This window comes from Stenotrophomonas sp. STEN031 (genome assembly GCF_056759975.1).
In genome coordinates this window covers 1-56,776 of the sequence record NZ_JBRREA010000024.1, presented here as the reverse complement: position 1 = coordinate 56,776, position 56,776 = coordinate 1, and the positions used below count along the sequence as shown (strand labels likewise).

48 protein-coding genes (1 of these 48 cut by a window edge) are annotated in these 56,776 nt (G+C 63.9%); 22 read left to right on the top strand and 26 right to left on the bottom strand.

Annotated features, from left to right (window positions below; translation table 11 throughout):
- A protein-coding gene (locus ACVOLQ_RS12495; RefSeq protein ID WP_481528211.1) for a TonB-dependent receptor crosses the window boundary here: on the bottom strand, positions 1–2,197 show its 5' portion. Its footprint begins 566 nt before the window's first position; only the first 2,197 of its 2,763 coding nucleotides appear in the window; its start codon is at positions 2,195–2,197; the stop codon falls past the left edge of the window.
- 273 nt (positions 2,198–2,470) lie between these two features.
- Between ACVOLQ_RS12495 and ACVOLQ_RS12490 the strand changes: the two genes are divergently transcribed.
- Positions 2,471–3,493 (top strand): sugar kinase, encoded by a 1,023-nt coding sequence (locus ACVOLQ_RS12490; RefSeq protein WP_313172852.1) that lies wholly within the window; start codon positions 2,471–2,473, stop codon positions 3,491–3,493.
- A complete protein-coding gene (gene eda, locus ACVOLQ_RS12485) occupies positions 3,480–4,118 on the top strand; it encodes a bifunctional 4-hydroxy-2-oxoglutarate aldolase/2-dehydro-3-deoxy-phosphogluconate aldolase (RefSeq protein WP_481528210.1) in 639 nt (212 codons plus the stop codon). The genes ACVOLQ_RS12490 and eda overlap by 14 nt, the downstream gene beginning before the upstream one ends.
- A gap of 234 nt (positions 4,119–4,352) precedes the next feature.
- On the opposite strand, the gene ACVOLQ_RS12480 is transcribed toward eda, so the two are convergent.
- The gene (locus ACVOLQ_RS12480) at positions 4,353–6,212 is read right to left on the bottom strand and encodes a sigma-54-dependent Fis family transcriptional regulator (RefSeq protein WP_481528209.1); all 1,860 of its coding nucleotides are present in this window, start codon (positions 6,210–6,212) and stop codon (positions 4,353–4,355) included.
- A 242-nt stretch (positions 6,213–6,454) separates the two neighbouring features.
- On the opposite strand from ACVOLQ_RS12480, the gene adh reads away from it, so the two are divergent.
- Together adh and adhP are read left to right on the top strand one after the other, a co-directional pair.
- Positions 6,455–7,984 carry an aldehyde dehydrogenase gene (gene adh, locus ACVOLQ_RS12475; RefSeq protein ID WP_313172855.1) on the top strand — a complete coding sequence of 510 codons (1,530 nt, stop codon included), beginning with the start codon at positions 6,455–6,457 and terminating at the stop codon, positions 7,982–7,984.
- Between the two features lie 110 nt (positions 7,985–8,094).
- Positions 8,095–9,123, top strand: a complete 1,029-nt coding sequence (gene adhP, locus ACVOLQ_RS12470; RefSeq protein ID WP_481528208.1) for an alcohol dehydrogenase AdhP — start codon at positions 8,095–8,097, stop codon at positions 9,121–9,123.
- 504 nt (positions 9,124–9,627) lie between these two features.
- Here the strand turns inward: adhP and ACVOLQ_RS12465 are convergent.
- Positions 9,628–9,951 (bottom strand): hypothetical protein, encoded by a 324-nt coding sequence (locus tag ACVOLQ_RS12465; protein WP_313172864.1) that lies wholly within the window; start codon positions 9,949–9,951, stop codon positions 9,628–9,630.
- Positions 9,952–10,196: 245 nt separating this feature from the next.
- Entirely contained in the window at positions 10,197–12,317 is a 2,121-nt protein-coding gene (locus ACVOLQ_RS12460) for a TonB-dependent receptor family protein (RefSeq protein ID WP_481528207.1), read from the bottom strand.
- 175 nt (positions 12,318–12,492) lie between these two features.
- Between ACVOLQ_RS12460 and ACVOLQ_RS12455 the strand changes: the two genes are divergently transcribed.
- Entirely contained in the window at positions 12,493–13,695 is a 1,203-nt protein-coding gene (locus tag ACVOLQ_RS12455; protein ID WP_481528206.1) for an amino acid aminotransferase, read from the top strand.
- Positions 13,696–14,068: 373 nt separating this feature from the next.
- Here the strand turns inward: ACVOLQ_RS12455 and ACVOLQ_RS12450 are convergent, their stop codons facing one another.
- Both ACVOLQ_RS12450 and ACVOLQ_RS12445 read right to left on the bottom strand, forming a co-directional pair.
- Entirely contained in the window at positions 14,069–15,304 is a 1,236-nt protein-coding gene (locus ACVOLQ_RS12450; protein ID WP_481528205.1) for an MgtC/SapB family protein, read from the bottom strand.
- Between the two features lie 244 nt (positions 15,305–15,548).
- Positions 15,549–16,181, bottom strand: coding sequence for a hypothetical protein (locus ACVOLQ_RS12445; RefSeq protein WP_313172859.1), 633 nt, complete (start codon positions 16,179–16,181; stop codon positions 15,549–15,551).
- 193 nt (positions 16,182–16,374) lie between these two features.
- Between ACVOLQ_RS12445 and ACVOLQ_RS12440 the strand changes: the two genes are divergently transcribed.
- The 5 genes from ACVOLQ_RS12440 (at position 16,375) to ACVOLQ_RS12420 (ending at position 19,564) form a co-directional block, all read left to right on the top strand.
- Positions 16,375–17,388, top strand: coding sequence for a class 1 fructose-bisphosphatase (locus ACVOLQ_RS12440; protein WP_313172860.1), 1,014 nt, complete (start codon positions 16,375–16,377; stop codon positions 17,386–17,388).
- A 176-nt stretch (positions 17,389–17,564) separates the two neighbouring features.
- Positions 17,565–17,993 carry a nuclear transport factor 2 family protein gene (locus ACVOLQ_RS12435; protein ID WP_481528204.1) on the top strand — a complete coding sequence of 143 codons (429 nt, stop codon included), beginning with the start codon at positions 17,565–17,567 and terminating at the stop codon, positions 17,991–17,993.
- Positions 17,990–18,709, top strand: a complete 720-nt coding sequence (locus tag ACVOLQ_RS12430; protein WP_481528203.1) for a 2OG-Fe(II) oxygenase — start codon at positions 17,990–17,992, stop codon at positions 18,707–18,709. Before ACVOLQ_RS12435 ends, ACVOLQ_RS12430 begins: the two co-directional genes overlap by 4 nt.
- Positions 18,710–18,774: 65 nt before the next feature.
- The gene (locus ACVOLQ_RS12425; protein WP_481528202.1) at positions 18,775–19,128 is read left to right on the top strand and encodes a hypothetical protein; all 354 of its coding nucleotides are present in this window, start codon (positions 18,775–18,777) and stop codon (positions 19,126–19,128) included.
- 124 nt (positions 19,129–19,252) lie between these two features.
- Positions 19,253–19,564 (top strand): hypothetical protein, encoded by a 312-nt coding sequence (locus tag ACVOLQ_RS12420; protein ID WP_313173748.1) that lies wholly within the window; start codon positions 19,253–19,255, stop codon positions 19,562–19,564.
- 14 nt (positions 19,565–19,578) lie between these two features.
- On the opposite strand, the gene ACVOLQ_RS12415 is transcribed toward ACVOLQ_RS12420, so the two are convergent.
- The 6 genes from ACVOLQ_RS12415 to ACVOLQ_RS12390 all read right to left on the bottom strand — a co-directional run bounded on the left by ACVOLQ_RS12415 (position 19,579) and on the right by ACVOLQ_RS12390 (position 25,259).
- Positions 19,579–19,965 carry a hypothetical protein gene (locus ACVOLQ_RS12415; protein WP_313495522.1) on the bottom strand — a complete coding sequence of 129 codons (387 nt, stop codon included), beginning with the start codon at positions 19,963–19,965 and terminating at the stop codon, positions 19,579–19,581.
- A 248-nt stretch (positions 19,966–20,213) separates the two neighbouring features.
- Complete coding sequence (locus ACVOLQ_RS12410) at positions 20,214–21,305, bottom strand: PA0069 family radical SAM protein (RefSeq protein ID WP_481528201.1); 1,092 nt, start codon at positions 21,303–21,305, stop codon at positions 20,214–20,216.
- Positions 21,306–21,369: 64 nt separating this feature from the next.
- Positions 21,370–22,368 (bottom strand): HlyD family secretion protein, encoded by a 999-nt coding sequence (locus ACVOLQ_RS12405; protein ID WP_312915497.1) that lies wholly within the window; start codon positions 22,366–22,368, stop codon positions 21,370–21,372.
- A gap of 14 nt (positions 22,369–22,382) precedes the next feature.
- A complete protein-coding gene (locus ACVOLQ_RS12400; RefSeq protein ID WP_312371221.1) occupies positions 22,383–22,592 on the bottom strand; it encodes a DUF1656 domain-containing protein in 210 nt (69 codons plus the stop codon).
- Positions 22,582–24,747, bottom strand: a complete 2,166-nt coding sequence (locus ACVOLQ_RS12395; protein WP_481528200.1) for an FUSC family protein — start codon at positions 24,745–24,747, stop codon at positions 22,582–22,584. The genes ACVOLQ_RS12400 and ACVOLQ_RS12395 overlap by 11 nt, the downstream gene beginning before the upstream one ends.
- On the bottom strand, positions 24,744–25,259 hold the full coding sequence (locus tag ACVOLQ_RS12390; RefSeq protein ID WP_312915495.1) for a MarR family winged helix-turn-helix transcriptional regulator: 516 nt from the start codon (positions 25,257–25,259) through the stop codon (positions 24,744–24,746). The genes ACVOLQ_RS12395 and ACVOLQ_RS12390 overlap by 4 nt, the downstream gene beginning before the upstream one ends.
- Positions 25,260–25,487: 228 nt before the next feature.
- Here ACVOLQ_RS12390 and cls point away from each other — a divergent pair, with 228 nt between their 5' ends.
- The 3 genes from cls to ACVOLQ_RS12375 all read left to right on the top strand — a co-directional run bounded on the left by cls (position 25,488) and on the right by ACVOLQ_RS12375 (position 28,204).
- Entirely contained in the window at positions 25,488–26,948 is a 1,461-nt protein-coding gene (gene cls / locus ACVOLQ_RS12385; RefSeq protein WP_313495530.1) for a cardiolipin synthase, read from the top strand.
- Positions 26,949–27,125: 177 nt separating this feature from the next.
- The gene (locus ACVOLQ_RS12380; protein ID WP_481528199.1) at positions 27,126–27,440 is read left to right on the top strand and encodes a hypothetical protein; all 315 of its coding nucleotides are present in this window, start codon (positions 27,126–27,128) and stop codon (positions 27,438–27,440) included.
- Positions 27,437–28,204, top strand: coding sequence for a pyridoxine 5'-phosphate synthase (locus ACVOLQ_RS12375; protein WP_313173740.1), 768 nt, complete (start codon positions 27,437–27,439; stop codon positions 28,202–28,204). Before ACVOLQ_RS12380 ends, ACVOLQ_RS12375 begins: the two co-directional genes overlap by 4 nt.
- Before the next feature lie 897 nt (positions 28,205–29,101).
- On the opposite strand, the gene ACVOLQ_RS12370 is transcribed toward ACVOLQ_RS12375, so the two are convergent.
- The 12 genes from ACVOLQ_RS12370 to dnaA all read right to left on the bottom strand — a co-directional run bounded on the left by ACVOLQ_RS12370 (position 29,102) and on the right by dnaA (position 42,680).
- Positions 29,102–29,362 carry a hypothetical protein gene (locus tag ACVOLQ_RS12370; RefSeq protein ID WP_481528198.1) on the bottom strand — a complete coding sequence of 87 codons (261 nt, stop codon included), beginning with the start codon at positions 29,360–29,362 and terminating at the stop codon, positions 29,102–29,104.
- Between the two features lie 21 nt (positions 29,363–29,383).
- On the bottom strand, positions 29,384–29,794 hold the full coding sequence (locus ACVOLQ_RS12365; protein WP_282268368.1) for an ExbD/TolR family protein: 411 nt from the start codon (positions 29,792–29,794) through the stop codon (positions 29,384–29,386).
- A 3-nt stretch (positions 29,795–29,797) separates the two neighbouring features.
- Complete coding sequence (locus ACVOLQ_RS12360; RefSeq protein WP_282268370.1) at positions 29,798–30,223, bottom strand: ExbD/TolR family protein; 426 nt, start codon at positions 30,221–30,223, stop codon at positions 29,798–29,800.
- A gap of 47 nt (positions 30,224–30,270) precedes the next feature.
- Entirely contained in the window at positions 30,271–31,014 is a 744-nt protein-coding gene (gene exbB / locus ACVOLQ_RS12355; RefSeq protein WP_313173739.1) for a TonB-system energizer ExbB, read from the bottom strand.
- An 86-nt stretch (positions 31,015–31,100) separates the two neighbouring features.
- Entirely contained in the window at positions 31,101–31,772 is a 672-nt protein-coding gene (locus ACVOLQ_RS12350) for an energy transducer TonB (protein ID WP_481528197.1), read from the bottom strand.
- A gap of 146 nt (positions 31,773–31,918) precedes the next feature.
- The gene (locus tag ACVOLQ_RS12345) at positions 31,919–33,103 is read right to left on the bottom strand and encodes a heme biosynthesis protein HemY (RefSeq protein ID WP_313173737.1); all 1,185 of its coding nucleotides are present in this window, start codon (positions 33,101–33,103) and stop codon (positions 31,919–31,921) included.
- Between the two features lie 131 nt (positions 33,104–33,234).
- Positions 33,235–34,041: a M48 family metallopeptidase gene (locus tag ACVOLQ_RS12340; RefSeq protein ID WP_313173736.1), complete on the bottom strand. Its 807-nt coding sequence runs from the start codon at positions 34,039–34,041 to the stop codon at positions 33,235–33,237.
- A 70-nt stretch (positions 34,042–34,111) separates the two neighbouring features.
- Entirely contained in the window at positions 34,112–34,945 is an 834-nt protein-coding gene (locus ACVOLQ_RS12335) for a CPBP family intramembrane glutamic endopeptidase (RefSeq protein WP_313173735.1), read from the bottom strand.
- Positions 34,946–35,016: 71 nt separating this feature from the next.
- The gene (gene gyrB, locus ACVOLQ_RS12330; protein WP_481528196.1) at positions 35,017–37,476 is read right to left on the bottom strand and encodes a DNA topoisomerase (ATP-hydrolyzing) subunit B; all 2,460 of its coding nucleotides are present in this window, start codon (positions 37,474–37,476) and stop codon (positions 35,017–35,019) included.
- A 109-nt stretch (positions 37,477–37,585) separates the two neighbouring features.
- Entirely contained in the window at positions 37,586–38,686 is a 1,101-nt protein-coding gene (gene recF / locus ACVOLQ_RS12325) for a DNA replication/repair protein RecF (protein ID WP_313173733.1), read from the bottom strand.
- 1,197 nt (positions 38,687–39,883) lie between these two features.
- Entirely contained in the window at positions 39,884–40,984 is a 1,101-nt protein-coding gene (gene dnaN / locus ACVOLQ_RS12320) for a DNA polymerase III subunit beta (RefSeq protein WP_313173732.1), read from the bottom strand.
- A 367-nt stretch (positions 40,985–41,351) separates the two neighbouring features.
- Positions 41,352–42,680, bottom strand: coding sequence for a chromosomal replication initiator protein DnaA (gene dnaA / locus ACVOLQ_RS12315; RefSeq protein ID WP_481528195.1), 1,329 nt, complete (start codon positions 42,678–42,680; stop codon positions 41,352–41,354).
- Positions 42,681–42,932: 252 nt separating this feature from the next.
- Here dnaA and rpmH point away from each other — a divergent pair, with 252 nt between their 5' ends.
- The 8 genes from rpmH to ACVOLQ_RS12275 all read left to right on the top strand — a co-directional run bounded on the left by rpmH (position 42,933) and on the right by ACVOLQ_RS12275 (position 53,026).
- Entirely contained in the window at positions 42,933–43,073 is a 141-nt protein-coding gene (gene rpmH / locus ACVOLQ_RS12310; protein WP_006404565.1) for a 50S ribosomal protein L34, read from the top strand.
- 5 nt (positions 43,074–43,078) lie between these two features.
- Entirely contained in the window at positions 43,079–43,573 is a 495-nt protein-coding gene (gene rnpA / locus ACVOLQ_RS12305) for a ribonuclease P protein component (protein ID WP_481528215.1), read from the top strand.
- Positions 43,573–45,282 (top strand): membrane protein insertase YidC, encoded by a 1,710-nt coding sequence (yidC, locus tag ACVOLQ_RS12300; RefSeq protein ID WP_313495435.1) that lies wholly within the window; start codon positions 43,573–43,575, stop codon positions 45,280–45,282. Before rnpA ends, yidC begins: the two co-directional genes overlap by 1 nt.
- 273 nt (positions 45,283–45,555) lie before the next feature.
- Positions 45,556–48,234: a polysaccharide deacetylase family protein gene (locus ACVOLQ_RS12295; protein WP_481528194.1), complete on the top strand. Its 2,679-nt coding sequence runs from the start codon at positions 45,556–45,558 to the stop codon at positions 48,232–48,234.
- Positions 48,235–48,237: 3 nt separating this feature from the next.
- Positions 48,238–49,587, top strand: a complete 1,350-nt coding sequence (gene mnmE / locus ACVOLQ_RS12290; RefSeq protein ID WP_481528193.1) for a tRNA uridine-5-carboxymethylaminomethyl(34) synthesis GTPase MnmE — start codon at positions 48,238–48,240, stop codon at positions 49,585–49,587.
- Positions 49,588–49,647: 60 nt separating this feature from the next.
- Positions 49,648–50,034, top strand: coding sequence for a VOC family protein (locus ACVOLQ_RS12285; RefSeq protein ID WP_313173727.1), 387 nt, complete (start codon positions 49,648–49,650; stop codon positions 50,032–50,034).
- 213 nt (positions 50,035–50,247) lie between these two features.
- A complete protein-coding gene (locus ACVOLQ_RS12280; protein WP_481528192.1) occupies positions 50,248–51,861 on the top strand; it encodes an ATP-binding cassette domain-containing protein in 1,614 nt (537 codons plus the stop codon).
- 130 nt (positions 51,862–51,991) lie between these two features.
- Positions 51,992–53,026, top strand: coding sequence for a glycerophosphodiester phosphodiesterase (locus ACVOLQ_RS12275; protein WP_481528191.1), 1,035 nt, complete (start codon positions 51,992–51,994; stop codon positions 53,024–53,026).
- 306 nt (positions 53,027–53,332) lie between these two features.
- Here the strand turns inward: ACVOLQ_RS12275 and ACVOLQ_RS12270 are convergent, their stop codons facing one another.
- Positions 53,333–54,121 (bottom strand): rhomboid family intramembrane serine protease, encoded by a 789-nt coding sequence (locus ACVOLQ_RS12270; protein WP_481528190.1) that lies wholly within the window; start codon positions 54,119–54,121, stop codon positions 53,333–53,335.
- A gap of 96 nt (positions 54,122–54,217) precedes the next feature.
- Positions 54,218–55,177 (bottom strand): TerC family protein, encoded by a 960-nt coding sequence (locus ACVOLQ_RS12265; RefSeq protein ID WP_313173754.1) that lies wholly within the window; start codon positions 55,175–55,177, stop codon positions 54,218–54,220.
- A gap of 284 nt (positions 55,178–55,461) precedes the next feature.
- Here ACVOLQ_RS12265 and ACVOLQ_RS12260 point away from each other — a divergent pair, with 284 nt between their 5' ends.
- The gene (locus ACVOLQ_RS12260; protein ID WP_313173723.1) at positions 55,462–56,631 is read left to right on the top strand and encodes a class I SAM-dependent rRNA methyltransferase; all 1,170 of its coding nucleotides are present in this window, start codon (positions 55,462–55,464) and stop codon (positions 56,629–56,631) included.
- Positions 56,632–56,776 lie beyond the last annotated feature (145 nt).

Below are 56,776 nucleotides of genomic sequence, written 5' to 3'. Positions count from 1 at the left end.
GCAGGCTCGCCGGCAGGCCGCTGGTCGCATACACGCGGCTTTCGCGGGTCGGCTGGATGAAGCTCTCGATGTCCTTGTAGAACAGGCCAACACCGAGCATCGCGCCTTCTTCGAAGTACCACTCAAAGCCGAGATCGGCGGTCTTGGCACGCACCGGGTCCAGCATCGGGTTGCCACCGCTGACGGTGCGCGCACTGCCGCTGACACTGACGGTGACACCCGGGGTCAGGCTGCCCAAGCCCGGACGCGACATCACCTTGGCAGCGCCGAAGCGGATCAGGAAGTCCGGGGTGATCTCCGCCACCAGGTTCAGCGACGGCAGGAAGTCGTTGTACTCACGGCTGACCGTGGTGCGCACCGGCGTACCACTGGCCGAGGCGATGCCGGTCGAGGTCTGCTTGGTCTTGACGTAGCGCGCACCGATGTTGCCGGTTACCGGCACCGAACCGATGTCGAAGCCGAACTTGCCCATCAACCAACCGCCGCGGTCCTGCTCCTGCACGCTGCGGATGCTGGCCGCATAGTCGACGAGCGCATAGATGCCTTCGCCACTGAGGATGTCGAATTCATTGGCGATGCCGTTGAAGTTCGGCACCACCCACTTGCCCGGCGAACCGGACATGCCCTGCAGGCTGGCCAGTTCGGTCATGTTGACCGGTACGATCTTGCTGCCGTCGAAGGTCGGCACCGCGGTTTCCAGGCCGACACGACGGCGTTCCATCGAGTCGAAGCTGAAGTTCTTGGCCTGCACGCCGCCTTCCAGGGTGAAGGACGGGCCAATCGCCCACGAGAACTCCAACTGGCCGTTGTCGAAATCGTTGGTGACGTAGTTCTGGCGCAGGCGGATCGTGGACAGCGTCCAGCCGCTGGGGTCGGTCGGATTGATGCCGTAGTTGAAGACCGGCTTGTTCGGGTTGCCGCGGTAGTCGTAGCTGTAGCCGTCAACGTTGAGCTTGTCCATCATGATGGTGGCCTGGACCGGGTTGTCGTGCTTGGAGCGCGAGGTACCCACCTTGCCGGTGATGGTGAAGTTGTCGGTCAGGCGATGCTCGCCATCCAGGCTGAGCTGGTAGAACTCGGTGCTCCACTCGTCATGGCGGTTCTCGGCGCGGATGTCGACATTGTCCATTTCCGCGTAGACCAGCGCGCCATTGCGAACTTCGCCGTTGTTGACGACGATTTCCTTCTTGCCGTCATTGGTGGACTTGCTCAGGCCATTGGCCTCGATGTACTTCTCATCGCGCTTGGCGTCGATCTTGGAGTACAGCGCATCCAGGCTGAAGGTGGTGCGGTCGCTGGGCTTGAACTGCAGCGCGCCGGTCACGCCCAGGCGCTTCTGGTCATGCTCCATCAGCGTGTAGCGCGGGAAGCGTGGCGAATACACGTCCGTCTTCAGCGCGTCCTTGAACGGCGAGGCCGCATTGAAACCACCATTGGTGCCGCCGCCAGCCCAACGTACGGTGCCAGTACCTTCCTCCACCGTCTCACGCTCGGAATAGGCCACCGACAACAGGGCGCCGAACTTGCCATCCGCCCAGCTGTTGGCAATCAGGCCGGCGAAACGCGGCATTGCCGACTGCGAGGCATCGTTGTACGAGGCCTGCACATTGCTGACGATGGTCAGGCCGTCATAGTCGAACGGGCGCGCGGTACGCAGGTCTACAGTGGCACCCAGCGAGCCTTCCTCGACATCGGCCGAGGCGGTCTTGCGCGCGATCAGCTGGGTGAACAGGTCGGCGGCGAACACGTTGAAATCGAAACCACGGCCACGGTTGGTGCCGCCCTGGCCATCGCTGCTGCCAACGGTGCTCAGTGCTTCCATGCCATTGATGCGCACGCGGGTGAAGTCCGGGCCCAGGCCACGCACCGAGATGTTGCGGCCCTCGCCGCCGTCACGGGTGATCACCACGCCGGGAATGCGCTGCAGCGACTCGGCCAGGTTGCTGTCCGGGAACTTGCCGATGTCCTCGGCGACGATGGCATCGACCACGCCGGCTTCGCCGCGCTTGATGTCCAGCGCCTTCTCCACGCTGGCGCGGTAACCGGTGACGGTGACTGCATCCAGTTCGGTGGCGGCGGTGCCGGCAGCCGGCGCAGCGGCGTCCTGGGCCATGGCAACGCCTGCCTGCAGGGCCAAACTGATCCCCAACGCGAGCAAGGTAACCGGTGTCTTTTTCTGCGAGTTACGTGGATTCATGTGCTTCCCCTCTCCAAGGTTTGCATGCGATGCAGTGGCTCCGGCTTGTGCTTTCCGCTGGATGACACCGCTGGTCAAAACGGAAAGTAGCAGCTGCGTGAAGAGGGAGCATCTTGCACTGCAACAGGGAGCAAACAGGGCGGAAACCATTGTCTGAAGGACATTGGAGGACGGTAACACGGGCAACCGAGGGGACAGTGGTGACCGAATGACACCGATAGTCAATCATCCGTGCCATGATGCGCGCCGATCGACGAGGAGACAGGAATGGCGATGATTTCCCCCCGTGTTGTCTGTTTTGGTGAGCTGCTCCTGCGCCTGGGCGCGCCTGGCAACCAGCTGTTGTTGCAGTCACCCACGCTGGACGTGCATGCCGGCGGTGCCGAAGCCAATGTCGGCGTGTCGCTGGCACACTTTGGCCACGACGTGGCGATGATCAGCGTGGTTGCCGACAACCCGCTGGGCGCGGCGGTAGCTGGCGAACTGCGCCGTCACGGCGTGGACACCTCGCGCGTGCGCCGCAGCGATGGCCGCATGGGCCTGTACTTCCTGACCACCGGTGCCGGCCACCGGCCCAGCGAAGTGGTCTATGACCGCGCCGACTCCGCCTTCGCCAGTGCCCGCGCCGACAGCTACGACTGGCCGGCGCTGCTGCAGGGCGCGCAGTGGCTGCACCTGTCCGGGGTCAGTCCTGCCTTGGGCATGGAAGCCGCACAGGCCACCCTGGCCGCCGCCCGCGCCGCCAATGAGCGCGGCATCAAGGTGTCCTTCGACGGCAACTTCCGGCCCAAGCTGTGGGAGCGCTGGGGCGGCGACGCCAAGGCCATCCTGCGTGATCTGTTCGACTGCGCACACATCGTGTTTGCCGACTACCGCGACATCGGCGTGGTGCTGGGCGGCGAGTTCAACCAGGCCGAGCCGCAGGCACGCGTCGATGCCGCTGCGGCAATGGCGTTCGCGGCATTCCCACGCCTGCAATACATGGCCTGCACGCAGCGCACCGCGCACAGCGTCGGCCACCATTCACTGGGCGCGATGTTGCTCGGCCGCGATGGCACCCGTGCATTGGCGCCAGCCGAAGAGCTGACCGATATCGTCGATCGCATTGGCGGTGGTGACGCCTTCGCGGCCGGCGTGCTGCACGGCCTGATCGAAGGCATGGATGCGGAAACCACGATCCGCTTCGGCCTGGCCGCAGGCTGCCTGAAGCATTCCATCCCCGGTGATTTCAACCCCGTCGGCGTGGCCGACGTCATGGCCCTGATGGGCGAAGGAAAGTTCGATGTCCGGCGCTGATCCGCGCGTACGCGCTGTGCTCAAACTGGCACCGGTGATTCCGGTGTTCACTCCCGACAACGTCGACGATGCGGTACAGGTCGCGCAGGCCTTGTTCAACGGCGGCTTGCCGGTGATCGAAGTCACCTTGCGCACCGCAAACGCGATGGATGCGATCAAGGCCATGGTCGAGGCCGTACCGGATGCAGTCGTCGGTGCAGGCACCGTGCTGACGCCGGCGCAGATGGAGAAGGTCAAAGCCGTGGGCGGCCGCTTCGCGGTCTCGCCGGGCGCCACCGACACCTTGTACGCCGCAGCACGCGATACCGACCTGCCGTTCCTGCCTGGCGTTGCCACCTCCTCGGAACTGATGCGCGGGCTGGAGCAGGGCCTGGATACGTTCAAATTCTTCCCGGCCGTACAGGCTGGTGGCGTGGGCATGCTGTCGGCCTGGAATGGCCCGTTTGGGGATGTGCGGTTCTGCCCGACCGGCGGCATCAGTGCGCAGACCGCATCGCAGTTCCTGCACCTGCCAAATGTGCTGTGCGTGGGTGGCTCGTGGTTGACCACGCGTGAGTTGCTGCAGGCGCGCGATTGGGCTGGGATTGAAGCCTTGGCACGCGCTGCGGCTGTTTTGCCGGGTTGATGCCGGGATTGGGGGATTGGATCAAGATCAAGATCAAGAGCTGACCCCTCCCCAACCCTCCCCTTGCCTTCGGCAAAGGGAGGGGGCTGAAGCTGCAATTGCGCAGGATGCTGCAGGCCGTCGGAAATACCCCCTCCCTTTCGCACCGCGAAGGGGAGGGCCGGGGAGGGGTGCTGTTGCTGTTGCTGTTGCTGTTGCTGTTGCTGTTGCTGTTGCTGTTGCTGTTGCTCAGCTTTAGAGCTTCAACCGCCGATACAAGGTACTGCGGTTAACCCCCAACCTTTTCGCTGCCAGGCTCACATTGCCATCGCAGGCCGCCAAGGTCTGCCGCATCACATCCAAGGCCAGTTCCTGCAAGCTGCCATCCACCACCGGCACAGCAGCAGTGCGTCGCGCAGCTTGATGCAGATACTCCGGCAGCAATTCCCTATCAATCACCGTCCCCGGCTCGGTCAACGCCACCAGGGTGCGCAGGCAGGCCGCTAGCTGGCGCAGATTGCCCGGCCAGTCGTACGCGACCAGCGAATGCTCTGCCTCCATGCTCAACACCCGCCCCTGGGCCAAGGGCTGCCACATCGCCTGCAGCAGCTGCGCGCGATCCTGCGCCTCACGCAGCGGCGACAAGCGCAGCACATGATCGGCGATGCGGTAGTACAAATCCGAACGGAACCGGCCTTCATCCATCGCCTGCTGCAGGTCGCAGTGGGTGGCGCAGATCAGCATGAAATCCAGCTTGACCGGCTTGCCGCCGCCCAACGGTGACAGCTCGCGGTCCTGTAGTACGCGCAGCAGGCGCGGCTGCAGGGCCAGCGGCATGTCGCCGATTTCGTCGAGGAACAACACGCCGCCCTGCGCCTGCCGCAGCAGGCCTTGGCTGCCTTGTCGACGCGCGCCGGTGAAGGCACCTTCCTCGTAACCAAACAACTCCGATTCGATCAGGCCTTCGGGCAGGGCCGCGCAGTTCACCGCGACGAAGGGCTTGCCGCTACGGCTGCCTTGCGCGTGCAGCGCGCGCGCCGCCACTTCCTTGCCGGTGCCGGTTTCGCCCTGCAGCAATACCGGCAGGCCTGCCTCCAACACGCGACCGGCGCGCAGCAGTTGTTCGCGCTGGCCTGCATCGAATACCACGGCGGGCGCGGCGACCGTGGATGGCGTCGGCCGTGCCAGCGGTGACGCGGCGCTGGCCGTCCGCGTGCGAGCTGCCGATGCTGGTGCATCCAGCTGACCATGCAGCACGCGACCACTGCGATCCTGCAACGTGCCTTCATCGCGCATCCGCGACAACGGCATCTCGAACAGGGCCTCATACGATGCGCGGCCGATATCACCGCGCTCCAGGCCAAACAGATGCAGACCAACACCATTGGCGGCCACCAGGCGACCGTTGCGGAAGCCGAGCACGGCTTCGCCTGCGGTGCCCAGCAAGGTGCGGTCGTGGTGCAGGCGTAATAGTTCGCAATCGCCAAGACCATTCTCGAAGAAGCGGTGCTCAATGCGGTTGGCAGCCAACCGCGCCAGGCCCATCGCATGCATCTGCTGCACGCTGGCCGGGCCACTGATGTCGAGCACGCCGGCCAATTGCCCATGCGGATCATGGATGGGCATGGCCGAGCAGCTGAGGATGCCGTGCGGGGCGAAATAATGTTCGCCACCGCGCACTTCCACCGCGCGGCCTTCCACGATCGCGGTGCCGATGGCATTGGTGCCCACCGCCGATTCACTCCAGCACACGCCCGGCATCAAGGCCACGCGCCCGGCCTTGTCGAGGAAGCCGGCGCTGCCCTCGGCATTGAGGATCCAGCCGCTCTCGTCGGTCAGCAGCACGATGCTGCCAGTGCTGGCGGTGTGTGCGGCCAGCCCGTCGAGCTCAGCGCGCGCCAGCCGCCACAAGCGTTCATGGCGCTCACGCAGTTCACGCAGGTTGTGGCCGGGCAGGGGTTCCAGCGCAGGTTCGGCATCCACCAGCAGGCCGCTGCGCTGGCAGCGCCGCCACGACTGCAGGATGGTGTCGGGCACGGTGCCCACGGGCGTGGTGCCGCGCTCGAAGAACGAGCGGCGGGCGTTGCCCACGCGATGCTGCAGTGCCAGTGCCATGAGCGCTCCTGTGTCGCATTTTGCGACAGCTGTTCAAACCACTGTTCCGATTAACACCACACCGGAGCGGGCGCTGCAATCACCTGCGATTTCGCAGTGCAGCAAATTTACCGCCGAGCCTCCGTAGTCAATGGCGTTTCATCGTGCCGCAACGCAACAGGCAGAACTTGGCATCGCTCTTGCGCTGTTGTAGCCACCGCCACACACGCGGCCCACACACCGCTGAACCGGAGATTCCACAGATGAACGCAGTCCTGTCCGCCAAACCGCATGCCACCGACCCGCAGTCCCTGTTCAAAGCCCGCTACGGCAACTACATCGGCGGCGAATGGGTGGCCCCGCGCAGTGGCCAGTATTTCGACAACATCACGCCGGTCACCGGCAAGGTGTTCACCCAGGTGGCACGCTCCAACGCCGAGGACGTGGAACTGGCGCTGGATGCCGCCCACGCCGCCAAGGACGCCTGGGGCAAGCGCTCCACCACCGAGCGCGCCAACATCCTCAACCGCATTGCTGACCGCATTGAGGAAAACCTTGAGCTGATCGCCCATGCCGAGACCTGGGACAACGGCAAGCCGATCCGCGAGACTCTCAATGCCGACGTGCCCTTGATGGCCGATCATTTCCGCTACTTCGCCGGTGCGCTGCGCGCGCAGGAAGGCAGCCTGTCGCAGATCGACAACGATACCGTCGCCTATCACTTCCACGAGCCGCTGGGCGTGGTCGGGCAGATCATCCCGTGGAATTTCCCACTGCTGATGGCAGCGTGGAAACTGGCACCGGCACTGGCGGCCGGCAACTGCGTGGTGCTGAAGCCGGCCGAGCAGACCCCGGCCTCGATCCTGGTGTTGATGGAAGTGATCGGCGACCTGTTGCCGCCAGGCGTGCTCAACATCGTCAACGGCTTCGGCCTGGAAGCCGGCAAGCCACTGGCCAGCAGCCCGCGTATCGCCAAGATCGCCTTCACCGGCGAGACCAGCACCGGCCGGCTGATCATGCAGTACGCCAGCCAGAACCTGATCCCGGTAACGCTGGAGCTGGGTGGCAAGTCGCCGAACATCTTCTTCGCCGACGTGATGGCCGAGGACGATGATTTCCTCGACAAGGCGGTGGAAGGATTCGTGATGTTCGCCTTCAACCAGGGCGAGGTCTGCACCTGTCCGTCGCGGGTGCTGATCCAGGAGTCGATCTACGAGAAGTTCATCGAGCGCGCCTTGGCGCGGGTGGCGGCGATCAAGCAGGGCAATCCGCTGGACCCGAACACCATGGTGGGCGCACAGGCTTCGCAGGAGCAGCTGCAGAAGATCCTGTCCTACATCGAGATCGGCAAGGCCGAGGGCGCCGAAGTGCTGATCGGTGGCGAGCAGAACCAGCTCGGCGGCGACCTCGCCGATGGCTTCTATGTGAAGCCGACGGTGTTCAAGGGCCACAACAAGATGCGCGTGTTCCAGGAGGAGATCTTCGGGCCGGTGGTGTCGGTGACCACCTTCAAGACCGAAGAGGAAGCGCTGGAGATCGCCAATGACACCCTTTACGGCCTCGGTGCCGGCCTGTGGAGCCGCGATGCTTCACGCCTGTACCGCATGGGCCGTGCGATACAGGCAGGGCGGGTGTGGACCAACTGCTACCACGCCTATCCGGCACATGCCGCGTTCGGTGGCTACAAGCAGTCGGGCATCGGCCGCGAGAACCACAAGATGATGCTCGACCACTATCAGCAGACCAAGAACCTGCTGGTCAGCTACTCGCCGAAGAAATTGGGCTTTTTCTGAACCAGGCCCGGACGCGCCCCTTGCTGAATAGACGGGCGTGATCTGGATCAAGGCGCCAGGCCGCGCTTGGCGCCAAGCTGGACTTATCCCCCCACAAAGGAGATCGATTGATGGACAAGACGATGAAGGCGGCAGTAGTCCGCGAATTCGGCAAGCCGCTGGTGATCGAAGAGGTCACCGTGCCGCGCCCGGCCGCTGGCGATATCCTGGTCAAGATCGAAGCCTGTGGCGTCTGCCACACCGACCTGCACGCCGCCGAAGGCGACTGGCCGGTGAAGCCCAATCCCCCGTTCATTCCCGGTCATGAAGGCGTCGGCCATGTCGTTGCGGTCGGTGCGGGCGTCACCCACATCAAGGAAGGCGACCGCGTCGGTATCCCGTGGCTGTATTCGGCCTGTGGCTACTGCGAGCACTGTCTGGGTGGCTGGGAAACCCTGTGCGAAGCGCAGCAGAACAGCGGCTACTCGGTGAACGGTGGTTTCGCCGAGTATGCGCTGGCCAATGCCAATTACGTCGGCCTGCTGCCCAAGGAAGTCGGCTTCGTCGAGATCGCACCGATCCTGTGCGCAGGCGTCACCGTCTACAAGGGTTTGAAGGTCACCGACACCAAGCCCGGCGACTGGGTGGCGATTTCCGGTATCGGCGGCCTTGGCCACATGGCGGTGCAATACGCCAAGGCGATGGGCTTGAACGTTGCCGCGGTGGATATCGACGACAGCAAGCTGGCCCTGGCCAAGCGCCTGGGTGCCAGCGTCACCGTCAATGCCCGCAACACGGATCCGGCCGCCTTCCTGAAGAAGGAAATCGGCGGCGCGCATGGCGCGCTGGTGACAGCGGTATCGCCCAAGGCCTTCGAGCAGGCGCTGGGCATGGTGCGGCGTGGCGGCACGGTGTCGCTCAACGGCCTGCCGCCGGGTGACTTCCCGCTGGACATCTTCGGCATGGTGCTCAATGGCATCACAGTGCGCGGTTCCATTGTCGGCACCCGCCTGGACCTGCAGGAATCGCTGCAGTTCGCTGCCGATGGCAAGGTCGCGGCGACGGTGAGCACCGACAAGCTGGAGAACATCAACGACGTGTTCAAGCGCATGCACGCAGGTGCGATTGAAGGGCGCGTGGTGTTGGACTTCAACGCCTGACCGCAGCCGGCCAGCACATCCGCACCTCCCCCGGGGTGTGCTGGTCGGGTTGCTTTGAGGGCTTTGGCTTTGGCTTTGGCTTTGGCTTTGGCTTTGGCTTTGGCTTTGGCTGTGGCTGTGGCTGTGGCTTTGGCTGTGGCTGTGGCTGTGGCTGTGGTGTTGCGTTTGCTGTGGGTGTGGCTGGGGATGTGGCTGGGGCTGTGGCTGTGGCTTTGGCTGTGGCTTTTCTCCTCTCCCCTTGCGGGAGAGGATGCCGAAGGCAGGAGAGGGTGCGGCGAAGCCGCAAGAGCTCATGCATCTCCAGATTACATACCCATCGGTAGCCAAGCGTTGCCAGCTTCGCGGCTGACGCCGCTCCTACAAAACAGCTGCGCGCCGAAGGCAGGAGAGGGTGCGGCGAAGCCGCAAGAGCTCATGCACTTTCAGATTGCATACCCATCGGTAGCCAAGCGTTGCCAGCTTCGCGGCTGACGCCGCTCCCACAAAAGCCTCCCCACCTTCTTCCTAGCGTGCGTGCACCGCTGCTACCGGTATGCGGTCCAGCGCCAGCCATGCGTCTTCGACCAGGTCCCGCACCTGCTCCCAGCGCAGCCGTGAGCCGCCGCGTGCCTGCTCCCAATGTTCGGCAAGCTCGCCGTCGGTATCGCTGTTGCCGCGCGGCCAGTCCGCCGCATGTGTGGCCAGTGCAAATGCATAGGCCGGTTGCAGGTCAAGCCAACCGCGCGCACCGCGTCGCCGCCGCGCATAGTCGTCCAGGCTGTACTGCACGAAATCCTGCGCCACCTCGTCGGCCGCATGTTGGCTGCGCCTGAGCCGGCCTCGCCGCATCAGCTTGGGATCAGCACCAAACAACGTAGGCGCTAGCGGATGCTCCACTCGATCGGGGCGGTACATGGCACAACCCTCCCTGTTGGGCGGTCACAGATACGCCCGTGGCCGTTAGCGAGGGGTGAGCGAGATGTTCAGGTGGTTGTTGGGCTAGGTGCGACGACAAAAGCAAAGGCAAAGGCACCCCTCCCCAGCCCTCCCCTTCGCTACGCGAAAGGGAGGGGGCCAAGTGCGCGCTCTGCCACTCACCGCGCCCATTGCCACTGCAGGCCAACGGTAAAACTGCGATCCGGGCCCGGCTCGTAGTAGCGCTGGTTGCCGTCGTTGACGATCACCGAGCCGATGTAGCGCTGGTCGAGCAGGTTGTCCACGCGCGCGAAGGCGCGCAGCGGCCCACGAGCCGTCGTCCATTGCCGCGCCATCTCCAGATTCAGCAGGCCATAACCGGCTGCGCTGGCGCCGCCAAGATCGTTCGCGCCTATGTCGCTGGCAGCCACCACTTCAGTCGCCCACTGCCACGGACCCGGCTGCCATTGCCAGCGTGCGAACAGCTGCTGACGCGGCACGCCTGGCAGACGCGTGCCGGCAGTCACCACATTGCTGGGTTGGGTGCAGGGCGGGGGCAGGCCGGTGCAGGTCAGGTAGGCATCGCGCACGCTGGCCTGCAGCCAGGTGTAAGCCAGCTGCAGCTGCTGGTCGGGGGCAATCGGCTGCTGCCAGCTCAGCTCGACACCTTGCCGCCGGGTCGCGCCGATGTTGCGGTAGCTGCTGCGGCCACCGCTATTGGTCGCCACGGCCAACTCGTCATCGCTGTCGGCACGGAACAGCGCCAGTTCCAGCCGCGCGCCGCTCTGCGCGCGCCATTTGCTGCCGATCTCGTAGTTGCGTGTGCTGCCGGCCGCCAGGTCCAGCGCCAGACCTGCGCCGCCATCGGCGCGGTAGCCCAGCTCGTTGAAGGTAGGCGTTTCAAAGCCACGCCCAGCCGAGGCATACAGACGCAGATCGTCGCTGGCGCGGAACACCAGGCCCGCCACCGGCGTGGTCGCCGAGTAGTCGCGACGGCCGCTGTCATCGGGATTGGTGGCGGTGATGTAGCGGTCGCGCGAACGGAACTGCAGCTCGCTGTGGCGCGCCCCCAACAATGCAGACCAGCGTGGACTGAACTGCCACCAGGCCTGCGCGAACTGGTCGATGTTCTGCACCCGGTCATTCTGGTCGCGACGCAGCCGGCCCTTGATGCCCAGGGTGCCACCGATGAAGTTCTCGTAGCCGGTACGGTGCTGCTGCTGACGGTCGGCATTTGCCCCAATCACCAGCTCCAGCGGCTGGCCCGCCAGTTGCCCATGCCAGGCCCAGCGCGCGTCCACGCCGCCGTAATCGCTGTCCAGATCAATGACCCCGCCGGAATGCAGCGGGCTGTTCTGCGGCCCCGGCGGAATCGCCAGGAACTGCTCCACCGCACGCTGCCCCGCATAGCCCATCAGCCGCCAGGTCTGTTGATCACGCTCGACGCTGTAGACAGCCCCCAACTGTGTCTGCCGCACCGACTTGCGGGTGTTGTACTGCGTGGCCACGGCGGTGGCCTGGCGTGGGTTCTCGCGCACCTGCTCGCGACTCAGCCCCAGCGGGTCCTGCGCGTGCGGTGCATCGAAGCCGTTGAACAGCAGCTCCAGCCGCTGGCCCGCCGCCAGATCAACGCCCAGCCGCGCATTCACCGATTCGCGGCGGGCCGCACTGTGCGCGCGCCAACCATCGGTACGGAAATGGTTGGCCGCCACGTTGTAGTGCATAACTCCGGCCAGGCCCTTGAGCTGCACGCCGGTGCTGGAGGTGTTGTTGCTGCCAAGGCTGCTGCGCAACCGCCACGGATCGCCGTCCTGCCCGTCCGCGCTCCACAGCTGCAGCACGCCGCCGGAGGAATTGCCGTACAGCGCCGAGAACGGCCCGCGCAGCACCTCCACCCGGTCGGCGCCGAACACGTTGAAGTGGGAGAGCTGGCCCTGGCCATCGGGCATGGTCGCCGGCACCCCGTCGAGCAGCAGCCGCACCCCGCGCACACCGAAGGTGGAGCGCGCGCCAAAGCCGCGCAGCGACAGCTGGGTGTCCTGTGCGTAATTCTGACGGTCACGTGCCAGTAAGCCGGGCACCGCTCCCAGCACTTCGGATACCTGCGCGCCACGGCCATTGCCGTCGGCGTCCAGCGCCAGCGTGGTGCTGGACGCGGGCAGGTCGAAATCATCCACCGCGTGGACCTTGGCCGCCTGGACCTGCACCCGATCCAGGGTTGCGGTGGGCAACTCGTCGGCCAGCGCCGGCAATGCCAGCATCAGCCCCGAAAACGCAAAAAAACGATTACAAGTACGCATCCGGCCATCATCTCCGATCCACGCAGGCAGCGTCATTGCCCCGCGCGCTGAAGTTCCAGCTGAAACCCTACGGCCAGCGGGCTCCAGCCCTGTTAGGATGACGCGGTTCTGAGCGCGTCGTTGCAGCATCCCGCGCCGAGCACCCCCACTCCCCGCCACTGATACGAGTATCGCCGTGTCCTTCTTTGCAAACGTGGAACAGGTACCTGGTGACCCGATTCTGGGTCTGACCGAGGCTTACAACGCTGACAGCCGCACCACCAAGGTCAATCTTGGCGTGGGCATCTACTACGACGAGAACGGCCGCATTCCGCTGCTGCGCGCCGTCAAGCAGATTGAGCAGACGCTGGCCGCCGAGGCCAAACCGCGCGGCTACCTGCCCATCGATGGCCTGCCGGCCTACACCCAGGCCACCCAGAAGCTGGTGTTCGGCGAGGGTTCGGACCTGCTGGCTGCTGGCCGCGTCGCGACCTCGCAGACCGTTGGTGGCAGCGGTGCGCTGCGCGTCGGCGCCGACCTGCTGAAGCGCCTGCTGCCGCACGCCACCATCGCCATCAGCAACCCGAGCTGGGAAAACCACCGCGCCGTGTTCGGTGCCGCTGGTTTCGACGTGGTCGACTACACCTATTACGACAACGCCGCCCATGGCCTGGACTTCGCCGGCATGCTGGCCGACCTGCAGAAGCTGCAGCCGGGCACCGTGGTGCTGCTGCACGCCTGCTGCCACAACCCGACCGGCGCCGACCTGAGCACCGAGCAGTGGAAGCAGGTTGCCGCGCTGATGAAGGACCGCCAGCTGTTCCCCTTCATCGACATGGCCTACCAGGGCTTCGACAAGGGCATCGCGCAGGACGGCCAGGCCGTGCGCATCGTCGCCGAGGCCGGCATCGACAGTTTCATCGTCGCCAACTCGTACTCCAAGTCGTTCTCGCTGTACGGCGAGCGCGTCGGCGCGTTGTCGGTGGTGGGCCCGGACGCGACCTCGACCAAGGCCGTGCAGTCGCAGGTCAAGCGCATCATCCGCACCATCTACTCCAGCCCGTCCACCCATGGCGCCGCGCTTGTCGCTGGCGTGCTGAACAGTGGCGAGCTGCGTGGCGTGTGGGAAGCCGAGCTGACCGAAATGCGCGAGCGCATCCACGCCCTGCGTGCCGGCATGGTGCAGAAGCTGGCCGCCCTGGGCGCGCCGGAATTCGGCTTCATCCAGCAGCAGGCCGGCATGTTCTCCTACTCGGGCCTGAGCAAGGCACAGGTGGACAAGCTGCGTGACGACTACGGCATCTACGCCGTCGGCACCGGCCGCATCTGCGTGGCCGCGCTGAGCCAGAAGAACCTGGACTACGTGGCCAAGGCGGTTTACGACGTCAGCCGCGGCTGATCCAGCGTTACTGCGGATGTGTTCAGAAGCCCGGGGAAACCCGGGCTTTTTTGTGGTTTTGAGGTTGTGGATAAGGGTGTGGAGAAAGAGCTTTGAAGCTCAAGAGCACCCCTCCCCAACCCTCCCCTGCGCGTTGCGCAAGGGAGGGGCCGAAGCTGCAGTTCGCAAAATGGTGAGGGCTGCAGGCGGCTGCCCCCTCCCTTTGCCGCAGGCAAGGGGGTGAAGAAGGCCCGCTTGCGCGCCATTGGCGCGCGGCCTGATGAACGACCGAAGGCTGCGCCTTCGGGCCGGACGGGCTGGGGAGGGGTGCCGTTGCTCCTGCTCCCGCCATTGCCCCTAGCCTTATCCACAAGCCCCTGTGGATATCCAACAACTACCCCGGCACCACCCAGGTAACCACCGCCGCAGCCGCCACCATCATCCCCAGGCCGATCGCCACCCCGGCGCCGTAGCGCGGGCCACCGCTGGCAAAGGCCAGCACCGACTTGGCCAACGACGCCGAAGCCAGCAAGGCCACCACACCCCAACGCGCCTGCGCCAACTCCAAACCACCAGAAGCCGTCAGCCCGGCAATACTCGCCGCCGCCGCATGCAGTTCACCCAAGGCTGCAATCGTCGCCCCGGCCAATGCCCCGGCCTGGCCAAACAGCTGCCGCAGGCCTTCGGACAGCAACAGGACCACCGCAATCACCGCCGCAATCGCCAGGGCATGCTTCAACTGGAAGGCCTTGCTGGCCGGCCCCTGTGGCACCGCCTCATCGGCCACATGGCGCAGTCCCAGCGCCGAGCACAGCAATAAAACCAGCGACGCCGCGGCCAGCGGCCAGGCGGACGCCTTCAACAACGCCGCCGAACTGGTGCCGATAACAGCGACAAACAGCAGCAAAGAGGCGAGATTTGCCAACAACGCCGCCGATACCGACGGCATCACCAGCGCCGCAGCATCGCGGCTGCTGCGGCCAAAGCCGGCCACCGCCGCGGTGGAGGAGGCAAACCCCGAGAAGAACCCCGCCACCGGCAGGCCCCAGCGCGCGCCCACCGCCCGCAGTGCGACATGGCCCAGCATGCCCACCGCCATCACCAGCACCACGATCTGCCACAGCTTGGACGGCACCAGCACGCCCCAGGGATCAACCGCGGTATCGGGCAGCATCGGCAACACCACCAGCGCGCAGGCGGCCAGCAGCAAGGCGTCGCGCATCTCCTGGTCGCTGATCAGGTCGCGGCTGAGCCGTGCCAGCGGTGCCTTGGCCCACAGCAGGATCGCCACCACCACGCCCAGCGCAGCTGCGAGCGCCGGCTGCTGCATGCCCAGGCCACCCAGCAGCACAGTTATCAACAGGGCGATCTCGCCGGTCAGCCCGGGGTCTTCACGTGAGGTGACGTGGTAGCTGGTCCAGGCAAGCGCGGCCACCGCCAGCAGGGCGACCACGAAGACCGCTTGGCCCAGCAGCAACCCGGCCGCGCCCAGCAAGGCCGCCAGCGCATGCGTGCGCAGCCCGGCCTGCAGGCTTTTGCGCCCGCCGTGCTGGCGTTCGCGCACCGCGCCGATCAGCAGGCCGATGCCCAGGGCAGTCAGCAAACCGTGTGTGGCCTGATTCCAATCCATCGTGTTCTCCAGCAGGGCCCCGCATGGTACTGAGCCTGTGGATAAAGCCAATGCCCCCGGACTTATCCACATTTCATACCCAAAAGACGTTATCCCCAAACACTTGTGGATAACCTCGCCGATGCCCGTTGCAGCTTGGTTCTCCGCTGCGCGGATGCCTGCATGACGCGCCGACCCCGCGCCGCTGTCCACTTTTGTCCACAGACGTTCCGAAGCGCGTTCGTGCCGTCCTGCAGCACCCCATCTACCGCGCCGGGCTCTGCTCCAGCGGCTTCATGGCCTCGGCCAATGGCTTGTAGACCAGGCCCAGGTAGTACATCTGGCCGCGGGGGTCGGGAATGATGGTGTTGGTCATGCTGATCACCGTGTCATCGATGATCCATTTGGTGTGCAGAACCACCGGCTGGTCTTTCGGCCGCCGGCTGGTTTCGTTTACTTCGCCTGGCTCACCGTGCCGCTGGGCCAGCACCCGCTTTACCCGGTTGTATCGGAACTCGGCACCCTCTCCCTTGCGGATCTGCGCATTGGTCACGGTGGCCCCGCGGTCCAGGTAAATGGTGTTCAGCGTCTGCCCTTCGCCCGCCATGTTGAAGACCACCAGGAAAGTGATGCCGTCGATCGTGTAATCCTCGACATAAGGGCTGTCACACGCCCGCCTCGCGCCGCCGTCCGCCTCTGCCTGGCGTTGCGCGTCGCTGCAAGGGAGCAGCTTCAGCTGATCGCCAAATACCTCGCGGATCTGGCTCTGGGTCGCTCCCCATTGCAGCCCTTCGAACAGGGAGGGGGTAGCCATCACCACGCCGGTACACAGGCCCAGCGTGAGGCCAACAATCAGCCTGGCCGCGGTTCGGCTCCCGTATTGGAGGATTCCCTTCATTTGCACCTTCTTCCCTAAGACGTTGCTTGATCGACCATTTTGCCGAAACATCCCTTCAACATCGACAAGCCGGGCAGCGCGCAACGGGATGACCCGTCCTGTCCAGAACAGGACAGGCCTCGGCCATCGACTCGTAAAAAAGCGGACAACCCGCGACAATAGCGCCCCTTTCGTCTGAAGGTAGCTCCTGTCCATGTCCCGTACGTCGCTGACCCGCTTCCTGATCGAAGAACAGCATGCCAAGCGCATCAATGCCGACCTGCGTCAGCTGGTGGCCGTGGTCGCCCGCGCCTGCACCAGCATCTCGATCGCCGTCAGCAAGGGCGCCCTGGGCGGCGTGCTGGGCGATGCAGGCACCGGCAACGTGCAGGGTGAGGCGCAGAAGAAGCTGGACGTGATCTCCAACGAGATCCTGCTCGAGGCCAATGCCTGGGGTGGCCACCTGGCCGCCTGCGCCTCCGAGGAAATGGACCACAGCCAGCCGGTGCCGTCGGAATACCCGCTGGGCGACTTCCTGCTGCTGTTCGATCCGCTGGATGGCAGCTCCAACATCGATGTGAACGTCTCGGTCGGCACCATCTTCTCGGTGCTGCGCTCGCCCAAGGGTGTGGATAAGCCGGGCGACGAGCACTTCCTGCAGCCGGGCACCCAGCAGGTGGCGGCCGGTTACTGCATCTACGGGCCCAGCACCATGCTGGTCCTGACCGTCGGCCATGGCACCCACGCCTTCACCCTGGACCGCGAAACCGGCGAATTCGTGCTGACCCAGCGCGGCATGCAGGTGCCGGCGGACACCAGGGAATTCGCCATCAACATGTCCAACCAGCGCCATTGGGAAGCGCCGATGCAGGGCTATGTGGCCGATCTGCTGGCCGGCAAGGACGGCGTGCGCGGCAAGGACTTCAACATGCGCTGGATCGCCTCGATGGTGGCCGACGTGCACCGCATCCTGACCCGCGGCGGCATCTTCATCTACCCGTGGGACAAGAAGGATCCGTCCAAGGCCGGCAAGCTGCGCCTGATGTACGAAGCCAACCCGATGTCGCTGCTGGTCGAACAGGCTGGCGGCGCCGCCACCAACGGCCGCGAGCGCATCCTCGACATCGCCCCGACCCAGCTGCACCAGCGCGTGCCGGTGTTCCTGGGCTCGAAGAACGAAGTTGCCGAAGCCACCCGCTACCACCGCGAGCACGACCTGCAGGGCTGAGCCGCGAACCCGCTTCTGCCCCCTCCCTTTGCCGCAGGCGAGGGGAGGGCTGGGGAGGGGTGGCCTTTGAGGCCTTTCCGACTTTGCCGGGAATGCCCCTGCCGAGCATGGCTCGGCACTACACATGCGGGGCGGTTCGCGCCACCATCGACGCCAGCTCTCCGGAGATACCGTCGATGCGTGGATTGATCCTGCTGTTGTTGTTGCTTCCCAGCTGGGCCGGGGCACAAACACCGGTAACGCTTGAACAAGCCGATACGGCGTGGAACCAACTACGCCTGCAAGGCGATGCCAAAGCGCTAGCACCACTGCTTGCTGAAGACTGGCTGCTCACCCATTCCGACGGCCGCGTGCAGCACAAGGCCGACTATCTGCACGAACTGGCAACGCGCCAGCGCCGCAACACCCGCATCGACAACGAAGACGTGCAGGTCCGCCTGCATGGCGATACAGCGGTGATCACCGGCACCAGCGTGCAAGCCGCCATCAGCGATGGCAAACCCTGGGAGGGCAGGTTCCGCTTCACCCGCGTCTGGCTGCTGCGCGACGGCCAATGGCAGATGCTGGCCTCGCATTCCTCACGGCTGGTGGAGACCGCGCAATGAGCGTGCCCGACTTCATCGAGGTCTACGACAACGCGCTGAGCAATGCCGACTGCGCTGCCATCGTCGAACGCCTGCGCCACAGCACCCAGCTCAAGCCCGGCCAGGTCGGCAGCGGCGTGTTCCCTGAACTCAAGCGCAGCCACGACCTGCGCATCAGCGGCAACGAGGGCTGGCGCGATGTCGAGCAGCGCCTGCAGCAGGCAGTGTTCAACGGCATGCTGCATTACCTGCGGCGTTATCCACAGGTGCTGATTTCGCCATTGATGCTGCAGGTAGCCGATGCGCAAGGCCAAGCGCGACGACTGAGCGCGGAGGATTTCCAGGCTATGGACGATGCCGCCCTATCCGAACTCGCGCGCACCTGCCTGCGTCCCGGCGCGATCAACCTGCAGTGGTACACAGCAGGTGAGGGCGGCTATCCCTACTGGCACTGCGAGCTGTTCCCGCGCGACCCAGGCGGTGAAACCCTGCACCGGCATCTACTTTGGACGCTCTACCTCAATGACGGCTTCGAGGATGGCGAAACCGAATTCCTGTTCCAGCAACGCAAGGTGGTGCCGCGTACTGGCAGCCTGTTGATCGCACCGACAGCGTTCACCCACACCCATCGCGGCAATCGGCCACAGGGTGGGGATAAGTTCATTGCAACCAGTTGGATATTGTTCCAGTCGGCGCAGCGCTTGTATGGCGAGACGACAGGCCACGGCGCTGCATGAGATTACTCCCGCTCGCTCTGAGTTCTCTGTTGTTGTCGGCCTGCGCTTGTCCACCACCTCCAGAGATGAAACACGCCCCACCTGCGGTCAACAGTTTTTGTGAGCGCCACATCGGTGTTCCTCAACCCGTTTCCCTCGACGAGCTCCTCGCAAACGGCCACCAGTACGAAGGGCGCGCAGTCTCCGTCTCCGGCTATTACTCGCATGGTTTCGAATACTCCGCACTGTATTCAGATGCAGGCGTGGATATCTACGCGCGTGATTACGCCAAAGGCATCTGGATCGATGGCCTTTCACCTTTCTTCGCAGAGAAGGACGCACATGTACTTCTAACCGGGGTCTACACACAAAAATCCGGAGGTCATCTGGCCCGGTGGCCGGGCAGCTTCTGCGTTGTGCAGATGAGGCCTGCATCCTGAGCGATGTGCCCTTGGTAGAGCGGAGCCATGCTCCGCTGGGGCTCTACCGGTCAGGCATCTACCGAGCATGGCTCGGCACTACAGAGACTGCTGCAACCTTGCGTCATCACAGAGGTGCCCACCAATGAAATGGCTTGCGTTGTTTGCGCTGCTGGTAGTTCTTCTCAATGTGATAGCGAGCATCTTTGTCTTCCGCATCGACGGTCAGACCGGTACGCAACGCCTGCTCCAACTCGCTGTGGTCTGGCTGTTACCGGTCATTGGTGCGGTGCTCTGCCTGGCATTCGCCACATCCTTGCTGCCTGCCGCTGCACGCAGCCAGGCAACTGACGCCGGCATGATGGTTGGCGATATCCCCAGCCATCATGCCGGCGGAAGCGATTGCGGTGATGCAGTGTCCTGCGACGGAGGTGGCGGTGATGGCGGCGGGGACTGATAGATCTGCTTGCCTCATATCTCGTCGTAGCAGAGATCGTCCGGGTCAACGCCGACATGATCCGGCGAAGGCAGCTCCCGCAAACGTACTGCTGCGATCTCATTCTTCCCCAACAGCAATGCCTTGGCCGCGCGATGCATGCCATCCATCACCCGTCCCTGTGGGCAGAGGATGATCGGATACTGCAGGTCCGCTGCTTCAACCAGCTGCATATGCTCGATTACCTGCCTGCATGTCGGGGGCCGTGAATCGGCGTCCCACCAATAAGCTTCGTCCAGCTCGGCGACCGCTGATAGTGCGATGTAGGAAACGGGAAGATCATGGCTCAGTGCGATCAAACGATGCACGTCCCAGGCCAATAAACCTGCCTCGCTTTTACGGAAGTGGTATTGCCTGCGCATGAATCGCTCCGACTGCAGAATTCAACAGGCAGCGTAACCCACCAACTGTAGAACAACGCCACACCCGACAGAGGCATTACCGGCAATGCCCTGAATGCCTTGTAGGAGCGGCGTCAGCCGCGAAGCTGGTGATCCAACCGAGGTGGAAAAGATGCTCGCAGCTTCATTGCTGTCGGCTTCGCGGCTCACGCCGCACCCACAAGTGACATTGCCTGCTGCCGAGCATGGCTCGGCACTACCGGCGGGGCTTAGAACAACTCGCCTTGCAGGGACGGTTTCTTCGGGGGCAGCGGTGCAATGAACTTGCTGCAGTCCAGCCATGGCCATTGCTGTCGCGATGCGTTGAAGCCCAAGCGCTTGCTGGCCAGCTTGAAGCGGTTTGCCAGCAGGTCGGCATACACACCCTCGCCGCGCATGCGCTTGCCGAACTGGCTGTCGTAATCCTTGCCGCCGCGCAGTTGGTTGATGGTGCTCATCACGTGATCCGCGCGCTGTGGGTAATGCGCATCCAGCCAATCACGGAACAGCGGTGCCACTTCGTAGGGCAGGCGCAGCAACACGTAACCGGCGCTGCTGGCGCCGGCATCGCGTGAAGCTTCCAGTACCGACTCCAGTTCGGCGTCGTTGATCCACGGAATAACCGGCGCCACCATCACGCCGACCGGAATGCCGGCATCGCTCAGCCTGCGCATCGCGCGCAGCCGTGCATGCGGTGCCGAGGCGCGCGGTTCGAGCTTGGCCGACAGGTGTGGGTCCAGCGAGGTCACCGAGAAGTGCACGCTGACCAGTTGCTGCTCGGCCAATGGCGCCAGCAGGTCCATGTCGCGTTCGACCAGGGCGTTCTTGGTGATCAGCGAGAACGGATGCCGGGTTTCCTGCATCACCTCGATCAGCTGGCGGGTGATGCCCAGCTTGCGCTCGATCGGTTGGTAGGCGTCGGTGTTGATGCCCAGCGCGATCGGCTGCGGTACGTAGCCGGGCTTGGACAACTCGCGCCGCAACACTTCGGCCGCATTGGTCTTGGCGAAGATCTTGGTTTCGAAATCCAGCCCCGGCGACAGGTTCAGATAGGCATGCGTGGGCCGGGCGAAGCAGTAGGAGCAACCATGCTCACAACCGCGGTACGGATTCACCGATTGGCTGAAGCCCACGTCCGGCGAGTTGTTGCGGCTGATGATGCTGCGCGCCGTCTCCGGGCGCACATCGGTACGCAGCCTCGCGGCGGCGAATTCCTCGCTTTCATCGACTGCCCAGCCGTCGTCGACGGCTTCGCTGGTCTGGGTTTCAAAACGGCCGGGCAGGTAGGTGCTGGCACCGCGGCCCTTGATCGGGGTAGGCATATGCCTACGCTAACGCGCGGCTGTCGCAGGATGTGCGACGCCACGCATTCATCCAGCACCTGCTTCAGCCAGCCTTGGGCTTGATCACCAAAGTGGCACTCATGCCGGCGCTGAGCACCGCATCGGTCGGCACCGAGGCCGGATCAATGCTGACCCGCACCGGCACGCGCTGCGCCAGCCGCACCCAGTTGAAGGTGGGCTCGACCTCGGCCAGCAGGTTGCTGCTGGTAGGGCCGGCCGCATCGGCAATACCGGTGGCGATGCCTTCGACCTTACCCTGCAGGTGCACGCCACCGGCCATCAGGCGGATATCCACCGCGTCACCGCGATGGATCTTGGGCAGCTTGGTTTCCTCGAAGTAGCCATACACCCACATGCCTTCGCTGGCGACCAGCGCCATCCGTGCCTGGCCGGCGGCGGCGTAGTCGCCAACCCGCACGTCGAGGTTGGTGATGGTGCCGTCGGCGCTGGCGCGCACTTCGGTGCGGGCCAGTTCCAGCTGCGCCTGCTGCAGGATGACCCGCGCCTGCTGCAGGGCGGCGCCGGCCTGTTGGCTGCCGGCGCTGGCGGCGTGTGCGCTGGCCTGTGCCTGCTTCCAGCTGGCCTGTGCGGCCTGGGCCACGGCGCGGGCATCGGCCTGCGACTCGCGCGAGACGATGCCGTCGAGCTGGGCGCGGCGCTGGGCCTGTTGCTGGCGCATCTGGTATTCGGCCTGGCTGGCACTGGCACCGGCACTGGCGGCGGAGATCGATGCACCAGCAGCGCGCGCAGCGGCTTCGGCGGCCTGCAGATCGGCTTCGGCCTTGGCCACGGCCAATGCATAGCGGTCGCGGTCGATGACGAACAGCAGATCGCCCTTCTTCACCAGTTGGTTGTCATGCACGGCCACCTCGGTGACCAGGCCGGACACATCCGGCGCAATACGCACCACCTCGGCCCGCAGCCGCGCATCGCGCGTCCAGGGCCTGAGCATGTATTGGTGCCAGACCACATAGGCAAGCACGGCGGCAAGCAGCACCACCAGGCTGGTAACACCACCTCGTATCAGGCTGGCGGTTTTCATCGGAACGTCCTCAATCAGGAAAAGTGGGGCAGGAACAGCAACAGGGCACTGCAATAGATGCTGGCGAACAGGGCCACGCGCACCAGTGAGGGGTGCAGCGCGCGGCGGTACAGGCCGACCCGGCCCAGGCCGTAATCGAGCAGGCCGAACACCGGCAGCAACAGCACCACCAGCACCAGCGCGCCGGGGAAATAGATATCGCCGATGGATACTTCAAACGGCATGGCGTGCCTCCTTCAGGCGTTGCTGGCGACGGGAACGCTGCACGTAGGCGGCCAGCACCGAGGCGCTGTCGTCCAGGCTCATCTGCAGCAGATGCAGGTGATCACGCACGGCGCGCAGCACCTGCGTCTGCGGGCCGGACAGCTCGGCCAACGCGGCATTTACGCTGGCCTTGGCATCACCCAGGGTGCGTGCCTGCGGTTCGCGATAGAGCTGGCCCAGCTGTGCCAGCGCCTGCTCGATCTGCGCGCGCAGCGCAGCGGGTAGTTGCTGTTCGGCCAGGTCATGGCGCAGGTCGATCGCGCAATGTCCCGCTTCATGCACCAGCAACGCCCATTCGAACAATTGGCGTGAGGGTCGGCTGCCCGGCGCGGTGCGGCTGGCTATCTGTTGGAACAGTTCGCGGCTGACGCTTTCAAACTTCGGCAGCAAGCCGGACAACGGCGCGCTCACCGCCAGTTGCACCTGTGCGCGCAGGCGCTCCAGCAGCCGGCGCTGGCGTTGCTTGCTGCCGGGCAGGCCCGGCACCAGCATGAACACGCCGGTGGCGATGAAGGCACCCACCGCCAGCGTCAGCGAGTTGTCCAGATAGGCCTGTGCGCTGGGATGGAAATGCGGCCCCATGTTCCATGAGACCAGGATGCCGACGTTCAGCGCCATGCCGATCACCGCGAAGCGCGGCCGGGTGGAGATGTACAGCGAGGCAATCATCGACGGCAGGGTCAGCAGTACCAGCATCGGGAAGTCCGCTGCCAGCGCCATGGCAATGAAGCCGGGTATGGCGAAGAACGGTGCCACCACGTGGCCGATGGTGGCGCGGCGCACCACCCACAGCGGGTCCGGCGCCGCCGAGGACATGGCCACCAGCGCGGCCATGCCGAACACCGCCAGGCCCCCCTGGTTCCAACTGCTGCTCAACCACAGCAGCGACAGCGCCAGCATCACCACGAAGCAGCGCACCGCCGCCAGCGCGATTGCGTACCAGTCATTGGCGCGGGTGAAGCGCACCTTGCCCAGGCGCGGGGCATGCCCACGCAGGCGGCCGTTGCCGGTCTCCATGCGCGCCTTGGCGGCAAGATAGGCCTGCAGCTCTTCGGCGAAGCGGCGCACCAGCAGCGCGCTGGCGTCGAAGCGACCTTGCTGGGCCACCGGCAACGCGCGCCGTTCCTGGGCGAAGGCCGCATCCAGCTGCTGGCACCACTGCTGCATGGCCTTGGCCAGGGCCGGCACGTCATCGCGCAGGGCGCTGTCGTCCAACAGCTGCGACAACGGCTTCAGGCTTGCCCGGATGGCCGCGACCAGGCTTTCGTCCTTGCTTCGCTGCAGGCGATCGATGTGGTGGTGCAGCGCCTGGAAGCGTGACGTGGCAGCCATGAAGTGCTGGTTGATCAGCTTCAACTGGCCGTTGCTGCTGCGCAGGATCGGATCATCAAACCAGGCCATGGCGCGCAGGTCTTCGAAGTTGATCGCGCCTTGCACCACCCGGCTCTGGGTGCGCTCGATCACCTCGAACCCCTGCAGCCGTCCACCAATGGCATCGGCGACAAAGCCGAGGAAGTCGTTGAGGTTGCCGTCATCAGCCGCGCGCAGTCCGGCACGCAGGCGGTTGGGCCACAGCACGTCGAACACCACGCTGGTCACCGCCATGCCCAGCAGCACCTCGCCGGTGCGCTCCAGCGCGCTGTTGAGGATGTTCTGCGGGTGGTTGAGCACCGGGAACACGATCATCGCCACGGTGTAGCCGGACAGCACGAAGCCGTAGGACGCCATGCCGCGGCTCCACACCGAGCCACCGGCACAGAAGCCGGCCCACAAGGCCATCACCGTCACCAGGGCAACCGGGCTCTGCGGGAACAGCGACACCATCAACACCGCCATCGCGCAGCCCACGACCGTGCCGAGGCCACGGTAGAAGGCCTTGGCCAGCACCATGCCGGTATTGCGGTTCATCACCACCAGCACGGTGATCATCGCCGTGCCCGGCGAACTCATGCCCAGCCGCATTGCCAACCAGCCGGACAGGTACAAGGCCACCAGCACTTTGCCGATGTAAGCCCACACCGCGCGCTCGCCACTCATGGCCTGGGCGACGGTCCGCAGCAACGTGTTGGGGGACTTCTGCGCGCCCGGCGCGTACTCAGCCGGTCGTGCACTCATGGCCGCTGTTCCAGCCCCATCAGGATGCGGGTCAGCACGGTTTCGGTCTGGCGCAGTTCCGCCGGCTCGACACCGCTGAAGAACTGCTGCAGCTGCTGGATCACCGCCGGCATCACCTGTTCGATCAGCTGCTCACCGGCCGGACTCAGCCGCACCACCAGCTTGCGCCGGTCCTCGGCGCTGGGCTCGCGGCTGACCAGGCCCTTGGCCAGCAGCTGGTCGATCAGACGGGTGACATTGGAGGACTTCTCGCTGGCGGCCTCGCTGATCTCCGACGGGCTGAGGCCCTGCTCGGAGCCGTCCAGCATCATCAGCACGTTGTACTCCGGGTGGGAGATGCCGTAGTCACGCATCAGCTGGTTGCCGTGGTCGCAGAACAGCTTGTGCACCAGCTTGATCAGCCGCGCCAGCATTGCCTGGTCACGCGGGAAGCCGGGATGGCGGGCGCTGCTGATCGCCAGCTTCTGGTCGATGCTGGCGTAGCCGCCGGCGGCGGGAAGGGGTTTGTCCATCCCGGTATATTACATTTATGTATCAATTGATGCAATGCACAAATTGAACCCGCTTTTGTGGGAGCGGCGTAGGCCGCGAAGCTGACACTCCCGGCGCGCAAAGCGCTTACCCGATTCCATCGCTGCCGAGCGCTTTCGGCGCCGGATCCAGCAGTGGTTTCGCGGCTGACGCCGCTCCTACAAAAACAGGCGGCCCCTGCCGTCATTGGCCATGGCTAGAATCGACGGATGCGCGAAGCCCTCCAAGACCTGTGGACAAGTCTGTCCAGCATTCCCCACGTCGCCCAGATCCTGGCCGTCGCCTATGTCACCTATCTGTTGGTGCTGGCCTGCTACATCGTGCTGCAGAAGCGCGAGCCGGTCGCCACCCTGAGCTGGATCCTGTCCCTGGCCGCGCTGCCGTACATCGGCCTGTTCGTGTTCTACCTGTTCGGCCCGCAGAAGATCGTGCGCCAGCGCCTGCGCCGCGGCCGCTCGCGCGAGGGCATGAGCACCTATGACGCGGTATGCCCGCCCGATGCCAGCTGTACCGAACTGGCGCGGGTGGGGCAGGCCACCACCGGGCTGTCGCCGAGCACCGCAACGGATGTCGATTGGCTGCTGGATGGTGCGGCGACCTATGCCGCCATCATCGACGCCATTGGCAAGGCGCAGCGCCACGTCAACCTGGAGTACTACATCTTCGAGCCCGACCACGCCGGCACCGCCATGCGCGATGCGCTGGTGGAACGTGCCCGCGCCGGCATCAAGGTGCGCCTGCTGCTGGATGCGGTAGGTTCGTCGAAGGTCCGCAAAGCCTTCCTGCGGCCCTTGCTGGATGCCGGTGCGGAGATGGCCTGGTTCCACCCACGCCAGCTGCTCAAGCCGTTGAAGCGACCTTGGTTGAACATGCGCACCCACCGCAAGCTGGTGGTGGTGGACGGCAACGTCGCCTTTACCGGCGGCATCAACGTCACCGATGAGGAAGACGACAGCCGCAACCCCAATGCCTACCGCGACCTGCATATGCGCATTCGCGGACAAGTTGTGCACAGCCTGCAGCTGGTGTTCCTGGAAGACTGGATCTACGCCACCGGTCAGGGCGCCGAGTTGTTCGAGCGCGTCGACCTGTTCCCGGCCGACGTGCCGACCCGCGCACAGGGCAGCATCGACGCGCAGGTGCTGGTATCCGGCCCCGATTCCGCATGGGAGCCGATCCATCGCCTGCATGTGGCGGCCATCCAGGAGGCAAAGCATCGTGTCTGGCTGGTGACGCCCTACTTCGTTCCCGGCGAGGCCGCACGGATGGCGCTGACCTCGGCCGCACTCGGCGGCCTGGATGTACGGCTGATGGTGCCCAAGCAGAGCGACTCCAGGTTCGTGACGCTGGCTGCACGTTCCTACTTCGACGAGCTGCTGGAAGCCGGCGTGCGCATCTTCGAGTACGGCCCGCGCATGCTGCACAGCAAGGCCTTCATCGCCGACGACGATACCTGCATCGTCGGCACCGCCAACTTCGACCATCGCAGCTTCCGGCTCAATTTCGAGCTGTCGATGATGTATACCGACCGCAAGCTCACCGGCGAGCTGGAAGCCATCCTGCAGGCGGAGTTCGACAGCGCCGGGGAGGTACAGCCCATCCGCGACCGCTCGTTGTGGCGCAAGCGTCTGCCGGAAGCCTTTGCCCGCTTGGCCTCGCCCCTGCTCTAGGCGCGGCCGGCTGGAAATCCGTGCCTGCGGGAGTTGCCGGCGGGAGATGCCGGCGGCGTGGCCGTCTCGCCTGGTCGGAACCGCCATTTGACCGGTACAGCCGCCAGGCGCGAATCCCTGCATGGAATCGGCGCTGCCAGCGCCGTTACACTGCACACCTCTGTCGGGGAGATCGTCATGTACTGGTTGTTCCTACTACTCGCACTTGGGGCGTTTTTTCTGGCCTTTTCCACCACGCATGCGTGGCTATTGGTGCTGGCGCTGCTGGCCGCCTTGCTGTTTCTGCTGGCGTGGGCAAAAGGACTGTATGTGGCCCGCTTTGGCAGCGTGAACACGGTGCCGCGCCCGCTGCACGCCGCCGAGCTGCAGGCCCTGCGTGCGCAGTTGCAGCCCACCGCCAGCCCTGACCCAACAGCGACGCCCGCGCCGACCGTGCAGGCAACTGCAACGCCTTCGACCAGTTCCGGCGACCGCGAGCTGCCGCAGCCATGACCGTGCTCAGCGTCAACGTCAACAAGATCGCGGTGCTGCGCAATTCGCGCGGCGGCAATGATCCGGATGTAGTGCGTGCGGCAATGACCTGCCTGCGCGCCGGCGCGCACGGCATCACCGTGCATCCGCGCCCGGACCAGCGCCACATCCGTGCAGCTGACGTGCTGACGCTGTCTGCGCTTACCCAGCAGCATGGCGTTGAATTCAACATCGAGGGCAACCCGTTTGCGCCACCGCGTGATGGCTACCCGGGCTTGCTCGAATTGTGCGAACAGACCCGTCCGGCGCAGGCGACACTGGTGCCGGATGGCGACGGCCAGCTGACCTCCGACCACGGCTTCGATTTCGCCCGTGACGGTGAACGCCTGCGCCCGCTGATTGCAACGCTGAAGTCGTATGGCTGCAGGGTGAGCCTGTTCGTCGATGCAGACAATCCGGATATCGCCCAGGCCGCCGTACTGGGCGCCGATCGCGTCGAGTTGTACACAGGCCCCTATGCCGAAGCGTATGCGGCGGGTGATCCGTGGCAGGCACTGGCGCAGTTCGCCGATGCCGCCCGTCGCGCGCAGGCTGCAGGGCTGGGCGTCAATGCGGGCCATGATCTGTCGCAGGCCAACCTGGCCGCGTTCCTGTCCCACGTTCCCAACGTGCTGGAGGTCTCCATCGGCCACGCCTTGATCAGTGAAGCGCTCTATACCGGCCTGGAAGCGAGCGTGACAGGCTATCTTGCAGCCATTGCCGAAGCCGAAAGCCTGAGCCGCTGATCGCCGGTGGCGGGGCAGGGCCAGGGTCGCGGCGGTTGAGCATGCGCCGCCGCAAACCGTTGCTCTGGCCTATGGATGGGCGTGTAGCCCACAGAACGTTCCCGCGCGGCACAACGGGATGAAATTGCATCCACACACTTATCCACATACGTTTCCACAACGTTTGGTAGGGATATTGCTGAACCGCTAAGCGTTGTGGATAAAGCGTTTGAGCGCTCCCTGCATGCAGCAGCAATCGGTGAGGCGCCCCCTGCTAGTGCTTCGTTGGGAGGCTTATCCACAGGCAGAAACCCGCAGAACGAGCTTCTTGGGGAGCCGATCCCGGTAGTCCCCGCTGGTGGGAGAACGCCAGTGGATCGTTGGATGTCACGCTGCTCGCACTCGGCTGATACCTGCCCTGACAGATCCGGGCCGGTAAAGTGCGACTCCGAAAGGTCGCCAAATCACCCTCAATTCGGCGCTATTTCGGCGATTTACTGAAATATCGGCTACTTCAACGGTCAAGGTCTTGCAGTTGCAAATGGCCAGTCGCGGCGCCTCCCTGTCCTGAGCGCGGGCCGCCCCTGCAACATGCCGATACGCCGGCACCGTCCTGGATTGCCGCAAAACATCCATAGCAGCCTGGCTTATCCACAAGCTGTAATCGCGGTCGCAAGGGCGAGGGTATGAGTGATGCGCGTCCATTGTTCTTGCAGAAGCACCCACACGCCGCGACGGCACTGCACGCTTGCCGATCACAAGATCGGGCGACTTCCACGTGGATCATGGCAATGTAATCCACAGGCGGGGCAGGGTGATCCACCGCTTTGTTGGGATAACTGAGCGCTGATCTATCCACAGAGGGATGTGGACAAGCGTGCGCGCTGCGCAGGCAACTTATCCACATGCCGGGATCGATCAGGAAAGGGCGCTGATCTCTCGCCGCGATGCCCGGCAGATCGCGGCGACCAGTGTGCCGCAGGGCATACGGCAGGCGGTTGTGCCGCTCCAGAAAGGCAGCCGCGCATGCGCCGCCGTTCCGACAAGTGGGTAAGGCGCCTGGTCGCTTTCATTGAAGCGCTGCGCGCAGCAGGAACATTGGCGCAGCGCATGCAGCAACGCCCAACAGAGGCCAAAAAAAACGCCCTCCAAAAGGAGGGCGTTTTCCAGTCGCGTCATGACTTGGTGTTGCAGTGTTGCTTACTGCACGAAGCCAATCTTCTTCATCTGAGCGTTCTTCGCCTGGGCCAGGATCTTGGCCATGACGTCGTACTCCGAATCCGGGCTTGCTTCGATGCGAAGTTCCGGCTGGTTGGTCGGATCCTTCTGTACTTCTTCTTCCATCTTCTGCTGCAGGTCGCCCACGTTCACCGGACTGTTGTTCCAGTAAACCTGGTTGCTGGCGTCGACACGCAGGTCGATCGGCGGCGGCGGCTCACGCAGCTGCGGCGGCGGGTTGATCACACGCTGCGGCAGATCCACGGCGATCGGGTACGTCATGATCGGCGCGGTAACGATGAAGATGATCAGCAGAACCAGCATCACGTCCACGAGGGGCGTGACGTTGATGTCGGCCATTGGGCCCCTGTTTCCACCACTACTGAATGCCATGGCTTATTGCCCCTTTTCTTTGGTGGCAACGAAACCGACGTCCAGCATGCCCTGGCCCTGCGCGATCTTGGTGACCTCGTTGATCACCTTCATCTTGGTGGTCTTGTCACCACGCAGGTTCAGCGGCGGCTGCGGCGTCTGCTGGGCAGCAGTCGCGAAACGCGACTCCAAGGTCTCCTTCGAGACCTCTTCGTCGTTCCAGTAGAGCTTGCCGTCTTCCTTGACCGCCACCGTAATCGGATTTTTGCGATCAGGCGCATCTTCCGGGTTCTGGATCAGGTTGGCTTCCGGCAACTCCACCTTGACCTTGTGGGACATCAGGGGAGCCGTGATGATGAAGATGATCAGCAGCACCAACATCACGTCCACGAGGGGAGTGACGTTGATGTCGGCCATCGGGCCGCTGCTGTTACCACTACTGAAAGCCATAACGGGCTCCGTCTATATCGTTGCGAAGACTTACTCGACGTGCCGGATTAGCGAACGCGCGAACCGGTGGCGAAGAAGTCGTGCAGATCGTGAGCGAAGGTGTCGAACTTGCTGACAGTCGCGCTGTTGATCTTGCTGAAGAAGTTGAAGGCGAACACGGCCGGGATAGCCACGAACAGACCGATGGCGGTCATGATCAGTGCTTCACCCACCGGGCCGGCAACGGCGTCGATCGAGGCCGAACCGGTTGCACCGATCTTGATCAGCGCGCCGTAGATGCCCCACACGGTACCCAGCAGACCCACGAACGGAGCGGTTGCACCGACGGTGGCCAGCAGGATCATGCCGCCCTGCAGCTTGTTGGATTCGCGGGTCACGGCCTGACGCAGGGCGCGGTCAACGAATTCCGAACGGCTCAGGGTTTCCGAAGCACCAGCCTGCTGGTGGTGGGCAGCAGCCTGGGCTGCGTCCAGAGCGATCTTGGAGAACGGCTCCGAAGCCGGCTGTTCTTCCATGGCGCGGATGGCGTCCTGTGCGTTCGAGGCATCCCAGAACTGCGACGGCACGCGATCAGCAGCCGACTTCAGGCGAGCGGTGCGGAAGATGTTGATGACGGTCCAGTACCAGGACATGGCCGACATGATCACCAGGGTCAGCAACACCACCCAGGAAACGGCGAAATCGCCCGGCTTGGTGGTCATTTCGTGGATCAGATGCTCGAAGCCCATCTGCGAGAGAGCGTTGTTTGCGTTGCCCCCGGCAGCAGCGGCGATGAAAATTTCCTGCAGCATGACGCTTACCTTTGTTGTGTGTGGTGTTAAAGGGTGTAGCTAATGTTGACCTGACCTGGTGGCGGCTATCGAAGCCGCCCCCTGGATCAGCTCAGCGCAAAGTTGACCGGGACGCGGACGCGACCAGCTGCCTTCGATCCACCGCTCTGGGCGGGGTTGAACTTCCACTTGCGCGCCGCTTCCATTGCAGCTCGGTCGAGGTCGCGGTTGCGGCTGGACTTCTCGACAGACACATTGGTGACGTTGCCGCTGGCATCGACATCAATGATCAGGATGACCTCGCCCTGGATACCGGCACGGAATGCAGCCGGCGGGTAACGCGGCGGGTTCATGGCCTTGGACGAGATGTCCACGCTGGCCTGGATATCAACCGGCGGTGACGGCGGGGCAGGCGGAGCCGGCGGCGTAACCACGTCGTTCGGACGCGGTTCCGGCACGTCGATCACCGGTGCTTCCGGTGGCGGCGGCAGCGGCGACTGCTTCGGCGGAGCCAGATTCTTGACCGGCGGCGGCGGGGTGTCCTGCGGCGGCGGCGGCGGCGGCGGCGGCGGTGGCGGCGGCGGAGCGTCGACCAACGTCACCATGACGTTGCGTTCCTTCTCCGCAGCTGCCTTGGGGGCAACGGCCGGAATCAGGAGCATCATCAGGGCTGCGAGATGCAGTGCGATTACAAATGCGATACCCGCGATACGGGGCCAGCTCAGGCCCGTTTCTTTCTGGGTGTCATACCTGTGGTGGAAGACCAGTTGTTCCGTCATGCGCCAAGAACTCTTTAGTGGGGTCGGGGTGGTGGTGTGAAGCCACCCCTGATTCAGCGGTGCATGACACCGCAGGAACCTCCAAGCTTATACCAATCCTGACCAGCTGCGCATCTAAAATGCAGCTGTTCAGGCGTTATTCCTGCTTACTTCAGGTTGATGATTTTGTTTGCATCAGCCGGGTTTTTGATGCCCTTGGCCAGTGCGTCACGCGCGGCCTGCTTGGCTTCGGGAATACGACCTTCCGAATGCAAAACCCGGGCCAGATTCAGGTACGTTTCACCGTCCTTGGACAGCGGGGCCGCGTTCCTCCAGGCTTCGATCGCCTGCGGCACCTGCTCGGTGTAGTAGTACGACTGCGCCAGCGCCAGATAGGTCTGGTAGTCCGGCTTGAGGATGCCCTTGGAGATACCCTCGTTGATCACCGCAATGACGTCCCGTTCCTTGTTGTCGGTGTTGGCGTAGATCGAATACAACTGCTTGTATTCGCGCTCTTCGGTGAGCTGTCCAGCCGCGCGCAGCTTGTCCATCACTGCGGCAGCCTTGTCCATCTGGTCGGCCTGCATGTACATGCTGGCCAGATTGAGCTGGGCCTTCTTGTCGGCCGGATTCTTCGCCGCCAGTGCCTCGGCTTCCTTCACCGCTTCACCGGTCTGGCCGGCTTCGGAGTAGGCGGCCATCAGCAGCTGGTTCCAGTTGTCCTTCGGCTCGGGCGAGGCAGCGATGGCCGCCTTCAGCACCGGGATCGCCTCGGCGTACTTTTCACTCTGGTACAGCGCCTGGCCCTTGATGATCAGTTCTTCGGGCTTGTTCGACTTGGACTCGGCGAAGTACTTGTCCAGGTTGGCCAGGCCTTCGGCCAGCTGGTCGTCCTGCAACTGCAGCTGGGCCAGCATCAACATCGCCTGGAAGTGGCCATTGTTGTCCAGCTGGTTCAGCGCGATCGCCTGCTGCAGGTACTGCTTGGCAGCGGCGTTGTCGTCAAGGTTGTAGGCACCCTGCGAGGCCAGCTGGTTGGCGACGGCCTTGTCGTAATCATTGGCATCGGGCGAGGCGAGGATTTCATCAGCCAGCGTACGGGTCTCGGCGTACTCGCTCTTGTTGTAGGCGGCAAACAGCTTGTTGAGCTTGCTGGCCATCTTCGAGGAGGCCTTGCCCTTGGGTTCGACACGGGTGGCTTCCGGGAACAGGACTTCCGCCTTTGCGCTGTCCCTGTTGCCACGACGCTCCGAGGAACGCGACTGTGCCGCAGCGTCAGCGATGACGACACCGCCCAATGCAGTGGCGATCAGGATGGAGAGCACGGCGTGCTTTTGGCTGCGGAAGATCATGTTTCACCTCGAAGGGGCCGCCGTGGCGGTAGAAATTCAAACTGTCGGAACGAAACCGAGCACACAAACGTATCAGAAATTATTTGACGGAGAAATCACTTCCGATTGTGTACTGCACAAAAACCCTACCCTCAGCCGCAGCGTGGGACTACACCAGAGCGCCTCGCCTGCTGATATACAGGTTCAAGCGCAGGGGTATCGCGTTGCAACTCACGGATGCGGTTGGCCGGGTCCGGGTGGGTGGAAAGCCACTGCGGGGAGCGATTTCCGCTGGCAGCCATCATGTTCTGCCATAGATTCACCGCTTGTGAGGGGTCAAACCCGGCCTGTGCCATCAGGCGTTGCCCCACCACGTCGGCCTCACTTTCCTGGGTCCGTGAACCGGGCAGCAGGATCAGGCCCTGGGCACCCATGCCACCGAATTGATTGACCGCGCTGGCGGCGGTATCGCCGTAGGCGGCACCAGCCAACGCTCCCAGGATGCCCAGCCCGAGCTGGGTGCCCTGCTGCCGGGTGAGGCGTTCTTCGTGGTGGCGCGAGATCACATGGCCGATCTCGTGGCCAATGACCGCTGCCAGCTGATCCTGGTTCCTGGCGACGGTGAAGATGCCGGTGTTCACGCCCACCTTGCCGCCGGGCAGGGCGAACGCGTTCGGTTCCTTCTCGACGAATACCGCGGTTTCCCACCGTACGCCATGGTATTGCTGCGGCAACTGCGCAACCAATGCATTCACCACGCATTGCACGTAGGCGTTCTGCTTGGCATCGCGGTTGAGGGTCTGCTTGGCCTTGGTTTCAGCAAAGGCCTGGGCACCGAGTTGATCGAGCTGTTGCTGCGAAACACCGCCAACGACCTGGCGCCGCCCGGTGGGAGAGGTTGTGGTTGCGCACGCGCTGAGCAGCAGCGCGGTAATTACGGCTAGTCCGATGGCTTTCATCAGGGATCCCCTCGTTCACATCTGCAGTGTGCGAGTGTCTTGCTTAATTTTTCGTCAACCGGTGCCGGCGTTATTGCGTGCCCAGCAGGACCATGGCGGCAAGGGCAATCGCGTTGTTCACCGCGTGCGCGACCACCGGCGCCCACAAGGTCCCGGTCTTGCGATACACCCAGGCAAACGCTGCCCCCATGCCGCCGTAGATCAACCACAGCTGCAGCATCGCCGGGAAGCTGTTGGGGCTGGTGCCGGGGATTTCATGCACCAGGGCGAAAGCGGCGCTGCTGAGCACGATACCCAGCAGGGGCCGCCCGGCCGCCCACAGGCGCCCAAACAGCACGCGCCGGAACAGCAATTCTTCATAGGCCGGCGCCAGCAGTACCGCAAAGGCAATCAGGAACAGCGGGTATTGCGCCCATGCCTGCTGCATCAACAGCAGGTTGGTGGGCACCGGCTCCACCCCCATCTGCTTGGCGGCCCAACCAATACCACTGCTGCCAAGAAATACCCCGGCAGCGACCAGCGCGGTCCAGCCCCAGGTCGAGGCACGACGTACTGCCTGATGCGATTGCGCACGTTCTGCCGGGCTGGCACGGCGACGCAGGAAGTACAGCAGCAACGCAGCACCGCCGGTGGAAAACAGCGCGATCAGCATCTGCGCCAAGGCACCTGGCGTGCCCAGCGAGTTGGCCAACGCCGCCGCCCCCTGGGTGTTTCCCTCACGCGCAGCCTGCATTCCGACCTCGAAACCGCGGCCCAGGCCCCAGGCCAGTCCGCCCAGCACGCTGAGGAACAGCAAGGTGGCGATGCCGATCAGCAGGTCCAGGCTGAAACCGAGCAGCGGCGATCCGTTGGTGGGCGTCGGCGAGGAGGACGGGGAGAGCGGCACGTCGGGGAGGGTGGACATCGCGGACCTGGGAGTAGCGCGGAAAAAAGGTGGGCGCCGTTGTCGGCGCCCACGCGGATTGCTGCTCTGGATCAGATATCCAGATTCGTGACCTTCAAGGCATTGCTCTCGATGAAATCACGGCGTGGTTCCACCACGTCGCCCATCAAGGTGCTGAAGATCTGGTCGGCTTCCACCGCGTCTTCGATGCGGACCTGCAACAGACGGCGGGTATCCGGGTTCACGGTGGTATCCCACAGCTGTTCCGGGTTCATCTCACCCAGGCCCTTGAAGCGCTGGATCTGGCGACCCTTCTTGGCCTCTTCCATCAACCAGGCCTGGGCCTGGGCGAAGCCGGTGATCTCGGAGGACTTGTTGCCGCGGTTGATGGTGGCACCCTCGCGCACCAAGCCGTGCAGCAACTGCGAGGCCACATGCAGCTGGCGCAGTTCGCCGGACTCAAAGGCAGCCAGCGGCAATACCTGGGTGTGTTCCTCGCCCATGTGACGACGGGTCACCAGCACGGCGGCCGGGCGGTGCTCGTTCGGCTCCTGCAGCACCAAGGTGAAACGCGGCGTCCCCAGGCTGCCCTGGTTCAGACGCTTGGCCAGGGCCTCCAGTCCTTCACCTTCCGGTGCCGAGCGCAGATGCTCCAGGTCCATCGGAGTGAAATCGACCAGCGCCTCGAGCAGGCTGCGATCGTAGCGATGCGCGTTGCGGGCAATGGTTTCCTGCGCCGCTGCATACGTCATCAGCAGCTTCTCCAGCGCCACGCCTTCGATCGGCGGCTCGCCGGCAGCCGGAACCAACGCCGCGTTTTCCACTGCGTTGTTGGCCAGGTAGGCGTCCAGCGCCGGGTCGTCCTTCAGGTACAACTCGGTCTTGCCCTGCTTGATCTTGTACAGCGGCGGCAGGCCGATATACACGTAGCCACGCTCGATCAGCTCCGGCATCTGCCGGTAGAAGAACGTCAACAGCAGCGTACGGATGTGCGCACCGTCGACGTCGGCGTCGGTCATGATGATGATCTTGTGGTAACGCAGCTTGTCCGGGTTGTACTCGTCACGGCCGATGCCGGTGCCCAGCGCGGTGATCAACGTACCGACCTGGTCGGAGGACAGCATGCGGTCGAAACGCGCACGTTCCACGTTGAGGATCTTGCCGCGCAGCGGCAGCACCGCCTGGTTCTTGCGGTTGCGGCCCTGCTTGGCCGAGCCACCTGCCGAGTCACCCTCGACGATGAACAGTTCGGACAGCGCGGGATCCTTTTCCTGGCAGTCGGCCAGCTTGCCCGGCAGGCCGGCGATATCCAGCGCGCCCTTGCGGCGGGTCAGGTCACGTGCCTTGCGCGCGGCTTCGCGCGCACGGGCAGCATCGACGATCTTGCCGGCAATGGCCTTGGCTTCGTTCGGGTTTTCCTGCAGGAACTCTTCAAGCTTTGCGCCGAAGGTGCTTTCCACCGCCGGCTTGACGTCCGAGCTGACCAGCTTTTCCTTGGTCTGGCTGGAGAAGCTGGGGTCCGGCACCTTCACCGACAGCACCGCGATCATGCCTTCGCGCATGTCATCGCCGGTCAGGCTGATCTTGGCCTGCTTGGCCACGCCGTTCTGCTCGATGTAGTTGTTGAGCGTACGGGTCAGCGCGGCACGGAAACCGGCCAGGTGGGTACCGCCGTCCTTCTGCGGAATATTGTTGGTGAAGCAGTACATCGTTTCCTGGTAGGAATCGGTCCACTGCAGCGCCGCCTCGACCACGATGCCGTTGGTTTCGCCAGTCACCGCGATCACGTTTGGATGCAGCGGGGTCTTCACCTGCGCCAGGTGCTCGACGAAGCTCTTGATGCCGCCTTCGTAGTGGTAGTCGTCGCGACGGCCTTCGCCGCGCTCATCCACCAGGGTGATGTTGACGCCGGAGTTCAGGAACGAAAGTTCGCGTAGACGGCGCGCCAGGATTTCGTAATGGAACTCGACGTTGCCGTGGAACGCCTTCACCGACGGCCAGAACCGCAGCACCGTACCGCGGCGGTCACTGGTTTCCAGCTTGTTCAACGTGGTCAATGCAGCACCGTCGCTGTATTCCTGCTGGTAGTGGAAACCACCCTGGTAGATATCCAGCATCAGCTTCTGCGACAAGGCATTGACCACGCTGACGCCGACGCCGTGCAGGCCGCCGGAAACCTTGTAGCTGTTGTCGTCGAACTTGCCGCCGGCGTGCAGGACCGTCATCACTACTTCGGCAGCAGAGACTTCGCGGTCGAGCTTCTGGCTCATCTGCGCATGCTTGCCGACCGGGATACCGCGGCCGTTATCGGCCACCGATACCGAACCGTCGGCATGGATGGTGACCAGCACATTGTCGGCGTGACCGGCGAGGGCTTCGTCGATGGAGTTGTCGACAACCTCGAACACCATGTGGTGCAGGCCAGTGCCGTCATGGACGTCGCCGATGTACATACCGGGACGCTTGCGAACAGCCTCCAAGCCTTCCAATGCGGTGATGCTGTTGGCGTCGTAATTGCCGTTGTTGACCGGGGTGTTCTGTTCTTCGCTCATTGCGCTTGCCGTAGGCTCCGCAGGTCATGCGCCGTTCCGGGGAACGGGCATGAGAGATAGGGGATGACGTTCCGATTATACCTGCCGGGGGAATTTCCGCCCTGAAGGCTCAACTTGCGGCCTTGATGGTGCCATGTTCCACGTGGAACACAGCCGCCGGCTGCAGTTCTGCTTCCAGTGCGGCCGGTGTTTCGGTTGCCGTGATGAAGATCTGCGCCGGTGTTGCAGCCAGGAATTGCAGAACGCGCTGCTGGTGATTGCGATCCAGCTCCGAGCCAAGGTCATCCAGGGCGATTACCGGCCATTCGCCGCGTTGACTGGCGTAATCGTCTGCCTGACCCAACAAACAGGCCAGGGCAGTGAGCTTGGCTTGCCCGCGCGATAGAGCATCTCGGCCAGGGATCTGCGTGAAACCAACGCTCCAGTCGGCCCGGTGCGGCCCAACCGAGGTATAGCCTGCGCTACGGTCGCGCTCACGGGCCAGCAGCAGAGCATCGCCCAGCGACATTTCGTGCCGGCGCCAGCCCGGCTGCAGTTCCAAGGCACTCAATTGCAGCCCAGGTGCAAGATCTGCAGCAATTGCGACCGCCCGCTCCTGCAGGCGTTCCAGATAGTGCTGGCGACGTGAGGTGAGGGGAGTTCCGGCTTCAGCCAGCTCCCAATCCCAGGCATCCAACTGTTTCCCGGGCGCCCCCATCTTCAACAGCGCATTGCGCTGCTTCAAGGCCCGCGTGTAACGCCGCCACAGGGGAAGGAAGTCAGGTTCCACGTGGAACAATCCCCAATCGATGAAGCGTCGCCGGGGTTCGCTACCGCCACTGACCAACGCATGGCTGCCTGGTTCAAAGGTAACAACGGCCAACGCAGCGCATAGATTGCCCAGTTGAGCCACATCTTCGCCGTCCAGACGGCCCTTCCAGGCCTGCCCACTGTGTCGTAGACCGGCGCGCCGCGTAGAAACGCCCAATTCTGCGTCGCTACGTTCCTGCCATTCGACAAAAACGTCCAGATTCTCGGCGCCTTTCTGCACCAGACCATCGCGCACGCGACCACGGAAGCTGCGGCCGTAGGCCATCAGGTGCAGGGCTTCGAGCACGCTGGTTTTTCCCGCGCCATTGGCGCCGGTGATCAGATTGATGCCGGGGCGGGGGGCCAGTTCCACAGAATCGAACCGACGCACGCGGTTCAAGGCAACACGGACGATATGCATTGACGCTCGAAAGAAAGCACGACGCCAGCACGGGAGCCGTGGCTGGCCATGCGCAGCTTAAAGCATCCGTCCGGTTTGAGCAGGCCAAGCCTGCGCGCTGCCATTCCCCGATCCACACCACGTGGAACATCGCAAGATTTCTTCAAATCTGATCGATGGGCAGGGCAGTCCCGCTGCAGATTTCGCGAAATCTCGCGTTTTTTGGGGCCGGTATAGGTCGGGGTACAAACCCTGTGTATAAGTTGGGCAATCTGTGGATAAATTTGGGCCTGAGAGCCCATCCAGGCCTTATCCACAGATATCCACAGGCTAGAAGCCCTGTTTTACAGGGGGTTTCGGCACCAATAAACTTCGCTAAAACAACAACTTAAACTAGTTCTACATAAAATCTGCTCCTACCATCACCACCAAGCTTTTGATTTATTCTCAGATTTAAAGCATAGAGCTGAGAAAACCGGCAACCAGGAAAGGCGAAAAGCCAGAGCTTTGAATCCTTCAATTCTGGTGCCGGGGATCCAGGCCTCCGCTTCAGATTTGAAGAAATCCGGGCCGCGCCAGGTTTGAATTCCAAGTCCGCGCTGTCCTCTGCTTCAGGCAACGCTTTCACAGCTCCTGATTTCTTGAAATCTGATCAATCACACAGGGTTCCTGGCCTGGAATTTCAAGGTTCAAGCTGTTGGCTCAAGTCCCGCGTTTGGGCTTCGCGTTGGAATCAGCGAAAGCAGGGGGAAACTTGCGCGGCTTAAAGCGCTACGGATTCAATCCCGCTGCGCGCAACCGCGATCTTCACCCACCAGGCGCGTTCCACGGCAAGGGATACGCTTGCAGGGTAGGGCTTCCACGGATATCAAGCTTCGAGCTGCCAATGGAGCGATCGGGCAAGAACTCCAGGAGGGGACGTTATGCCCTTCGAAATCGTAGATCCGAGCGTTTGGCCGATTGAAGCCGGTATCTGGTCGCAACAGAGGAATCATTGCCAATCATATTGGCTGGCCGAAACCTGGGGTTGCCTTGCCTGGGGATTGGCTGCTTCTCCTTGCAAGAGGAAAGCGATTGGATTGGACAGGCCTTGCTGGCCATCCAGAACCCAGTGCCTTGCGGGGCATAGGCTCATCTGTTCCACGTGGAACCTCAGCCGGAAATAAAAAAGCCCGGCAGTAAGCCGGGCTTCTTCGTGTTCCACGTGGAACCTGCAGGTCAGAGACGCAGCGGCATCACCACGTGACGCGACTTCTCGCTGCTGGCTTCACGCACCAGTGCCGAGGAGTTGGAATCACGCAGCTGGATGACAACATGCTCATCGCGCAACGCTGACAGGGCATCGAGCAGGTAGTTCACGTTGAAGCCGATAGCCAGGTCGCTGACCGTGGTGTCGGCCTCGATTTCTTCCTGCGCCTCTTCCTGCTCCGGGTTATGCGCGCTGATCTTCAGCTGGCCCGGGGTCACTTCGACGCGAACACCGCGGTACTTCTCGTTGGAGAGAATTGCCGCACGCTGCAGCGAGGCGCGCAGGGTTTCGCGCTCGACCTTCACTTCGCGGTCGGCCCCGATCGGAATCACTGCTTCGTAATCCGGGAAACGGCCGTCGATCAGCTTCGAGGTGAAGGTGACATCGTCGCGCTTCATGCGCACGTGGCTACGGCCAACTTCCAGCTCGACTTCGCGCTCGCCGCCTTCCAGCAGACGCTGCAGTTCGGTCACGCCCTTGCGCGGCACGATGATCTGGCGCTTGGCGCCGTTATCGTTTTCCAGTGCGGTTTCGCACAGGGCCAGACGGTGGCCGTCGGTGGCAACGCAACGCAGGATGCTGTCGCGCAGGTCAAACAGCAGGCCGTTGAGGTAATAGCGCACGTCCTGCTGCGCCATCGCGAACGCCGTGCGTTCGATCAGTTCCTTCAACGCGGCTTCCGGCACGACAACGCGTTCGGTGGCTTCAACCTCGTCAACCGACGGGAAGTCGTTGGCGGGCAACGTGGCCAGGGTGAAACGGCTACGGCCAGCCTGGACCGTGATCTTGTCGCCCGTCTGCGAAACCGTGATTCGGCTGCCATCGGGCAGGGCGCGGATGATTTCGAACAGCTTGCGTGCCGGAATCGTGGTTTCGCCGTCCTGGGCGTCTTCGACCGCAATGCGGGAGACCATTTCCACTTCCAGATCGGTACCGGTCAGCGAAAGCTGGCCGCCCTGAACCTGGACGAGGAAATTAGCCAGAACCGGCAGGGTCTGACGGCGTTCAACCACGTTGACGACCTGGGCCAACGGCTTGAGAAAGGCTTCGCGCTGCAGTGTGAAACGCATGTGGTTTCGTGCCCCTATGCTTTTAAAAGATGTGGATTAAATCAAAAGCTTGGTGGTGCTGGTAGAGCCAGATTTGGTTTAAAACACACCCAAGTGTTTGTTTTTAAAGGTTTTATTGAAACTGAAACCCATGTATTACTGGTCCTGAGCAGGTGGGTGAACCTGTGGATAATTTTGATCCGGATCTGCCGGCCAATTTTATCCACAACTTCCCCAGAACCTGCCCCCGAATCATGCACCGTTTTGTGCGATGACGCCGCAGTGGCGTCGGTGCATCATTCGCTGCACTTCCGGCCCAGACCTCGTTGCCCCAATGGTTTTCCCACCTGTTTCATCGATGAGCGTTTCCACAGGGCAGCGTCGGGGCTTACTCGCTGAGCTTGCGGATCAGCTTGTCCCAGTCCTCGCGCAGCTTGCCGTCGGTTTCCATCAACGTGCGGATCTGCCGACAGGCGTGCAGCACCGTGGTGTGGTCGCGGCCGGCAAAGGCGTCGCCGATTTCCGGCAGGCTGTGTTCAGTCAGTTCCTTGGTCAGCGCCATGGCCACCTGGCGTGGACGGGCCAGGGAACGGGTGCGCCGCTTTGACAGCAGATCCTTGATCTGCAGGCCGTAGTAGTCGGCAACCGTTTTCTGGATATTGGGGATGCTGATGGCTTGTTGCTGGGCACGCAGCAGATCGCGCAGGGTTTCCTGGGCAAACTCGGTGGTGATCGCGCGCCCGGTGAAATTGGCGCGGGCAGTCAGCGTATTGAGCGCACCTTCCAGATCACGCACGTTGGAGCGCATCTTCTTGGCGATCAGGAAGGCCACGTCGTCCGGAATCTCGGCGCCGCGTTCGCGGGCCTTGGCCAGCACGATGGCAGCACGGGTTTCAAAGTCCGGCGGCTCGATGGCCACCGACAAACCCCAGGCCAGGCGCGATTTCAGGCGGGCTTCCAGGCCTTCCACTTCACGTGGATAGCGGTCGCAGGTCAGGATGATCTGTTGCTTGCCATCGAACAACGCATTGAAAGTATGGAAAAACTCTTCCTGGGTGCGGTCCTTGCCGGCGAAGAACTGGATGTCATCGATCAGCAGCGCGTCGACCTGCTGGAACTGGCGCTTGAACTGGTCCATGGTCTTTTCCTGCAACGCACGGATCATCGCGCTGAAGAACTGTTCCGATCGCAGATACAGCACTTTTGCCGCCGGATTGGCCTGGCGCATGGCATTGCCTGCGGCCAGCATCAGGTGGGTTTTACCCAGGCCGGTGCCGCCGTACAGCAGCAGCGGGTTGTGCGCACGATCGCCCGGCTTCTGCGCCGCCTGGAATGCCGCCGCCAGACCGAGCTGGTTGCTGCGGCCTTCGACGAAATTGGTGAAGGTGTAATGCGCATCGAGGTTGCCGTTGAACGGCACGACGGGAGCGGTAGGCACGGAACCGGTGCTTGGGGCGACCAGCGGCGCCGGCTCCGGTGCCCGCGGACGCGAGCCGATTTCCAGGATCACCTCGCCAAAACCGGCGAAATGGGTCAGCAGTTCGCCGATCCGCGACAGGTAGCGTTCGCGCACTTGATCGACAATAAAGGCGTTGGGCGCGTACAGCACAAGGCTGTCTGCGCGTTGGTCGGCCTGCAGCGGCTTCAACCAGGTGTGGACATCTTCGGGCGGAAATTCCGCCTCCAGACGTTCAAGACAACGTGTCCAGGCATCCATCAGCAATAATCGTCAAAGGCTTGCCAGCCGGGCGCAGAAAGCCGCCGGGCCACAGGCCGGAAGGGGGAAAGTGGATGGCTCAGACTACCACCGCCGGCCCGATGCGGGAATGCTTGTCCCGGTTTTATTCACAGGCTCATCCACAAGATGTACACCGGCCTGTGGATAGCTTTGTCAAGCCAGACTTGACGGGACCCCGAGGGGGTCTATAGAATTTCCGGTTCTTTCCGTCCACTTCATACAGGTGCCCCAATGGCCACCAAGCGCACGTTCCAGCCCAGCAACCTCAAGCGCAAGCGCGATCACGGTTTCCGTGCTCGTATGAAGACCGCCGACGGCCGCAAGATCCTGTCGCGTCGCCGCGCCAAGGGCCGCAAAGTCCTCAGCGCTTGATTGCGTTGCCGCGTGAAGCGGCAAGCGCAACACCGATCGTGATCAGTACCTGCCCGCGCAAGCGATTTCCTCGCTCTGCGCGGGTTCGTACGCGTGCCGAATATACAACGGTCTTCAACGGCGCCCGCCGTGTATCCGAGCCCTTGATGACACTCCACTGGTTGAAAGGGGATAGCCCTGCTCGACTCGGTCTGGCTGTGTCACGCAAGGTGGATACGCGTGCGGTCGGTCGTAACCGTATCAAGCGTGTGTTGCGGGATGCAACACGCCATCTACGGTCGTGCCTGAAAGGTGGCGATTACGTCATCGTGGCCCGGTCGGCGGCCAAGACCGCCAGCAATCAACAGATCCGTGAGGCGTTTGAGCGCCTGCTGCGCCGCGCTGGCGCATTGCCCCCTGTAGCTGCGGGCGGCACAATGCCGCCGCACGAGGGCGCTGACACCCCTCTTCCTTTGAACGTACCGGATACCTCCTCCGGTCGAGCCGAGCCTGCCTGCTGATGAACCAGACCCGTGTATTCCTGATTTTTGCCTGGCTGATGGTAGCCGTGCTGCTGTGGATGGAATGGGGTCGCGAAAAGGCCGCACCGGATCCGGCAACCGTGGCCACCGCCCAGGCGGCCGTGCCGGGCGCCAATGACGTTGATCTGCATGCGCCGGTCGCCGGTGATGTGCCGCAGGCTTCCGTCCCGGGCCAGCCGCCGGCCGCTGCCGCGCCGGCAGGCATGGAAGCGGCCGCCAGCGCACAGCGCGTGACCGTGACCACCGACGTATTGAAGCTGGTGCTCGATGGCCGCAGCGTGCTGGACGCCGATCTGCTGCAGTTCCCGCAGACCAAGGCCGCCGGTAGCCCGCCGGTGCAGCTGCTGACCGAAGACAAGGCGCATCCGTACAGCGCCACCGCCGGTTGGGCCAGCCAGAACAATTCGCCGGTGCCGGGCGCGAACGGCTTCCAGCCGGCGCAGGGCGTCACCGCCGTGGCCCTGGCCGATGGCCAGAACGAAGTGCAGGTGCCGTTCGTGTGGAATGGCCCGAATGGTGTCAGCATCCATCGCACCTACACCTTCAAGCGTGGCGATTACGCCATCAGCGTGAAGGATGAAGTGGTCAATACCGGTACTGCTCCGTGGCAGGGTTATGTGTTCCGCAAGCTGGACCGCGTGCCGCCGGTAATCAGCAAGGGCATGACCAACCCGGATTCCTTCAGCTTCAACGGCGCTACCTGGTTCAGCCCGGCAGATGGCTACCAGCGCCGTGCGTTCAAGGACTACATGGAAGACGGCCCGATCAACCAGACCATCAGTGGTGGCTGGGTGGCGATGCTGCAACACCATTTCTTCACCGCCTGGATTCCGCAGGCTGACCAGTCCGCGCTGTACCTGCTGTCGCAGAACGGCCCGCGCAACGTGATCGAAACCCGCGGCCCTGGCTTCACTGTGGCCCCCGGCCAGAAGGTCAGCACCGAGGCACGCCTGTGGGTTGGCCCGAAGCTGGTGAACCAGATCGCCAAGGAAGACGTGAAGGGCCTGGACCGCGTGGTCGATTACAGCCGCTTCTCGATCATGGCCATCATCGGCCAGGGCTTGTTCTGGGTGATGAACCAGGTGCACAAGCTGGTCGGCAACTGGGGCTGGGCCATCATCGGCCTGGTGATCCTGTTGAAGATGGCGCTGTTCCCGCTGGCCAATGCGCAATTCAAGTCGCAGGCCAAGATGCGCAAGTTCCAGCCGCGCATCGCGCAGCTGAAGGAGCGCTACGGCGACGACAAGCAGAAGTTCCAGACCGCAATGATGGAGCTGTACAAGAAGGAGAAGATCAATCCGCTGGGCGGCTGCCTGCCGCTGCTGATCCAGATGCCGATCTTCTTCGCCCTGTACTGGGTGCTGGTGGAATCGGTGGAACTGCGCCAGGCGCCGTGGCTGGGCTGGATCCAGGACCTGACCGCACGTGACCCGTACTTCATCCTGCCGATCATCAACATCGCGGTGATGTGGTTCACCCAGAAGCTGACCCCGGCTGTGGGCATGGACCCGATGCAGCAGAAGATGATGCAGTTCATGCCGCTGGTATTCGGCGTGATGATGGCCTTCATGCCGTCCGGCCTGGTCCTGTACTGGGTGGTCAACGGCGGCCTGAGCCTGCTGCAGCAGTGGTGGATGATCAAGAAGCACGGCGAAGACGCGCCGAGCAAGGTGATCGAAGCCAAGTAAGCAAAAGCCCGCCGCAAGGCGGGCTTTTCGCATCTGGGCCAAGCCGCGCGAAGACAGGCCGTTTGGCTGTCTGTCTGCTCGGCTGTTTGTGGGAGCGGCGTAAGCCGCGAAGCTGGTCTAGCCTGGACACTGGGTAGGGGTGCGCACTGATGCTGCATTGGCTTCGCGGCTGTCGCCGCTCCCCCAAATAGGCAGCGAGCACCGCGAGCTCGGCTTTTGCCTCTGGCGTTAGAATCACCACATCTGCTGCACCCTTTCACCCCCGAGCCTGCCATGCCCCGTTCGTTGTCGTGCCGCCTGATTTTGCCTGCCGTGTTGCTTGCCGCTTTGACGGTCGCCGGCTGTTCCAAAAAGGACGAGGCAGGCACCGCTACGCCAACCCAGGCCAGCGCGCAGGCCGCAGCCGCAGCCAATCCAGCGGCGGCACCGCTGTTGACCGCACTGCAGAAACAGCTTGATGGCCATCGCCGCATCGTCGTGTTGCTGGCCGACGAAGCACAGCAATCGCCGACTGACCGCCAGACCTCCAGCCGCATCGGCCAGCAGTTGTTCCACGACGGCCTGGAACAGCGCCAGGCCATCGCTGCGCAGTTCGATGCCTTGCTGCGCGATCCCAGCCCGCAGCGCTTTGCCACCCTGGGCACGGTGCTGGATTACATCGAATCCTCACCCGAGCTCTACGACGCCGATCGCCTGGCTTTCCGCGAAATACTGCGTGAGCTGCATCAGCGCGTGGGCGCGGATTCGTCGCTGCCGGCGGTCAAGCTGCACCAGCGCATCGGCGAGGACCTGGAAGCGCTGGACGAGATCGAGCGTAATTACAACCAGGAACTGACCCGCATCTTCAGCCGCTTCGAACGCACCCGCGCCATCGAGCTCAAGCGTGAGAAGTGGGACGACTACGTCGCCCACCTCAACACGTTGTACAAGCGCGACGCTATCCTGCGCGACTTCGGCGTGATCGAACCCTACCCGATGTCGATGCAGGACAGCGACCGCGAGATCTTCGGCCGCGACCTGCCTGCGAAAACCGTGGTGCTGACCTTCGACGACGGCCCGCACAAGGCCTATACCGATGAAGTCGTGGCCATCCTGCAGCGCTACGACGTACCGGGTGTGTTCTTCGAAGTGGGCCGCAATCTTGGCGCAGTCGAGGCCGATGGCAAGGTCAAGCTCGGGCCGATGGCGGACATCAGCCGTGGCCTGATGGAGCACGGCTACGCGGTCGGCAACCACAGCCTGACCCACGCGCAGCTGTCGCGCACCACCGGCGATGCGCTGCGCCAGCAGGTGCTGGATACCGACACGCTGCTCAAGGGCGTGGATGCCAAGCGCGCGCCGCTGTTCCGCTTCCCGTATGGGGCGCGCAATGCCGAAGGCCTGCAGCTGCTCAACGAAGCCGGCCTGAAATCCATCATGTGGAACATCGACTCGATGGACTGGGCCGATCCGGTGCCCGAATCCATCGTGCAGCGCGTGGTCGACCAGGTGCAGAAGGAACAGCGCGGCATCATCCTGTTCCATGACATCCACGACCGCGCGGTGAAGGCGCTACCGCAGATCCTCGACAAGCTGATCGCCGACGGCTACCAGTTCGCCGGCTGGAACGGCCGTGATTTCAGCGTCAGCCGCGCGCGCAAGGGCGCGGTCGCCGATACCACGGTCACCACCGGCTACGAAAAATCCTGGGCGATTGTCATTGGCATCGATGACTACGCCAAATGGCCCAAGCTCGAATATGCCGGCCGCGACGCGCAGTCCATCGCCGATACGCTGACCGGCCAGTTCGGCTTCCCGTCTTCGCAGGTGATCGTGCTGAAGAACCAGCAGGCTACCCGCAACAACATCCTGGCCGCCTTCCACGACCGCCTGGCCGATGAGCGCACCGGCAAGAACGACCGCGTGTTCGTGTTCTTCGCCGGCCATGGCGCGACCCGCCAGCTCGCCTCCGGCCGTGACCTCGGCTACATCATTCCGGTGGACTCGGACCCGAATGAGTTCGCCACCGATGCGATCGCGATGACCGATATCCAGAACATCGCCGAGAGCATGCAGGCCAAGCACGTGCTGTTCGTGATGGATGCCTGCTACAGCGGTTTGGGGCTTACCCGCGGCGGCAGTTCGTCATCGTTCCTGCGCGAGAACGCACGCCGCAGCGCGCGGCAGATGCTGACCGCCGGCGGTGCCGACCAGCAGGTCGCCGACAGCGGCCCGAACGGGCATTCGGTATTCACCTGGGTGCTGCTGCAGGCGCTGGCCGGCAAGGGCGACCTCAGCGGCGATGGCCTGATCACCGGCACCGAGTTGGCTGCGTATGTGGCGCCGGCAGTATCGGCGGTATCGCGCCAGACCCCGGCCTTCGGCAGCCTGCCCGGTTCGCAGGGCGGCGAGTTCGTGTTCCAGGTGCCGGACAGCCAGGAATTCCTCAACGCCGATACCCGCCAGCTGTCGGCTGACGCCATCGCCCTCAACAGCCGTGTCGATGCCGTGCAGGACGCCAAACCCGCAGGCAAGACCGAAGCGCCGGTAACCGTTGCCGATCTGCAGGGCGGCAAGAGCACCCTGGTGGTGCCGGCGGCGGTACCGACCTCCGACCGCCAGCGCGCGCAGCAAGCCAATGACCGCGGCCTGCAGCTGTACCGCGAGAAGCGCTATGACGAAGCCGCCGTGCAGTTCACCGAAGCACTGAAGCTGCGGCCGGATTTCGCCCAGGCGGCCAACAACCTCGGCTTCGTCTATTACCGCCAGCAGCGGTACGCCGAAGCCGCGCGCTGGCTTGAGAACACCTTGAAGATCGACCCTTCGCGCGCTGTGGCCTATCTGAATCTTGGCGACGCCTACTTCAATGCCGGCGACAAGGCCAAGGCCAAGCAGGCCTATACGACCTACCTGGAGCTGCAGCCGCAAGGCAGCGGCGCTGCCCAGGCCCGCGCGCAACTGCAGAAGCTGTAAGCCATGACCGATTTATCCACAGCCCAGACCATTGTTGCCATCGCCAGCGGTGCTGCTGCCGGTGGCGTCGGCATGCTGCGCGTGTCCGGCCCGCAGTCGCTGCGCATCGCTGTTGCCCTGGGTTGTCCACAGCTCAAGCCGCGTCACGCCCATTACGCCAGGTTCCGCGATGACGCCGGCGAGGTCATCGACGACGGCATCGCGCTGTACTTCCCCGGCCCGCGCAGCTTTACCGGCGAGGACGTGGTGGAACTGCAGGGCCACGGCAGCCCGGTGGTGCTGCGCCAGCTGCTGGCCCGTTGCATCGAACTGGGCGCGCGCCAGGCCCGCGCCGGTGAGTTCAGCGAGCGGGCCTTCCTCAACGGCAAGCTCGACCTGGCCCAGGCCGAAGCCATCGCCGACCTGATCGCCGCTGGCGACGTACGTGCCGCGCGTGCCGCGCGGCGTTCGTTGGATGGCGTGTTCTCACGCCGGGTGGAAGAGGTGGGCGAGCAACTGGTGCGACTGCGCATCCACGTCGAAGCCGCCATCGACTTCGCCGACGAGCCGCTGGATACGCTCGGCGGCGCGCAGGTGCGCGCCGGTATCGAGCAGGCCAAGGCCTTGCTGGCCCAGCTGCGTATCGACGCCGAACGCGGCCGCAAGCTGCGCGATGGCCTGCACGCGGTGCTGATCGGGCCGCCGAATGCCGGCAAGAGCTCGCTGCTCAATGCATTGGCTGGCAGCGAGCGGGCAATCGTCACCGATATCGCCGGCACTACCCGCGACACCTTGCGCGAGACCATCCGCATCGACGGCCTGGAGCTGGAACTGGTCGACACCGCTGGCCTGCGCGAAGGCGGTGACGCCATCGAACGCGAAGGCATGCGCCGCGCCCGCGCCGAGATGCAGCGCGCCGACCTGGCCATCGTCGTGCTCGATGCCCGTGATCCGGAGGCGGGCAGGGCCGCGATTGGCGATGCCGCAGCACAGGCTGCCCGCCAGCTGTGGATCTACAACAAATGCGATCTGCTGCCGGACTGGCCGCAGGCGCTGGACGCCGACAGCATCGCCCTGTCCGCCGCCAATGGCGCGGGCCTGGAGCAGCTGCATGCGCGCCTGCGCGATATCGCCAGCGATGGCGCAGGCGAGGGCATGCAGGGCGAGTTCTCCGCGCGCCTGCGCCATGTCGAAGCGCTGGCCCTGGCCAGCGAACACCTCGACGCGGCCGATGGGCAATTGCACTACGACCAGCTGGAACTGGCCGCCGAGGAACTGCGGCTGGCGCATGATGCGCTCGGCGAAATCACCGGCCGCATGACCGCCGACGACCTGCTGGGCAGGATTTTCTCGAGCTTCTGCATCGGCAAATAATGCCGCTGTGGAGCCATCGGCCCGCAGGGGCCAGCCAACGCAATAGTCAGGAGGTAGTTGATGTTTTCGCACATCGTGGTGGGGGCAAATGACATCGAGGCATCCAAGGCGTTCTATGACGCGCTGCTGTCCACGCTCGGCGCAAAGCCGGGTTTCGTCGATCCCAAGGGCAACGTGGTGTACCGCCATGGCGGCGCGCTGCTGATCGTCGGCCATCCGCGCAACGGCGAGCCCGCAACGCACGCCAATGGCGGCACCATCGGCTTCAGCTGCGCCTCGCCGGAGGTGGTGGAGGCCTGGCATGCGGCAGGTGTTGGCAACGGTGGTGTGAGCGTGGAAGACCCGCCGGGACCGCGGCAAAGCCCGTTCGGCCCACTCTACCTCGCGTATCTGCGCGATCCGGCCGGCAACAAGCTGTGTGCCACGCACCGTGCGGCCCAGGCCTGAGCATCAGCTTTCCCCACAGCGGCGGCGCGGACCACTACGCGCCGCCGGTTACTGACAGTTCTGTTTGCCGCCGTTAGGCTAGGCCCTGTTACGGGATCCCCCCGCCAACGGAGTCAGTCCAATGCGCCATTGATGCCACCGTCTTGATGACGGTCCCTACCAGTCCCTGCTGCCGCTGGCGGCCGGGTGCTTCGGGCATCGATGGAATACCGCATGACACACTCAATTTCCGTGACGCTGGATGGCGTCGCGTGGCACACGCCCGATGGGCGCAGCCTGTTCTCCAACCTCACCGCACAGTTCGATGACCGGCCCACCGGTCTGGTCGGCCGCAACGGCGTGGGCAAGTCCGTACTCGCGCAGATACTGGCTGGATTGCGTCAGCCCAGTGCCGGGCATTGCCGTCGCATCGGTGAGGCCTACTACCTCGCACAGCAGGTACAACCACGAGCAGGACAGCGTGTAGCCGAACTCGCGGCTGTGGATAAGCGTGTGGATGCATTGCGCAGGATTGAAGCCGGAAGCACGCAGCAAGCGGATTTCGACGCGATTGGCGAGCAATGGAGCCTGTGCGAAACCCTGCAGCAGGCCTTGGCTGATGCAGGCTTGCACGGCGTTGATGCCGATACACCTGTGGATAAGCTCAGTGGCGGGCAATGCATGCGCGTCGCTCTGGTGGGTGCGTTGCTGCAGCCGGTGGAGTGGCTGATCCTCGACGAACCCAGCAATCATCTCGATCACGCAGGCCGGCACTGGTTGGCCGAGCAGCTGCGCGCGAGAAAGCAGGGCCTGATCCTGGTCAGCCATGACCGGCTGCTGTTGCAACAGGTGGAGCGCATCGTCGAACTGTCGCCGCAGGGGCTGCGCAGCTACGGCGGCAACCATGCCTTTTATGCACAGGCGCGCGCTGGCGAACGTGCCGCAGCCGAAGCTTTGTTGCAGCAACGTCGGCATGAGCGGCGCAAGGGCGAGCAGGTTCTGCGCGAACAACGGCAGCGGCTGGAACAACGCAGCGCGCGCGGCAACCGCGAGGCCGCCAACGCCAATCAGGCGCCGATCCTGCTTGGCTTGCAGCGCCAACGTGCCGAAGCCAGCCTCGGCAAGGCACGCGCGCAGCTGGATCAGCGGCAGGTGCAGCTGCACGACGCCGTGCGCGAGGCACAGGCCGACAGCGAAGCCGCCGCCCCGGTGTTGCTGGTCCCAAATGTGCAAACCAGCGGGCCGGAGTGGGTGGTGCGTTCCAGCGGACTGCAACTGCCGCATGTGGCACCGGCGCTGCGCGCGCTGGACTTCAACCTGCGCCGTGGCGAACGTGTTGCCATCACCGGTGCCAACGGTGTGGGTAAGTCGACATTGCTGAAGGTGTTGGCAGGACAGCTGCCGGTGCGGGCTGGCGAGGTGAGCGTGCAGGTACCTGCTGCCTTGCTGGATCAGCAGCTGCAGCTGCTACCCGCGCACAGCAGCGTGCTGGACGCCTTGCGTCTGCGTAATCCAGCCATGGCCGAGGGCGAGTTGCGTAGCCGGCTGGCCCTGCTGGGCCTGGATGCAAACCACGTACAGATGCCTTCTGGCCTGCTCAGCGGCGGGCAGCGACTGAAAGCCGGCCTGGCCTGCGCGCTGTATGCCGATCCACCGGCACAGCTGCTGTTGCTGGACGAACCCGGCAATCACCTGGATCTGGATGCGCTGGCGGCTCTTGAGGATCTGCTTCGGCAATACCAGGGCAGCTTGCTGCTGGTCTCGCATGACGAGGCACTGCTACAGGCGATCGGTATCACTGCACGATTACATGCCGGAGAGCAGGGCTGGCAATGGCAGCGCGAATAGTGACGCGATGTTCTTCCGCACGTCACATGCAGCCGTCATGCTGCGCGCCTTGTTTTTGATTGGAGTAGCGACGGTGCGAAGCTGGGCCTGGTTGATGGTGGTGGGGGGTGGCGTGGCATGCTGTTGGGCAATGGACAGCTCAGCCGCGCAGACTTATCCCCAGGTTTCGGTGTACGCGCACCGTGGTGCCAGCGCACTGCTGCCCGAGCACACCCTGGCCGCTTATGCACAGGCCATCAGCGACGGCGCCGATTACATCGAGCCGGACCTGGTGATGAGCAAGGACGGGGTGATGCTGGCCCGGCACGAGAACGAGATCGGCTCGACCACCGATGTCGCCAGCCACCCCGAGTTCGCCAGCCGCCGCACCCGCAAGCTGATCGACGGCCAGCAGGTCGAGGGCTGGTTCACCGAAGACTTCACCGTCGCCGAGCTGAAGACGCTGTACGCGCGCGAGCGCCTGCCGCAGATCCGCGGTACCGCCTTTGATGGCCAGTTCCGCATTGCCACCCTGGACGAGATCATCAGCTTCCTGGTGCAGCAGGCCGGGCGTGCCAACCGCGGTATCGGCCTGGCGCCGGAGATCAAGCACGGCAGCTATTTCCAGAGCATCGGCCTGCCGATGGAAGACAAGCTGCTGGCCAGCCTGCAGGGCAATAGCTACACCAAGGTCGCGCCGATCCTGCTGCAGTCCTTCGAGACGGCCAACCTGCGCCAGATCCGCAGCAAGCTCGGCAAGGACAGCAATATCCGCCTGCTGCAGTTGCTCGATTCCAGCGACGAGAAGCCGGTTGACATTGCCTTGGCCGGTGGCAGCCTGACGTATGCACAGATGATGACGCCAGCCGGCCTGCGCGATATCGCCAGCTATGCCGATGCAATCGGCGTTGAACGGCGCGCGCTGGTGCCGCTGGATGCACAGGGCAAACTGGCTGCGCCTACCGCCCTGATCGGCGACGCGCATGCCGCCGGCCTGCAGGTAGTGGCCTACAGCTTCCGCCCGGAAAACCCGTTCCTGCCGCCGGCATTGCGCCAAGGGGCGGAGAATGCGCGCAATCCGGAAGCCTCGGTGGCCGAGATCCGCGCCTATCTGCAGGCGGGTATTGATGCGTTCTTCACCGATGATCCGGCGCTGGGACGACGGGCGGTGGATGGCGGTTCGTAAAGGCTGAAGAGCGACCCCTCCCCAGCCCATCCGGCCCGAAGGCACAGCCTTCGGTCGTTCATCAGGCCGCGCGCCATTGGCGCGCAAGCAGGCCTTCTTCACCCCCTTGGCTACACCAAAAGGGGGGGCCGTTTCTTGGAGATCTGACACCCCGCAGCGCAGCTGCTTGGCTCCCTCCCTTTGGCGCAGCCAAGGGGAGGGCTGGGGAGGGGTTGGCTCTTAGGCCTTTCAAGCTTCGCGGCTTGTGCTGCCGCAGGTGCTGGTAGAGCCTCTGCCGAGCATGGCTCGGCACTACCGCTTCTGCTCTTAGGACGGCTCGTTGGAATCCCGCCGCCGCAGGGGTACCACCACTTCATAGTCACGGCCTTCGCGCGGCTGCCACAGCACCGGCACCTGGCCCGGTGCGGGCGGTTCGAGTTCGTTGTCGGCTTCGGCCAGTTGCTCGGCGTCTTCCTCGTCTTCCCAGCTGTAGCGCTTGCGTGCAGCGCGCGGGTCGGCGTTGCGGAACAGCAGCGCGGCGATCACGCCGGCGGCGGCACCGCCCATATGTGATTGCCAGGACACGCCCGGCTCATGAGGCAGGATGGTGATCAACATGCTGCCGTAGAACAGGAAGCCGATCAGGCTGGCGGCAATCGCCGGCCGGTCGCGCCGCAGCAGGCCGAGCACGAACACCAGGAACATCAGGCCGTGGGTCAGGCCGCTGGCGCCGAGATGGCGGCTGCCGGCCTCGCCCAGCATCCACGCGCCCAGGCCGGAACCCAGCCACAGCAAGGGCAGGGCACGTAGGGTCGCTTTGGGATAAACACTGCCAGCCAACGTACCAAGAATAAGCAGGGCCACCGCGTTGGCGCCCAGGTGTTCAATTGAACCGTGCAGCAAGGGCGCGCCAAGCAGGCCGGCCAGACCGCTGGCCTCCAGCGGTGCTACCGCCCACGGCCGCCAATCCCAGCCGCTGCTCTGCAGGGCGAACATCGCCACCAGCAGCAGGACGAAGCCCAGGCTGATGTTGAACGCGCGCAGCACCCGGCTGCGGTCGTTGCGGGCGACGGTGGCCGGCGTGTCGCCGGTATTGGGCAGAGTTGGCGTGTCCATGTTCAAGGGATTGCGGCGCCTTGGGCGAAAGCCAAGGGCGCCGCGCTTGGGATCTGGCGTGCCACCGGCGGGACAATCCCGCCGGTGGCGTTCACATCAGGCCTTGTGTCCGCCCTTCGGCGGGATCTTCAGGCTCAGGATCACCGTGGCCACCAGGATCGCGGCCACCACACCCAGCGAAACCGGGACCGGGATCTTGAAGATGTCGATCAGCAGCATCTTGGTACCGATGAAGGCCAGGATGACGGCCAGGCCGTAGGGCAACAGGTGGAAACGGTCGGCCATGCCGGCCAGCAGGAAGAACATCGCGCGCAGGCCCAGCACCGCGAACACGTTCGAGGTCAGCACGATGAACGGGTCGGTGGTAATGGCGAAGATGGCCGGGATCGAGTCCACCGCGAAGATCACGTCAGTGACCGCGATCAGGATCAGCACCACGAACATCGGGGTGAACCAGCGCACGCCGTCCTTCTCGGCGACCAGGCGGTTGCCGTTGTACTCGTGGGTGATACGCAGGTGCTTGCGCATGAACTTCAGCGCCGGGTTGTTGTCCAGGCTGGGCTCCTCGCTGGCGGCGAACCACATCTTCCAGCCGGTGTAGAGCAGGAAGGCACCGAACACGTAGAGCAGCCAATGGAACTGGGTAACCAGCACGGAACCGGCGAAGATCATGATCGTACGCAGCACGATCGCGCCCAGAATGCCGATGATCAGTACACGCTGGCGCTGCGTCTCGGGCACCGCGAAGTAGCCCATGATCAGCAGGAACACGAAGATATTGTCGACCGCCAGCGCCTTCTCGATCAGGTAGCCGGTCAGGAATTGCAGACCCACTTCATTGGCAACGGCCGCGCCTGCGGTCTCATGCAGGTAGTACCAGAGGCCGGCATTGAAGGCCAAGGCCAGCGCCACCCAGCCCAGTGACCAGTAGATGGCCTCCTTGAAGGTGACTTTGTGCGGACCACCGTGGCGCATCAGCACCAGGTCGATCAACAGCGCGGCAATGACGACGACGATGAAGCCGCCCCACAGCCAAGGATTACCAATTGTCTGCATCATGATGAAATTCCGGTCGTGAACGGGGGTATCTCGGAACCACAAAGGCCAAGAGCTGGACACGGAATCGGGGAGACCGGGGACAGAGCTTCGCCAATGCGGCGAAGGTCTTGCTCACAGTCCCGATGGGCGGGACTGCCGTTGCACCGGAGTCTTGCGACTCGAATTGACGGCGACAACGTCTGGGAGCTACTCCCCTTCTGGGGCGAATAGTGCGGCCTGTGCCCATTACAGTCAATGAATACGCTGCAGGCAGGGGGCAGCGCCCGGCTACAATAGCGGCCATGAATACCCCACTCCCCGTCGTACGCCTGAAGAACGCGTGGCGCTCCAGCCACCCGTGGATTTTCCAGAAACTGGTCGAAAAGCCGACCGTCAAGCCCAAGTCCGGCACCATCGTCGATGTGGTCGGCGTGGACGGCGAGTGGATTGGCCGCGGCTTCTACAACGGCCACTCGCGCATCGCCGTGCGCATCCTGGAAACCAATCCGGACGTGGCGGTGGACCAGGCCTGGTTCGCGCAGAAGCTGGCGCAGGCGGTGTCGCTGCGTCGTGACGTGCTGAAGCTGGACGCCATCTCCAATGCCTGGCGCGTTGTCCACAGCGAAGGCGACGGCCTGTCCGGCCTGGTGGTGGACCGCTATGACGACCTGCTGGTGGTCGAGTTCTTCGCCGCCGGCATGTTCCGCCACCGCGAATGGATCTACGAGGCGCTGCGTGACCTGTTCCCGGGCTGCCGCTTCCACAGCTTCGCCGACGAACACGTGCAGAAGCAGGAAAGCTTCGATTTCCACGGCAACACCACCACCGAGCCGGCCGTCATCACCGAGTACGGCATCAAGTTCCGCGCCGACCCGGCCGGCGCGCACAAGACCGGTTTCTTCGCCGACCAGCGCGAGAACCGTGAGTGGCTGAGCCAGCAGGTGGAAGGCAAGAGCGTGCTCGACCTGTGCTGCAACACCGGTGGCTTTGCGGTGTATGCCGCAGCGCGCGGTGCCGCCGAGGTGCTGGGCGTGGACATTGACCAGGACGTGATCCACATTGCCAAGGGCAATGCGCGTTTGAACAACGCCAAGCCCAAGTTCGTGCAGGCCGACATCTTCCCGTGGCTGCGTGATGCGGCCAACCGCGGCGACCAGTACGACGTGGTGATCCTGGACCCGGCCAAGATGACCCGCGACCGCGACCAGGTGATCACCGCGCTGAAGAAGTACCTGGACATGAACAAGCTGGCCTTGGGCGTGGTCAAGCCCGGCGGCCTGTTCGCCACCTTCTCCTGCACCGGCCTGGTGGCCGAGGACCAGTTCCTCGACATGCTGCGCCGCGCCGCGTATTTCTCCGGCCGCACCATCCAGATCCTGAAGGTAGCCGGCGCCGGCCCGGACCATCCGTTCATGGCCCACGTGCAGGAATCGCGTTACCTCAAGGCAGTGTTCTGCCGCGTGCTGGACTGAGGCAAAAGCGACCCCTCCCAGCCCTCCCTTTGGCGCAGCCAAGGGGAGGGCTCAGTGGTAGTGGGCGGGCCACCAGGAGGGGGGGCGGCCCGGGGCCAGAAACCACCCCCCCAGGGGGCGGACGACCCACAAGCCGCCCCAAGCG

What these genes read in the sequence shown, in the direction of transcription:
- ACVOLQ_RS12490 (WP_313172852.1), top strand. Translation starts at nt 2,471, where the DNA reads ATGATTTCCCCCCGTGTTGTCTGTTTTGGTGAGCTGCTCCTGCGCCTG.
- eda (WP_481528210.1), top strand. Translation starts at nt 3,480, where the DNA reads ATGTCCGGCGCTGATCCGCGCGTACGCGCTGTGCTCAAACTGGCACCG.
- ACVOLQ_RS12480 (WP_481528209.1), bottom strand. Translation starts at nt 6,212, where the DNA reads ATGGCACTGGCACTGCAGCATCGCGTGGGCAACGCCCGCCGCTCGTTC.
- adh (WP_313172855.1), top strand. Translation starts at nt 6,455, where the DNA reads ATGAACGCAGTCCTGTCCGCCAAACCGCATGCCACCGACCCGCAGTCC.
- adhP (WP_481528208.1), top strand. Translation starts at nt 8,095, where the DNA reads ATGGACAAGACGATGAAGGCGGCAGTAGTCCGCGAATTCGGCAAGCCG.
- ACVOLQ_RS12465 (WP_313172864.1), bottom strand. Translation starts at nt 9,951, where the DNA reads ATGCGGCGAGGCCGGCTCAGGCGCAGCCAACATGCGGCCGACGAGGTG.
- ACVOLQ_RS12460 (WP_481528207.1), bottom strand. Translation starts at nt 12,317, where the DNA reads ATGCGTACTTGTAATCGTTTTTTTGCGTTTTCGGGGCTGATGCTGGCA.
- ACVOLQ_RS12450 (WP_481528205.1), bottom strand. Translation starts at nt 15,304, where the DNA reads ATGGATTGGAATCAGGCCACACACGGTTTGCTGACTGCCCTGGGCATC.
- ACVOLQ_RS12445 (WP_313172859.1), bottom strand. Translation starts at nt 16,181, where the DNA reads ATGAAGGGAATCCTCCAATACGGGAGCCGAACCGCGGCCAGGCTGATT.
- ACVOLQ_RS12440 (WP_313172860.1), top strand. Translation starts at nt 16,375, where the DNA reads ATGTCCCGTACGTCGCTGACCCGCTTCCTGATCGAAGAACAGCATGCC.
- ACVOLQ_RS12435 (WP_481528204.1), top strand. Translation starts at nt 17,565, where the DNA reads ATGCGTGGATTGATCCTGCTGTTGTTGTTGCTTCCCAGCTGGGCCGGG.
- ACVOLQ_RS12430 (WP_481528203.1), top strand. Translation starts at nt 17,990, where the DNA reads ATGAGCGTGCCCGACTTCATCGAGGTCTACGACAACGCGCTGAGCAAT.
- ACVOLQ_RS12425 (WP_481528202.1), top strand. Translation starts at nt 18,775, where the DNA reads ATGAAACACGCCCCACCTGCGGTCAACAGTTTTTGTGAGCGCCACATC.
- ACVOLQ_RS12420 (WP_313173748.1), top strand. Translation starts at nt 19,253, where the DNA reads ATGAAATGGCTTGCGTTGTTTGCGCTGCTGGTAGTTCTTCTCAATGTG.
- ACVOLQ_RS12415 (WP_313495522.1), bottom strand. Translation starts at nt 19,965, where the DNA reads ATGCGCAGGCAATACCACTTCCGTAAAAGCGAGGCAGGTTTATTGGCC.
- ACVOLQ_RS12410 (WP_481528201.1), bottom strand. Translation starts at nt 21,305, where the DNA reads ATGCCTACCCCGATCAAGGGCCGCGGTGCCAGCACCTACCTGCCCGGC.
- ACVOLQ_RS12405 (WP_312915497.1), bottom strand. Translation starts at nt 22,368, where the DNA reads ATGAAAACCGCCAGCCTGATACGAGGTGGTGTTACCAGCCTGGTGGTG.
- ACVOLQ_RS12400 (WP_312371221.1), bottom strand. Translation starts at nt 22,592, where the DNA reads ATGCCGTTTGAAGTATCCATCGGCGATATCTATTTCCCCGGCGCGCTG.
- ACVOLQ_RS12395 (WP_481528200.1), bottom strand. Translation starts at nt 24,747, where the DNA reads ATGAGTGCACGACCGGCTGAGTACGCGCCGGGCGCGCAGAAGTCCCCC.
- ACVOLQ_RS12390 (WP_312915495.1), bottom strand. Translation starts at nt 25,259, where the DNA reads ATGGACAAACCCCTTCCCGCCGCCGGCGGCTACGCCAGCATCGACCAG.
- cls (WP_313495530.1), top strand. Translation starts at nt 25,488, where the DNA reads ATGCGCGAAGCCCTCCAAGACCTGTGGACAAGTCTGTCCAGCATTCCC.
- ACVOLQ_RS12380 (WP_481528199.1), top strand. Translation starts at nt 27,126, where the DNA reads ATGTACTGGTTGTTCCTACTACTCGCACTTGGGGCGTTTTTTCTGGCC.
- ACVOLQ_RS12375 (WP_313173740.1), top strand. Translation starts at nt 27,437, where the DNA reads ATGACCGTGCTCAGCGTCAACGTCAACAAGATCGCGGTGCTGCGCAAT.
- ACVOLQ_RS12370 (WP_481528198.1), bottom strand. Translation starts at nt 29,362, where the DNA reads ATGACGCGACTGGAAAACGCCCTCCTTTTGGAGGGCGTTTTTTTTGGC.
- ACVOLQ_RS12365 (WP_282268368.1), bottom strand. Translation starts at nt 29,794, where the DNA reads ATGGCATTCAGTAGTGGTGGAAACAGGGGCCCAATGGCCGACATCAAC.
- ACVOLQ_RS12360 (WP_282268370.1), bottom strand. Translation starts at nt 30,223, where the DNA reads ATGGCTTTCAGTAGTGGTAACAGCAGCGGCCCGATGGCCGACATCAAC.
- exbB (WP_313173739.1), bottom strand. Translation starts at nt 31,014, where the DNA reads ATGCTGCAGGAAATTTTCATCGCCGCTGCTGCCGGGGGCAACGCAAAC.
- ACVOLQ_RS12350 (WP_481528197.1), bottom strand. Translation starts at nt 31,772, where the DNA reads ATGACGGAACAACTGGTCTTCCACCACAGGTATGACACCCAGAAAGAA.
- ACVOLQ_RS12345 (WP_313173737.1), bottom strand. Translation starts at nt 33,103, where the DNA reads ATGATCTTCCGCAGCCAAAAGCACGCCGTGCTCTCCATCCTGATCGCC.
- ACVOLQ_RS12340 (WP_313173736.1), bottom strand. Translation starts at nt 34,041, where the DNA reads ATGAAAGCCATCGGACTAGCCGTAATTACCGCGCTGCTGCTCAGCGCG.
- ACVOLQ_RS12335 (WP_313173735.1), bottom strand. Translation starts at nt 34,945, where the DNA reads ATGTCCACCCTCCCCGACGTGCCGCTCTCCCCGTCCTCCTCGCCGACG.
- gyrB (WP_481528196.1), bottom strand. Translation starts at nt 37,476, where the DNA reads ATGAGCGAAGAACAGAACACCCCGGTCAACAACGGCAATTACGACGCC.
- recF (WP_313173733.1), bottom strand. Translation starts at nt 38,686, where the DNA reads ATGCATATCGTCCGTGTTGCCTTGAACCGCGTGCGTCGGTTCGATTCT.
- dnaN (WP_313173732.1), bottom strand. Translation starts at nt 40,984, where the DNA reads ATGCGTTTCACACTGCAGCGCGAAGCCTTTCTCAAGCCGTTGGCCCAG.
- dnaA (WP_481528195.1), bottom strand. Translation starts at nt 42,680, where the DNA reads ATGGATGCCTGGACACGTTGTCTTGAACGTCTGGAGGCGGAATTTCCG.
- rpmH (WP_006404565.1), top strand. Translation starts at nt 42,933, where the DNA reads ATGGCCACCAAGCGCACGTTCCAGCCCAGCAACCTCAAGCGCAAGCGC.
- yidC (WP_313495435.1), top strand. Translation starts at nt 43,573, where the DNA reads ATGAACCAGACCCGTGTATTCCTGATTTTTGCCTGGCTGATGGTAGCC.
- ACVOLQ_RS12295 (WP_481528194.1), top strand. Translation starts at nt 45,556, where the DNA reads ATGCCCCGTTCGTTGTCGTGCCGCCTGATTTTGCCTGCCGTGTTGCTT.
- mnmE (WP_481528193.1), top strand. Translation starts at nt 48,238, where the DNA reads ATGACCGATTTATCCACAGCCCAGACCATTGTTGCCATCGCCAGCGGT.
- ACVOLQ_RS12285 (WP_313173727.1), top strand. Translation starts at nt 49,648, where the DNA reads ATGTTTTCGCACATCGTGGTGGGGGCAAATGACATCGAGGCATCCAAG.
- ACVOLQ_RS12280 (WP_481528192.1), top strand. Translation starts at nt 50,248, where the DNA reads ATGACACACTCAATTTCCGTGACGCTGGATGGCGTCGCGTGGCACACG.
- ACVOLQ_RS12275 (WP_481528191.1), top strand. Translation starts at nt 51,992, where the DNA reads ATGGACAGCTCAGCCGCGCAGACTTATCCCCAGGTTTCGGTGTACGCG.
- ACVOLQ_RS12270 (WP_481528190.1), bottom strand. Translation starts at nt 54,121, where the DNA reads ATGGACACGCCAACTCTGCCCAATACCGGCGACACGCCGGCCACCGTC.
- ACVOLQ_RS12265 (WP_313173754.1), bottom strand. Translation starts at nt 55,177, where the DNA reads ATGCAGACAATTGGTAATCCTTGGCTGTGGGGCGGCTTCATCGTCGTC.
- ACVOLQ_RS12260 (WP_313173723.1), top strand. Translation starts at nt 55,462, where the DNA reads ATGAATACCCCACTCCCCGTCGTACGCCTGAAGAACGCGTGGCGCTCC.